45 protein-coding genes and 1 riboswitch (1 of these 46 only partly in view) are annotated in these 57,671 nt (G+C 71.3%); of the genes, 19 read left to right on the forward strand and 26 right to left on the reverse strand.

The genetic code is table 11. The annotated features are described in order from the left end of the window. Positions 1-447 carry the start of a PhnD/SsuA/transferrin family substrate-binding protein gene (locus KF823_05640; protein ID MBX3725382.1) on the reverse strand. The gene continues 489 nt to the left of window position 1, outside the view, so 447 of the gene's 936 nt are visible here — the first part of the coding sequence; its start codon is at positions 445-447; its stop codon lies beyond the left edge, outside the window. A gap of 216 nt (positions 448-663) precedes the next feature. Here KF823_05640 and sucC point away from each other — a divergent pair, with 216 nt between their 5' ends. The 3 genes from sucC (at position 664) to KF823_05655 (ending at position 3,758) form a co-directional block, all read left to right on the forward strand. Next, the gene (sucC, locus tag KF823_05645) at positions 664-1,824 is read left to right on the forward strand and encodes an ADP-forming succinate--CoA ligase subunit beta (protein MBX3725383.1); all 1,161 of its coding nucleotides are present in this window, start codon (positions 664-666) and stop codon (positions 1,822-1,824) included. A gap of 16 nt (positions 1,825-1,840) precedes the next feature. After that, positions 1,841-2,722: a succinate--CoA ligase subunit alpha gene (gene sucD / locus KF823_05650; GenBank protein ID MBX3725384.1), complete on the forward strand. Its 882-nt coding sequence runs from the start codon at positions 1,841-1,843 to the stop codon at positions 2,720-2,722. Positions 2,723-2,948: 226 nt separating this feature from the next. Next, positions 2,949-3,758 (forward strand): ABC transporter substrate-binding protein, encoded by an 810-nt coding sequence (locus KF823_05655; protein MBX3725385.1) that lies wholly within the window; start codon positions 2,949-2,951, stop codon positions 3,756-3,758. 1 nt (position 3,759) lies between these two features. On the opposite strand, the gene KF823_05660 is transcribed toward KF823_05655, so the two are convergent. The 7 genes from KF823_05660 to KF823_05690 form a co-directional block, all read right to left on the reverse strand. Next, positions 3,760-4,515, reverse strand: coding sequence for a class I SAM-dependent methyltransferase (locus KF823_05660; protein MBX3725386.1), 756 nt, complete (start codon positions 4,513-4,515; stop codon positions 3,760-3,762). Beyond that, the gene (locus KF823_05665) at positions 4,512-4,991 is read right to left on the reverse strand and encodes a DUF4426 domain-containing protein (GenBank protein MBX3725387.1); all 480 of its coding nucleotides are present in this window, start codon (positions 4,989-4,991) and stop codon (positions 4,512-4,514) included. Before KF823_05665 ends, KF823_05660 begins: the two co-directional genes overlap by 4 nt. Positions 4,992-5,059: 68 nt before the next feature. Then, positions 5,060-5,632, reverse strand: coding sequence for a YggT family protein (locus KF823_05670; protein ID MBX3725388.1), 573 nt, complete (start codon positions 5,630-5,632; stop codon positions 5,060-5,062). Continuing rightward, the gene (locus KF823_05675) at positions 5,629-6,465 is read right to left on the reverse strand and encodes a pyrroline-5-carboxylate reductase (GenBank protein MBX3725389.1); all 837 of its coding nucleotides are present in this window, start codon (positions 6,463-6,465) and stop codon (positions 5,629-5,631) included. Before KF823_05675 ends, KF823_05670 begins: the two co-directional genes overlap by 4 nt. A 447-nt stretch (positions 6,466-6,912) precedes the next feature. Then, entirely contained in the window at positions 6,913-7,845 is a 933-nt protein-coding gene (locus tag KF823_05680) for an IS110 family transposase (protein MBX3725390.1), read from the reverse strand. Positions 7,846-8,229: 384 nt separating this feature from the next. Continuing rightward, a complete protein-coding gene (locus tag KF823_05685; GenBank protein ID MBX3725391.1) occupies positions 8,230-9,978 on the reverse strand; it encodes a phosphoenolpyruvate carboxykinase (GTP) in 1,749 nt (582 codons plus the stop codon). Positions 9,979-10,079: 101 nt separating this feature from the next. Further along, complete coding sequence (locus tag KF823_05690; GenBank protein ID MBX3725392.1) at positions 10,080-10,676, reverse strand: TetR/AcrR family transcriptional regulator; 597 nt, start codon at positions 10,674-10,676, stop codon at positions 10,080-10,082. 92 nt (positions 10,677-10,768) lie between these two features. On the opposite strand from KF823_05690, the gene KF823_05695 reads away from it, so the two are divergent. The 4 genes from KF823_05695 to KF823_05710 all read left to right on the forward strand — a co-directional run bounded on the left by KF823_05695 (position 10,769) and on the right by KF823_05710 (position 16,741). Further along, on the forward strand, positions 10,769-11,632 hold the full coding sequence (locus KF823_05695) for an alpha/beta fold hydrolase (protein MBX3725393.1): 864 nt from the start codon (positions 10,769-10,771) through the stop codon (positions 11,630-11,632). A 25-nt stretch (positions 11,633-11,657) separates the two neighbouring features. After that, on the forward strand, positions 11,658-14,132 hold the full coding sequence (locus KF823_05700; GenBank protein ID MBX3725394.1) for an acyl-CoA dehydrogenase: 2,475 nt from the start codon (positions 11,658-11,660) through the stop codon (positions 14,130-14,132). A 105-nt stretch (positions 14,133-14,237) separates the two neighbouring features. After that, complete coding sequence (locus KF823_05705; GenBank protein ID MBX3725395.1) at positions 14,238-14,822, forward strand: sigma-70 family RNA polymerase sigma factor; 585 nt, start codon at positions 14,238-14,240, stop codon at positions 14,820-14,822. Between the two features lie 35 nt (positions 14,823-14,857). Then, positions 14,858-16,741, forward strand: coding sequence for an MFS transporter (locus KF823_05710; protein ID MBX3725396.1), 1,884 nt, complete (start codon positions 14,858-14,860; stop codon positions 16,739-16,741). A gap of 50 nt (positions 16,742-16,791) precedes the next feature. Here KF823_05710 and KF823_05715 read toward each other — a convergent pair whose 3' ends face one another. Both KF823_05715 and KF823_05720 read right to left on the reverse strand, forming a co-directional pair. Further along, the gene (locus KF823_05715) at positions 16,792-18,399 is read right to left on the reverse strand and encodes an FG-GAP repeat protein (protein MBX3725397.1); all 1,608 of its coding nucleotides are present in this window, start codon (positions 18,397-18,399) and stop codon (positions 16,792-16,794) included. A 136-nt stretch (positions 18,400-18,535) separates the two neighbouring features. After that, a complete protein-coding gene (locus tag KF823_05720; protein ID MBX3725398.1) occupies positions 18,536-20,044 on the reverse strand; it encodes a hypothetical protein in 1,509 nt (502 codons plus the stop codon). A gap of 255 nt (positions 20,045-20,299) precedes the next feature. Between KF823_05720 and KF823_05725 the strand changes: the two genes are divergently transcribed. After that, a complete protein-coding gene (locus tag KF823_05725; GenBank protein MBX3725399.1) occupies positions 20,300-22,930 on the forward strand; it encodes a serine/threonine protein kinase in 2,631 nt (876 codons plus the stop codon). 86 nt (positions 22,931-23,016) lie between these two features. Here the strand turns inward: KF823_05725 and KF823_05730 are convergent, their stop codons facing one another. Further along, positions 23,017-24,042 carry a GGDEF domain-containing protein gene (locus tag KF823_05730; GenBank protein ID MBX3725400.1) on the reverse strand — a complete coding sequence of 342 codons (1,026 nt, stop codon included), beginning with the start codon at positions 24,040-24,042 and terminating at the stop codon, positions 23,017-23,019. A gap of 208 nt (positions 24,043-24,250) precedes the next feature. Here KF823_05730 and KF823_05735 point away from each other — a divergent pair, with 208 nt between their 5' ends. Continuing rightward, positions 24,251-24,724, forward strand: a complete 474-nt coding sequence (locus KF823_05735) for a hypothetical protein (protein MBX3725401.1) — start codon at positions 24,251-24,253, stop codon at positions 24,722-24,724. 79 nt (positions 24,725-24,803) lie between these two features. Here KF823_05735 and KF823_05740 read toward each other — a convergent pair whose 3' ends face one another. From KF823_05740 to KF823_05755, 4 genes are all read right to left on the reverse strand, one after another. After that, entirely contained in the window at positions 24,804-26,201 is a 1,398-nt protein-coding gene (locus KF823_05740; protein MBX3725402.1) for a TolC family outer membrane protein, read from the reverse strand. Between the two features lie 64 nt (positions 26,202-26,265). Next, on the reverse strand, positions 26,266-26,922 hold the full coding sequence (locus KF823_05745; GenBank protein MBX3725403.1) for a protein-L-isoaspartate O-methyltransferase: 657 nt from the start codon (positions 26,920-26,922) through the stop codon (positions 26,266-26,268). Between the two features lie 149 nt (positions 26,923-27,071). Next, positions 27,072-30,149, reverse strand: coding sequence for an efflux RND transporter permease subunit (locus KF823_05750; protein MBX3725404.1), 3,078 nt, complete (start codon positions 30,147-30,149; stop codon positions 27,072-27,074). Between the two features lie 69 nt (positions 30,150-30,218). Continuing rightward, positions 30,219-31,331 carry an efflux RND transporter periplasmic adaptor subunit gene (locus KF823_05755; protein MBX3725405.1) on the reverse strand — a complete coding sequence of 371 codons (1,113 nt, stop codon included), beginning with the start codon at positions 31,329-31,331 and terminating at the stop codon, positions 30,219-30,221. A gap of 90 nt (positions 31,332-31,421) precedes the next feature. On the opposite strand from KF823_05755, the gene KF823_05760 reads away from it, so the two are divergent. The 3 genes from KF823_05760 (at position 31,422) to thiC (ending at position 35,996) form a co-directional block, all read left to right on the forward strand. Further along, entirely contained in the window at positions 31,422-32,066 is a 645-nt protein-coding gene (locus KF823_05760; GenBank protein ID MBX3725406.1) for a TetR/AcrR family transcriptional regulator, read from the forward strand. A gap of 80 nt (positions 32,067-32,146) precedes the next feature. Continuing rightward, positions 32,147-33,766, forward strand: a complete 1,620-nt coding sequence (locus tag KF823_05765) for a Na/Pi symporter (protein ID MBX3725407.1) — start codon at positions 32,147-32,149, stop codon at positions 33,764-33,766. Between the two features lie 117 nt (positions 33,767-33,883). Further along, positions 33,884-33,964, forward strand: a riboswitch (TPP riboswitch). 142 nt (positions 33,965-34,106) lie between these two features. Continuing rightward, entirely contained in the window at positions 34,107-35,996 is a 1,890-nt protein-coding gene (gene thiC / locus KF823_05770; protein ID MBX3725408.1) for a phosphomethylpyrimidine synthase ThiC, read from the forward strand. 171 nt (positions 35,997-36,167) lie between these two features. Here the strand turns inward: thiC and KF823_05775 are convergent, their stop codons facing one another. Continuing rightward, positions 36,168-36,377, reverse strand: coding sequence for a SlyX family protein (locus KF823_05775; protein ID MBX3725409.1), 210 nt, complete (start codon positions 36,375-36,377; stop codon positions 36,168-36,170). 70 nt (positions 36,378-36,447) lie between these two features. Between KF823_05775 and KF823_05780 the strand changes: the two genes are divergently transcribed. Continuing rightward, entirely contained in the window at positions 36,448-37,464 is a 1,017-nt protein-coding gene (locus KF823_05780) for a DUF2333 family protein (protein MBX3725410.1), read from the forward strand. A 436-nt stretch (positions 37,465-37,900) separates the two neighbouring features. Here the strand turns inward: KF823_05780 and KF823_05785 are convergent, their stop codons facing one another. From KF823_05785 to KF823_05800, 4 genes are all read right to left on the reverse strand, one after another. Further along, on the reverse strand, positions 37,901-38,707 hold the full coding sequence (locus tag KF823_05785) for a hypothetical protein (GenBank protein ID MBX3725411.1): 807 nt from the start codon (positions 38,705-38,707) through the stop codon (positions 37,901-37,903). 338 nt (positions 38,708-39,045) lie between these two features. Further along, complete coding sequence (locus KF823_05790; protein MBX3725412.1) at positions 39,046-40,647, reverse strand: alkaline phosphatase D family protein; 1,602 nt, start codon at positions 40,645-40,647, stop codon at positions 39,046-39,048. Between the two features lie 189 nt (positions 40,648-40,836). Continuing rightward, on the reverse strand, positions 40,837-41,757 hold the full coding sequence (gene rocF / locus KF823_05795) for an arginase (protein MBX3725413.1): 921 nt from the start codon (positions 41,755-41,757) through the stop codon (positions 40,837-40,839). Between the two features lie 64 nt (positions 41,758-41,821). Further along, a complete protein-coding gene (locus KF823_05800; GenBank protein MBX3725414.1) occupies positions 41,822-42,163 on the reverse strand; it encodes an Hpt domain-containing protein in 342 nt (113 codons plus the stop codon). Between the two features lie 264 nt (positions 42,164-42,427). Between KF823_05800 and KF823_05805 the strand changes: the two genes are divergently transcribed. Together KF823_05805 and mtgA are read left to right on the forward strand one after the other, a co-directional pair. After that, positions 42,428-43,354 carry a hypothetical protein gene (locus KF823_05805; protein MBX3725415.1) on the forward strand — a complete coding sequence of 309 codons (927 nt, stop codon included), beginning with the start codon at positions 42,428-42,430 and terminating at the stop codon, positions 43,352-43,354. Continuing rightward, the gene (gene mtgA, locus KF823_05810; GenBank protein MBX3725416.1) at positions 43,351-44,130 is read left to right on the forward strand and encodes a monofunctional biosynthetic peptidoglycan transglycosylase; all 780 of its coding nucleotides are present in this window, start codon (positions 43,351-43,353) and stop codon (positions 44,128-44,130) included. Before KF823_05805 ends, mtgA begins: the two co-directional genes overlap by 4 nt. 313 nt (positions 44,131-44,443) lie before the next feature. Here the strand turns inward: mtgA and arsB are convergent, their stop codons facing one another. Genes arsB through KF823_05825 form a run of 3 tightly spaced genes read right to left on the reverse strand, consistent with a single transcriptional unit; the run spans position 44,444 to position 46,261 of the window. Continuing rightward, positions 44,444-45,523, reverse strand: coding sequence for an ACR3 family arsenite efflux transporter (gene arsB / locus KF823_05815; GenBank protein ID MBX3725417.1), 1,080 nt, complete (start codon positions 45,521-45,523; stop codon positions 44,444-44,446). Positions 45,524-45,536: 13 nt separating this feature from the next. After that, positions 45,537-45,923, reverse strand: a complete 387-nt coding sequence (locus KF823_05820) for an arsenate reductase ArsC (GenBank protein ID MBX3725418.1) — start codon at positions 45,921-45,923, stop codon at positions 45,537-45,539. Further along, positions 45,920-46,261, reverse strand: a complete 342-nt coding sequence (locus KF823_05825) for a helix-turn-helix transcriptional regulator (protein MBX3725419.1) — start codon at positions 46,259-46,261, stop codon at positions 45,920-45,922. The genes KF823_05820 and KF823_05825 overlap by 4 nt, the downstream gene beginning before the upstream one ends. 507 nt (positions 46,262-46,768) lie before the next feature. Here KF823_05825 and KF823_05830 point away from each other — a divergent pair. From KF823_05830 to KF823_05840, 3 genes are all read left to right on the forward strand, one after another. Then, the gene (locus tag KF823_05830; protein ID MBX3725420.1) at positions 46,769-47,788 is read left to right on the forward strand and encodes a glycosyltransferase family 2 protein; all 1,020 of its coding nucleotides are present in this window, start codon (positions 46,769-46,771) and stop codon (positions 47,786-47,788) included. 130 nt (positions 47,789-47,918) lie between these two features. After that, entirely contained in the window at positions 47,919-50,615 is a 2,697-nt protein-coding gene (locus KF823_05835; GenBank protein ID MBX3725421.1) for a hypothetical protein, read from the forward strand. A 460-nt stretch (positions 50,616-51,075) separates the two neighbouring features. Then, the gene (locus tag KF823_05840; GenBank protein MBX3725422.1) at positions 51,076-51,504 is read left to right on the forward strand and encodes a CBS domain-containing protein; all 429 of its coding nucleotides are present in this window, start codon (positions 51,076-51,078) and stop codon (positions 51,502-51,504) included. Between the two features lie 57 nt (positions 51,505-51,561). Here KF823_05840 and KF823_05845 read toward each other — a convergent pair whose 3' ends face one another. Both KF823_05845 and KF823_05850 read right to left on the reverse strand, forming a co-directional pair. Continuing rightward, entirely contained in the window at positions 51,562-53,889 is a 2,328-nt protein-coding gene (locus KF823_05845) for a hypothetical protein (GenBank protein MBX3725423.1), read from the reverse strand. 87 nt (positions 53,890-53,976) lie between these two features. After that, positions 53,977-54,168: a hypothetical protein gene (locus KF823_05850; protein MBX3725424.1), complete on the reverse strand. Its 192-nt coding sequence runs from the start codon at positions 54,166-54,168 to the stop codon at positions 53,977-53,979. Positions 54,169-54,417: 249 nt separating this feature from the next. Between KF823_05850 and KF823_05855 the strand changes: the two genes are divergently transcribed. Then, a complete protein-coding gene (locus KF823_05855) occupies positions 54,418-55,767 on the forward strand; it encodes a hypothetical protein (GenBank protein MBX3725425.1) in 1,350 nt (449 codons plus the stop codon). A 57-nt stretch (positions 55,768-55,824) separates the two neighbouring features. On the opposite strand, the gene KF823_05860 is transcribed toward KF823_05855, so the two are convergent. Beyond that, complete coding sequence (locus KF823_05860) at positions 55,825-56,730, reverse strand: transporter substrate-binding domain-containing protein (GenBank protein MBX3725426.1); 906 nt, start codon at positions 56,728-56,730, stop codon at positions 55,825-55,827. Positions 56,731-57,671 lie beyond the last annotated feature (941 nt).

Below are 57,671 nucleotides of genomic sequence, written 5' to 3' on the forward strand. Positions count from 1 at the left end.
GAAGGCGACGCTGCGGCCGGTGAGGTCGGCCAGGGTGATCGGCGCCGACGGCACGGCGCGCGCCAGCAGCAGGGCCTGGTAGCGGCGCACGCCGTTCCGCTCGGTGAGCAGCAGCGGCCGGGCGCCGGCCAGCCCCTGAAGCTGCATTGCCATGCCGGTGGTCTCGGTGACCCAGTCGACGTGCCCGCGCCGCAGGTAGCCGGCCATCTGGCGCAGGTCCCGAGCCATCAGGATGCGGCCTTCCCGGATGCCGAGATCCGCCATCCGCGGCACCACGTAGTCGAGCAGCGGCTTGAGCTGGGCGAAGTGGCTGCGCGGATCGTCGCTGATCCGGCCGAGGGTGAGCACGCCATCCGCCTGGGCGGCGAGCGTTCCGGAAAGCGCCGCGAGCGCCACCCAAAGGGCCAGGCGCTTGATCCAGCGTACGCGACTACGGGTACGACCCATGGAACCCCGCCTGACGGCAAGGATGCCGCCGTCGTGGCCCTACCTTAGCGCAGGCCGGGGGGGTCGGGCAGGGCCGGACCGGGCGCCGGACCGGCCAGGCGGTTTTGACGCACGGCGCCGCCATGCGGACAATAGGCGCCCTTCCCCCCGCGCATCCCCGGCGCACCCACCGCGCGCCCGGTCGCCTGCGCCCGAGCCAACCCCAGGATTCCAGCGATGAACTTCCACGAGTACCAGGCCAAGCAGCTGTTCGCCGAGTTCGGCATCCCGGTCCCGGCCGGCAAGGTCGCGGCCAGCGCCGACGAGGCCGTCGAGGTGGCGACCGCGCTGGGCGGCGAGGCCTGGATGGTCAAGGCGCAGATCCACGCCGGCGGCCGCGGCAAGGCCGGCGGCGTCAAGTACTGCAAGAGCCTTGAGGAGGTCCGCGCCGCCGCCGCCGGCATGCTCGGCACGCGCATGGAGACCTACCAGTCCGCCGGCGTCGCCCTGCCGGTCAACCTGGTGCTGGTCGCCGAAGCCACCGACATCGTCAAGGAGCTGTACCTAAGCGCCCTGGTCGACCGCGCCTCCAAGACCGTCTCCTTCATCGTCTCCGCCGAGGGCGGCGTCGAGATCGAGAAGGTCGCCGAGGAGAACCCCGACGCCATCCACACCGTCGAGGTCGACTACATCGAGGGCCTGATGCCCTACCACTGCCGCGAGATCGGCTTCGCGATGGGCCTGACCGTCAAGCAGGTCGGCATGCTGACCCGGATCATGACCGGCATCTACAGGCTGTTCATGGCCAAGGACCTGGCCCTGGTCGAGCTCAACCCGCTGGCGATCGTCAAGGGCGGCGAGCTGATGGCCCTGGACGGCAAGATCAACTCCGACGACAACGCCGACTTCCGCCATCCCGAGCTGGTCGCGATGCGCGACGTCAGCCAGGAGGACGCCACCGAGGTCGAGGCGGCGAAGCATCACCTCAACTACGTCACCATGGACGGCAACATCGCCTGCATGGTCAACGGCGCCGGCCTGGCGATGGCGACCATGGACGTGATCAAGCTCAGCGGCGGCGAGCCCGCCAACTTCCTGGACGTCGGCGGCGGCACCAACGCCGAGCGCGTCAAGGAGGCCTTCAAGCTGATCCTCGCCAACGACAACGTCAAGGTGATCCTGGTCAACATCTTCGGCGGCATCGTCCGCTGCGACCTGATCGCCGAGGGCATCATCAACGCGGTCAAGGAGGTCGGCTGCACGATCCCGGTGATCGCCCGCCTGGAAGGCACCAACGTCGAGCAGGGCCGACAGATGCTGGCCAACTCGGGGTTCGCCATCGAGCCCGCCACCGACCTCAACGACGCCGCCCGCAAGGCGGTCGCCGCGGCCAAGTAACCCGGAACCGCCCATCATGTCCGTACTCGTCAACAAGAACACCAAGCTCATCTGCCAGGGCTTCACCGGCCAGCAGGGCACCTTCCACTCGCAGCAGGCGCTCGACTACGGCACCCGCCTGGTCGGCGGCGTCACCCCAGGCAAGGGCGGCAGCGAGCACCTGGGCCTGCCGGTCTACGACACCGTCGCCGAGGCGGTCGAGGACACCGGCGCCGACGCCAGCGTCATCTACGTGCCGCCGCCGTTCGCGGCCGACGCCATCCTCGAGGCGGCCAGCGCCGGCGTGCGCGTGATCGTGTGCATCACCGAGGGCATCCCGGTGCTGGACATGCTGAAGGTGCACAACGTCCTGAAGAAGAACTACGAGGACACCTGGCTGATCGGCCCGAACTGCCCGGGCATCATCACCCCCGGCGAGTGCAAGATCGGCATCATGCCCGGCCACATCCACAAGCCGGGCCGGATCGGCATCGTCAGCCGCTCCGGCACGCTGACCTACGAGGCGGTGTTCCAGACCACCCAGGCCGGCCTCGGCCAGAGCACCTGCATCGGCATCGGCGGCGACCCGATCCAGGGCATGAACTTCATCGACGCCCTGCAGCTGTTCCAGGACGACCCGCAGACCGAGGGCATCATCATGGTCGGCGAGATCGGCGGCAGCGCCGAGGAAGAGGCAGCCCAGTTCATCGCCGATTCGGTGAGCAAGCCGGTGGTCGGCTTCATCGCCGGCGCCAGCGCCCCGGCCGGGAAGCGCATGGGCCACGCCGGCGCCATCGCCTCCGGCGGCAAGGGCACCGCCGAGGGCAAGTTCGCCGCCCTGGAGAAGGCCGGCGTCACCACCGTGCGTTCCCCCGCCGATCTCGGCGCGGCGATCGCCGGGCGGCTCGGCGCGGCCTGAGCCGGCAACAGTCGCCTGGCCGGCACGCCGCCTGGGCGCGCAGGCCAGGCGAGTCCCGAACGCGGCCTGGCCCGTCGGCGCTCCCGGCGACTGGCTTGCCTCGGCAATCCGTTGCCGCGGGATCCGATCGTCGTGATCGGTCCGGCGGTCGCAAGACGCGCCTTGCACGCCCCTTGGTCGGCCTTGCTCCGGCTTGCCTGTCCGGGCGCCCGTCTATGATGCCGTCATGAGCGATCCCTGGCCGCGCCGCATCGTCTGCCTCACCGAGGAAGGCACCGAAACCCTCTACCTGCTCGGCGAGCAGGACCGCATCGTCGGCATCTCCGGCTTCACCGTGCGGCCGCCGCGGGCGCGGCGCGAGAAGCCCAAGGTCAGCGCCTTCACCAGCGCGCGGCTGGGCGAGATCGAGGCATTGCGTCCCGACCTGGTGATCGGCTTCTCGGACATCCAGGCCGAAATCGCAGCCGAGCTGGTGCGGCGCGGCATCGAAGTGTGGATCGCCAACCACCGCAGCGTCGAGGGCATCCTCGCCTACATCCTGCGGCTGGGCGCTCTGGTCGGGGCCGGCGACCGTGCTGCGGCCCTGGTGGCGCGCGCGCGTGCCAACCTGGCCGAGGTGGCGGCGCAGGCCGCGGCCCTGCCGAGGCGGCCGCGGGTCTACTTCGAGGAGTGGGACGCGCCGATGATCTCGGGGATCGGCTGGGTGTCCGAGCTGGTCGGCATCGCCGGCGGCGACGACATCTTCCCCGAATGCGCGCGCGAGCCGCTGGCCCGCGGACGCATCATCGCCGATCCCCTGGAGCCGGCCCGGCGCGCACCGGATCTGGTGATCGGCTCGTGGTGCGGCAAGAAGTTCCGTCCCGGGAAGGTCGCCGCGCGACCGGGCTGGCAGGCGGTGCCTGCGGTGCGCGACGAGGAACTGCACGAGGTCAAGTCGGCGCTGATCCTGCAGCCGGGGCCGGCGGCCGTGCTCGAGGGCGTCAATGCGATCGCCGCACTGGTGCACGGCTGGGCGGCGCGGCGCGTGGCCCGGTGACTCAGAAGCCCAGGCGCTTCTCCGCCACCAGCCACAGCGTGGTCGCCAGCCGGTTCAGCGGCCACAGGGCCTCCAGGGGCCGGTTCAGCGCGAACAGCGCGTCGGCCAGCCGGCCGCCCGAGGCCGGCAGCATCTGGTGCCTGCCCCAGCGCAGCGGCAGGAAGCCGCGCGCCAGCAGGTGGTGGCGCAGCGGCGCCAGCCGGTAGCGCCGATGGTGCGCCTGTGCAGGGTGCAGGCGACGCGCCAGCCACTCGCTCCAGGAGGCGGCGTTGGGCAGGTGGGTCAGCACCAGGCGGCCGCCCGGCTGCAGCACGCGCCACAGCTCGTCCAGGGTGTGGTCCTGGTGGGCGACGTGCTCGAGGGTGCCGCCGGCGATCACCACGTCGAAACTGCCGTCCGGGTAGGGCAGCGACCAGGGGTGGCCCAGCGCGGCGTAGTGCATGCCGGATGCCGCGTGCAGCGCGGCGTAGGGGCCGGGCGCGACGACATCGCAGCCGTGCAGGTTGAGCCCGGCGCCCAGCTTGCGCCGTGCCAGCCACGCGAACACGCCATGCCGGCAGCCGAAATCGAGCAGGCTGCGAGACCCGGCGAGCGCGGACTCGATCTTCCGCCAGGCCTGGGCCAGCTCCGCCAGAGGTGCGCCCGGACGGGTCTTGACCGCCAGGTAGGGATCGTCGCCGGGCGTCGCCTGCGCGAAGAAGGCGGCCAGCGCCGCCTGCAGCGCGGCCGTGCCGTCGCGTGCGCCGGCCGGACTCACTCGCCGACGAAGCGGTGCTCGAAGCGCACCGGGATCGACCGGGTCGCGCCTTCCGGACGCACCTCCAGCTCGAAGCGGAGTTGCTCCTCGCCGCGGATCCGGAATTCGCCGACGTAGTAGATGGCGTCCTGGTCGCGCAGCTCGCGCAGTTCGATGTTGCCGACCTGGCCGGTCAGGGCGCGGCTGCGTGCCGTAATGCTGGCGGGCACCGCGGTGCCGCCGTCGTCGTCGCGCAACACCGCGATGTTGAGGAAGCCGCGCGTGCCGGAACGGGTGATGCCATAGCTGCGCGCCACCTCGGCCGACAAGGCCGTGGTCGGCAGGGCGTTGAAGTGCACCGTGTAACCGTCGGCGGACAGGCTGCGGGTCGGGTCGGCGGCGATGCCGGTGCCGGCCGCCACCAGGAGAAGGAGCGCAGCCAGCAGCGCGGCGGGACGGCGCGCGCTCGACCGCTCGGATCCGGAGGGGGAAGGCATGGCGGGCTCCTGGAACGTCATGCCGCGATCATACGCCCAGGGGAATGCCGCGGGCGGCAGCCGCCGGCTCAGCCCAGCGCCAGCCGGCCGGCCAGCTGCTGCAGCGGCTCGATCAGCAGGATGCGCAGCAACTGCACCGCCAGGATCGCGAACATCGGCGACAGGTCGATCGGCATGTCCGGCAGCAGGCGGCGGAACGGCGCCAGCAGGGGGCGGGTCATCTGGTAGACGAGGGGCACCGCGGGATTGCGGTTGTCGACCGGGAACCAGCTCAGCAGCACGCCCGCCAGCAGGGCCCAGAAGGCCAGCCACAGCAGCAGGGACAGCAGGTCGGCCAGGGCCCAGACCGCCAGCGCGGCGAACGGCGGCAGGCCACCCGCCAGGGCCGCGATCGCCGCCACCTTGGCCAGCGCGAGCAGCCAGGCGAGCAGCACGCCGGCGGTCTCGATCGGACCGAGCGGCGGCAGCAGCCGTCGCATCGGACCGATCGCAGGCTGGGTCAGGCGGTGCAGGACCTGGCAGAGCGGGTTGTAGAAGTTGGCGCCGGCCGCCTGCAGCCAGACCCGCAGCAGCACCACCAGGATCGCCAGGCCGAAAAGGGTGGCGATGAGGAAGTGGCCGGCGTTGGCGAACGGGCTCATGGCACCTCCGCCAGTTCGCCGCCGCGCCGCACCGCGGCGGCGACGGCGGCGTCGATCAAGGCGTCGAACTCCTGGGCGTCCAGCTCGGCCATGGCCGCGGCGGTGGTGCCGCCCGGGGAGGTGACGCGTCGGCGCAGGGTGGCGGGGTCCTCCTCGGCGCCGGCGGCCATCCGCCCGGCCCCCTGCGCGGTCTGCACCACCAGGGCGCGGGCGACGCCGGCCGGCAGGCCGTGCCGGATCGCTGCCGCTTCCAGGGCCTCGATGAGCCGGAAGAAATAGGCCGGGCCGGAGCCGGATACCGCGGTGACCACGTCCATCAGCGCTTCTTCGGCGATCCACGCAGTGCTGCCCACCGCCGACAGGACCGACTCGGCGAGGATGCGCTGTGCGGCCGTGCAGCGGCCGTTGGCGAACAGACCGGTGGCACCCTCGCCCAGCAGCGCGGGGGTGTTGGGCATGGCGCGGACCACCGCGCGGTCGCCGCCCAGCCACGCGTCGACCTGGTCGCTGCGGATGCCCGCGGCGATGGACACGAATACCGGCGCGGGATCGGGCAGCGCGGGCGCGACCAGGGTGCAGACGCCGGCCATCACCTGCGGCTTGACCGCCATCACCACCACGTCGGCGCCGGGCAGGACGGCGACGGCGTCGTCGCCCACGGTCACGTCGAAGTCCCGGGCCAGCGCCTGCCGGGCGGCCGCATCGGGGTCGGCGACGCGGATCCGGGCGCCGGGATGACCACGGCGGCGCAGGCCCGCGACCAGGCTGCGCGCCATGTTGCCGCCACCGATGAAGGCGATGTTCGGGGCCGGAGTCGGGTCGCTGGACGTCATGGACAGGCGGGCGATGGCGGTGCAGTCCGGATTCTAGCCCGGATACTTCTTTTGGCCGCTACTGCGAGACCCATAGGGGGTGGCCCGGAAGCATGCGCGCTTGGCGGCCGCGCTGCGCGCGCCCGCCAGGCAGCAAGACCGGACCGGGTGCGTCATCCGTCACCCACCACGGCCGCCGTGCGCCGACCTGCGGGCCTGATTGGCGTCGCGTCTCAGCCCGTTGCCAGGCGGCTTTACGTGAGTGCGACGACACCGCACTTCTCCCCTCCCCCGCCTGCGGGGGAGGGGCGGGGGAGAGGGCCGTCCCGGCCAGCGCACGCCGCTGGGCCGGCAACGATGCAGATCATGGCAAGCCCCGACCCTCTCCCCCGGCCCCTCTCCCACAGGGAGAGCAGCTGTGTTCGATGTCAACCCCCAGATGCCCGGTTGTAGACGCGCGCTGGCTGGTTAGCTGGCCGGGGCAAGCACCTTCCGGTAGTCCCGCAGTTGCGCGTTCAATCGCACGACGAGCTTCCGCATGCAGGCGGTCAGGGCCACCTTCGACGGTTTCCCGGCGGCCTTCAGACGCAGGTACATGTCCTTGATCGGCTTGTTGAAGCGGATCGCGCTCAGGGCGGCCATGTAGAGGGCCGCCCGTGGAGCAGCGCGGCCGCCCCGGATGCGGCGCCCGCCCACGCGTTTCTCGCTCTCGTTGGCGAACGGCGCCAGTCCGGTCAGGGCGGCGATCTGGGTTCGATGGGCCTGGCCCAGCTCCGGCACCAGGACCCGCAGGGTCGTGGCGACGACCCAGCCCACGCCCTTCTCGCCCTGCAGAACGGCGACGTCCGACTTGACCCCGGCATCCTTGGCCAGCTCGGCCTTGAGGGTGCGCTCGATGTGCTTGATTTCCTCGCTCAGGCGCTTGATCTGGCGCTTGATGGAGTCGGTGACCGCCTTGGGAAGGCGATGGCCCAAGCGGTTCTTTTCCGCGGTGCGCTGGGCAATCAGATCCAGACGGCGGTCCACCAGGGCCTGCAGGGTACGCAGGTGCGGGCTGGCAGGCACCCAGGCAGGGCAGTCGAGCTTCTCGGCAATGAGCGCCAGGACGGCCGCGTCGACCCGGTCGGTCTTGGCGAGCTTCCCGTGCCCCTTGGCAAAATCGCGTGCCTGGCGCGGGTTGATCCGCAGGACCTCGATTCCCGCCTCCACCATCACCTCGGCGATCGGCAGGTCGTAGTCCGCGGTGGCCTCGAGGGCAACCCGAGTGATTCCCAGGCGGATCAGCTCGGCCACCAGCGCCTTGTGCGCCGCAGGCGTCTGCTTGGCCTGCCACAGTCGCCCCGTTTGCTTGTCGCAGATGGTCAGGCAGTGCTTGCCGACGTCGATTCCCGCGTAGTGCATGTCTCGTTCTCCGAAGCCGATTGGGGTTCAGAGCACTCCCCCGTCACGACTCGGCCTTGCAATGCGTACGCGAGGTACTGGCAACTGTTCGAGCAAAGGACGGAGAATGAGGGTGCAGCGTGCCTTGCTCTCCCACGTGCGTATGACGTGTCACCACGTTCGGCACCAGGGGGTAACGGCACGCTGCACCCCGCTCCCGCCCGACTCCTGACAGATCAGGAGGCGGGCAGGAGGGAACATACAAGGGGAGCACAACGCGCTGCGGTCACCGAACACCGAGTCCTGGCCCTTGGTCCCCGATCCTGGGCTGAGACACGACGCCAATCGGGAGCTGCGGAGGGGCGACCGGACCGCCAGGCGCGACCGGCTCGGCACCCGGGCGAGTCAGGACAGGGCGTCGGCCAGTCGTCGCGCCTGTTCCAGCAGCTCGGTCGGCACCCGCGGCGCGTACTCGTCCAGGTGCTCCAGCACCGCCCGGGACTCGACCCGCCAGCCGTCGGCATCGACCGCCAGCAGGGCATCGAGATCGCCGGGGTCCAGTTCCAGGCCGTCCAGGTTGAGGTCGTCGGCGTTGGGAAGCAGGCCGATCGGCGTCTGCCGGGCGCCGGCCTCGTCGTCGCAGCGGCGCAGGATCCACTCCAGTACGCGCAGGTTGTCGCCGAAGCCCGGCCACAGGAAGCGGCCGTCGGCACCGCGCCGGAACCAGTTGACCTGGAAGATCTTCGGCAGGTTCGCGCCGGTGGTGTCGAAGCTCAGCCAGTGCGCCCAGTAGTCGCCGAAGTGGTAGCCGCAGAACGGCTTCATCGCCATCGGATCGCGGCGCACCACGCCGACCTGGCCGGTCGCCGCGGCGGTCGTCTCCGAGGCCATCGCCGCCCCCATCAGGACGCCGTGCGACCAGTCCCGGGCCTGGGTGACCAGCGGCACCAGGCTGCGCCGGCGGCCGCCGAAGATGATGGCGCTGATCGGTACGCCGTGCGGGCGCTCGGCGGCGTCGGTGTAGCTGGGACAGTTGTGCATCGACACCGTGAAGCGGGCATTGGGATGCGCAGCCGGGCCGTTGGCCGGGTCGTAGGGTCTCCCGCGCCAGTCGAGTGCCGGCTCGCCCTCGTCGAGTCCCTCCCACCAGGGCCGCTGGTCGGCGGTGACGGCGACGTTGGTGAACAGGGCGTCGCGGTCCAGCATCGCCAGGGCGTTCGGATTGGTGCCCGGGCCGGTACCCGGGGCGACACCGAAGAAACCGGCCTCGGGATTGATTGCCCACAGCCGGCCGTCGTTGCCGCGCTGCATCCAGCAGATGTCGTCGCCGACCGTCCAGACCTTCCAGCCGCGCTCGCGGTACGCCGCGGGTGGGATCAGCATGGCCAGGTTGGTCTTGCCGCAGGCGCTGGGGAAGGCGGCGGCGACATAGCGGGTCTCCCCGTCCGGACGCTCGATGCCGACGATCAGCATGTGTTCGGCCAGCCAGCCTTCCTGGCGGGCCTGCCAGGAGGCGATCCGCAGGGCATGGCACTTCTTGCCGAGCAGGGCGTTGCCGCCATAGCCCGAGCCGTAGGACTTGATGGTCAGTTCCTCGGGGAAATGCATGATGAAGCGCCGCTCAGGGTCGAGTTCGCCGGTCGAGTGCAGACCCTTCACGAAGCTGCCGTCGCGCTCGATGCGGCGCAGCGCGTCGCTGCCCATGCGGGTCATCCGGCGCAGGTTGGCGACCACGTAGGGGCTGTCGGTGATCTCGACGCCGCAGCGCGCCAGCGGCGACTCGATCGGGCCCATGCAGTAGGGCACCACGTACAGGGTGCGCCCTGCCATGCAGCCGTCGAACAGCGCGTCGATGCGGGCATGCGCCTCGTCGGGTGCCAGCCAGTGGTTGTTCGGGCCGGCATCCTCACGGCGCCGCGTGCACACGAAGGTCAGGTGCTCGACGCGCGCCACGTCGTCGGGATGGGAGCGGTGCAGGTGGCAGCCCGGGTGGCTGTCGGCATTGAGCGGCAACAGGTCGCCGCTGCCTAGCATGCTTTCGGTCAGGGCCCGGTCCTCGGTGTCGGATCCGTCGCACCAGTGGATGCGCGCAGGGCGGGTAAGTCGGGCGACCTGGTCGACCCAGGCATTGAGTTCGGGCAGCTTGCTGGACATGGGTGGTGGCAGGGCAGGGGGGAAAGAGGTGTCACCGGACAGTAACCTTCGCCTGCCGGGCGTGCAAACCGCCGGGCCGCGATGCGCGCGGGGGCGGAGGCTCAGGCCGGGGGGATCAGGGTGGCGATCGTGTGGTCGATGAACGCTTCGAACTCGCTGTGCTCGGCGAAGCGCGGTTGGCCGAGCTGCAGGGAAAGCTGCAGGAAGCCGGCATACACGCTGTAGGAGAGCAGGGCGCGGTGGCTGGCCTGCTGGCGGTCCAGGCCGATCTGGCGGAACGCGCGGGCCAGGAAGTCCAGGCGCCTGCGCACCACCCGGGTCATGATCGGCTTGACCAGGGGATGGTCCAGGGCCTTGAGCAGTTCGCCGTAGATGATGTGGGTGCGCAGCTCCTCGCTGACCCGCATGAACAGGCGGCGCAGGCGCTCGCGGGGGTCGGCGATCGGTTCGATGGCGTCGAACAGGTTCTCCTGTTCCTGTCGCTCCCAGCTCTCGATGGCGCCCTTGAGCAGGGCGTCGCGGTTCTCGAAGTGCCAGTAGAAGCTGCCCTTGGTCACGCCCAGGCGGCGGGCCAGCGGCTCCACGGCCAGCGACAGGACGCCGTGCGCGGCGATCTCGTCGAGGGCGGCGTTGAGCCAGTCGTCGGCGGTGAGCCGGACCTTCTCGGGCTGCGCGGCGGGGGCGTTGCGGATGGTCATGGCATTGATGGTAACCGGGCCGTCACGGCGCCGCGCGGCTGTGCCCGGTCGGGCGATTGACCTGTGCGCCGGGCCGCTCCATACTCAGGCGTATGGAAACGCCGGCCCCCGTCCTGCCCGAAGCTGTTCGCGTCCAGGCGGCCGACGCCCTGCTGGCCGGCGAGCGCCACGGCCGGACCGGTCGCGGCCTGCTGTTCGCCCACGGCCTGGGGCAGTCCCGCGGCGCCTGGCGGCGCAGCGCCGCACGCCTGGCGGGTGCCGGCTGGCAGGCCCTCGCGGTCGATGCCCGCGGCCATGGCGACAGCGGCCGCAATCCGCCCGACCAGCCTTACCGCACCGCCCAGATGGTCGACGACCTGGCCTGCTGGGCACGCGCCTTCGATGCGCCCCCGGTCCTGGTCGGTGCCTCCATGGGGGGGCTGACCGGCCTGGCCGCGCAGGCCCTGCACCGGCCGTTCGCCGCCCTGGTCCTGGTCGACATCACGCCACGCTGGGAGCCCGAAGGCGTCGCCCGCATCCTGGCGTTCATGCGCGCCCATGCCGACGGCTTCGAGTCGATCGAACAGGCGATCGACGCGGTGGCCGCACACCTGCCGCACCGGCCGCGCAAGCGCGCCGGCGCCCTCACCGATCTGCTGGTCGCTGATGCGGACGGTCGCCTGCGCTGGCATTGGGACCCGCGCCTGGTCGAGGACATCGCCCGCGATGGCGATGCCCGCCAGCACGAGCTGATGGAAGCCGCCCGCGCCATCGACGTGCCCACCCTGCTGGTCACCGGCGGTGCCAGCGACGTGGTCTCCGGCGAGACCATCGACGAATTCCTGTCGCTGGTGCCGCACGCCCGCCACCAGGTCATCGAGCACGCCCGCCACCTGGTCGCCGGCGACGACAACGATGCCTTCGCGCAGGCCGTGCTCGACTTCCTCACCCCGCTGCAGCTCAGGCCGGCGGCCTGAGACCCCGTTAGCTAGGAGTTCCACCATGATCAACCTGCTGCCCTTCCTGGTCCTGCTGCTGGTCGCCGGCATCGCCGCCTACCACCGCTGGCGCCTGCCGACCTGGGCTGCCGTGTCGGCGATCGCCCTGGCCGTGGTCGTGTTCGGGACCCAGGTGCACTGGCTGGCCGGTCTGGTCGCCGTCGTGCTGTTCGCGGTGGTCGCCGTGCCCCTGCTGCACCTGCCGACGCGGCGCCAGTTCCTCACCCTGCCCGTGCTCAAGCTCTACCAGCGGATGCTGCCGTCGCTGTCGGAGACCGAGCAGGTCGCGCTGGAGGCCGGCACGGTCGGCTTCGAGGGCGAGCTGTTCACCGGCCGGCCGGACTGGAGCGTCCTGCTGCAGCAGCCGGCGCCGCGACTGACCGCCGACGAGCAGGCCTTCATCGATGGCCCGGTCGAAGAGCTGTGCGCGATGATCGACGAGTGGCGCATCAACCACGAGCTGGCCGACCTGCCGCCGGCGATGTGGGAGTTCATCAAGAAGCACCGCTTCTTCGGCATGATCATCCCCAAGGACTTCGGTGGCCTGGGCTTCTCGGCCTACGCGCATCACCGCGTGCTGGTGAAGATCGCCTCGATGTCGGGCACCGTGGCCTCCACCGTGTGCGTGCCCAATTCGCTGGGACCGGCCGAACTGCTGCTGCACTACGGCACCGACGCCCAGAAGCAGCATTACCTGCCGCGCCTGGCGCGTGGCGAGGACATCCCCTGCTTCGGCCTGACCAGCCCGACCGCCGGTTCCGACGCGACCTCGATCAGCGACCACGGCATCGTCGAGAAGCGCATGGTCGACGGCAGGGAAGTGCTGGGCGTCCGCCTGACCTTCGACAAGCGCTACATCACCCTGGCGCCGGTCGCCACGGTGATCGGCCTGGCGTTCCGCCTGTACGACCCCGACCGCCTGATCGGCGAAACCGAGGACGTCGGCATCACCCTGGCCCTGCTGCCGCGCGACACCCCCGGTATCGAGATCGGCCGTCGCCACTTCCCGCTCAACGTGCCGTTCCAGAACGGTCCGATCCACGGCAAGGACGTGTTCGTGCCGATCGATACCCTGATCGGCGGCCCGGCCTACGCCGGCCAGGGCTGGCGCATGCTGGTCGAGTGCCTGTCGGTGGGCCGCTCGATCTCCCTGCCCAGCAACGCCACCGGCGGCGTCAAGATGGCGGCGCTGGCGACCACCGCCTACGCGCGCATCCGCAAGCAATTCAACATGGCGATCGGCCACTTCGAGGGCATCCAGGAAGCGCTGTCGCGCATCCTCGGCAACGCCTACGCGATCGGCGCGCTGGCGCGCTCGACCGCGGCCGCCGTCGACCGCGGCGAAAAGCCCTCGGTGCCCTCGGCGATCGCCAAGTACCACACCACCGAGCTGGGCCGCGAGGTGATCAAGGACGCCATGGACATCCATGGCGGCAAGGGCGTGATCCTGGGCCCGAAGAACTACCTGGGCCGGGCCTGGATGGGCGCGCCGATCTCGATCACGGTCGAGGGCGCCAACATCATGACCCGCAGTCTGATGATCTTCGGGCAGGGCGCGATCCGCTGCCATCCGCTGGTCCTGAAGGAGATGCAGGCGCTGGCCGAGCCCGACCCGGGCCGCCGCCTCGCACTGTTCGACGGCCTGCTGTTCGCGCACGTCGGCCTGGCGGTCAGCAACGCCGTGCGGGCGTTCTGGCTGGGCCTGATCCACGCCCGGGTCGGCCGTTCGCCCGCGCACCGCGACACCGCCAAGTACTTCCGCAAGCTGGACCGCTACGCCGCGGCGCTGGGATTGACCGCCGACATCGCCATGCTCGCCTTGGGCGGCAAGCTCAAGATGAAGGAACGACTGTCGGCCCGCCTGGGCGACGTGCTCAGCGAGCTGTACATCGCCTCGGCCGTGCTCAAGCAGTATGAGGACCAGGGCCGGCCCGAGGCCGACAAGCTGCTGCTGGCCTGGACCATGCACGACCGCATCCACCGCATGCAGGTGGCGCTGGCCGGCTTCATCGACAACTTCCCGGTGCGCTGGCTGGCCTGGTTCATGGCCTTCCTGGTGTTCCCGATCGGACGGCGCGAGCGCGCGCCGTCCGACCGTCTGGGCCGGCGCCTGTGCACCCAGCTGCTGGCGCCCTCGGAGACCCGCGACCGCCTCGCCGAGGGGGTCTACCGCACGGCCAGCGCCAACAACGAGGTCGGTCGCATGGATGCCATCCTGCCCCTGGTGATCCAGGCCGAACCGGTCGAGCGCAAGTTCGTGAAGGCCTTGCGGGGCGGTGCCATCAAGGCGCTGGATCCGGCCGGGCAGCTCGCCGAGGCGGTTGCTGCCGGGGTGCTCAGCGAAGCGGAAGCCGAGCTGCTGGCCAGGGCGCGCGAGGCGGCGATGGCCTTCATCCACGTGGACGACTTCGACGCCGCCGACCTGCGCGCCGGCAAGGGCGCCCGCGAGGACCGGCCGCCCCTGCGTACCGTCGCCTGATCCCCGCGCCGGCCGGGTCCACGACCCGGCCGGCGCGCCGGCGTTGCCGGACGCGGCCGACCGTGGCAAGGTCGGAGCCGCCGCAGCCGGGAGGGCGGTCCTGCGATGGAAGACATCACCAGCCTGATCGGCATGGCGCGCGAAGGCGACAAGCCCGCCGCCGAACGGCTGTTCGCCCTGCTTTACGAGGAGTTGCGGCGCCTGGCCCGGCGCCAGGTGAACGGGCCGGACCCGCCCATGCATGCCACGTCCCTGGTGCACGAGGCCTACTTCCGGCTGGCCCGGGAGGGCGCGCTGGCGGTCAACGACCGCGAGCATTTCTATGCACTGGCCGCACGGGTCATGCGCCAGATCATGCTCAATGCCGTGCGCGCGCGCGGTGCCGCGCGCCGCGGCGGCGGCCTGCGGGTCGAGGCGCTGGACACCCAGGCGCTGCGGGTCATCGCCGGCGATGAGCTGGGCGAGCACGTGCTGGAACTGGATGCAGCGCTGGCCAAGCTGGCCAGCCTGGAGCCGGCCCTGGAGCGCCTGGTCGAGCTGCGCTTCTTCGCCGGACTGGAACTGGCCGAGATCGCCGTCCTGCTCGACCGCTCCGAGCGCTCGCTGAAACGCGACTGGCGCCGCGCCCGGGCCTTCCTCTACGCCGAGATCGCCGGCCGGCCGGAGGATGCCGGTCCACCGCCCGCCTGACGGCGGCCACCGGCGCGGCAGAGAATCCCGGAACGATGGCCAGCCAACAATTCAGACTGCTGCGCCGGCGCCGGTTCGGACCGTTCTTCGCCACTCAGGCGCTGGGTGCCTTCAACGACAACGTCTTCAAGAACGCGCTGGTCATCCTGGTCGCCTTCCACCTGCCTGGCATGAGCGAAGGCCAGGTGAACTTCTACTCGAATCTGGCGGCCGGGCTGTTCATCCTGCCGTTCTTCCTGTTCTCGGCACTGGCCGGCCAATGGGCCGAGCGCCAGGAGAAGTCGGCCGCGATCCGCGCCGTCAAGGCCATGGAAGTGGCGATCATGGCCGCCGCCGCGCTGGCCCTGTGGCTGCAGTCGCTGCCCCTGCTGCTGGCGGTGCTGTTCCTCACCGGCCTGCAAAGCACCCTGTTCGGGCCGCTCAAGTACTCGATCCTGCCGCAGGCCCTGCGGCCGCGGGAACTGGTCGGCGGCAACGCCCTGGTCGAGGCGGGCACCTTCCTGGCGATCCTGCTCGGCACCCTGCTGGGCGGCTGGCTGATGAACGTGGCCGGACATGGCGCGGTGCTGACCGGCGCAACCGTGTTCGTGCTGGCGCTGCTGGGCTGGTGGGTCTCGACCCGAATCCCGCTGGCGCCGCCCACCGCCCCCGATCTGCGCATCGACTGGAATCCGCTGCGTGCCTCGCTCGCCATCCTGGGCCACCTGCGCGGCCGCCGCGCCGTGCTCAACTCGGTGCTCGGGGTGAGCTGGTTCTGGTTCTTCGGCGCCCTGTTCCTGGCCCAGCTTCCAAACTACACGCGCATCAACCTGGGCGGCGACGCCACCGTCGCTCCCCTGGTGCTGACCCTGTTCGCGCTGGGCATCGGCACCGGCTCGCTGCTGTGCGAGGCACTGTCGCGGCGGACCGTGGAGATCGGCCTGGTGCCCCTGGGTGCCCTGGGCATGACCGTGTTCGGCATCGACCTCTACCTGCAGCGTCCCGGTGCCGCGCCGGTCGCCGGGCTGGACTGGTGGGCCTTCCTGTCCGCGCCGGGCAATCTGCGCCTGTGCCTGGACCTGCTGCTGATCGGCGTCTGCGGCGGCCTGTTCACGGTGCCGCTGTATGCGCTGATCCAGCAGCGCTCGCCGCGCGAGCTGCTGTCGCGGATCGTCGCCGCCAACAACATCCTCAACGCCCTGTTCATGGTGGCCGCCGCGGTGCTCGCGATGGTGCTGCTGCAGGCTGGCCTGGGCATCCCGCAGCTGCTGCTGGTGCTGGCCCTGCTGAACGCCGTCGTGGCCATCTACATCTTCACCCTGGTGCCGGAATTCATCGCCCGGTTCCTGGCCTGGGTCGTGATCCGGCTGCTGTACCGGCTGCGCGTGCAGGGCATCGACCAGGTGCCGGACCAGGGTCCGGCGCTGCTGGTCTGCAACCATGTCAGCTACATGGACGCGATGCTGGTCCTGGGTGCGGTGCCGCGGCCGGTGCGTTTCGTCATGTACCACAGGATCTACAACGTCCCGGGCCTGCGCCAGCTGTTCCGCGCGGCGCGCGCCATACCCATCGCTGGCGCCCGCGAGGACCCGGCGGTGATGGAGGCGGCCTTCGCGCAGATCGACCGGGCGCTCGCCGAGGGCGAGCTGGTCGGCATCTTCCCGGAAGGCGGCCTGACCACCGATGGCGAGATCGCACAGTTCCGCAAGGGCGTGGAGCGCATCCTGGCGGCGCGGCCGGTGCCGGTGGTGCCGATGGCGCTGCGTGGCATGTGGTCCAGCATGTGGAGCCGGCGCGACACGCGCATGGGCCGGATGCGTTTGCCGCGCCGGTTCCGTGCCAGTGTCGAGCTGGTCGCCGGGTCGCCGGTCGCCGCCGCCGAGGCCAGCGCGGAACAGCTCGAGATGCGGGTGCGGGAACTGCGCGGCGCGCGCGCCTGAACCGCAGCACGCCGCGACGCCGAACTGGCAGGCCAACGCCGCGCCCTGGCTCAACAGCCCGGCAGCCCGCTCGCGCACTGGAAGCCATTTTCGAACAGGCGGTCCTCGACGTACAGCCAGACCTGGCCGCGCGGCGGCGGCGGTTGGCCGAGGATGCGATGTCCTGGCACCCCAACGGCCAGGGTCCGGCCGGCCACGTCGAAGTCCAGGCTGCTACCGAAGCGGGCGTTGTTGTGGGTCGGCGTGTTGCCGGCCGGGCGCAGCTCGCCCCAGTACTGGTTGAGACTCCAGTCGCCGGCAGGAAAGCGCCGGATCTCGGCCAGGCCGACCTCGGGCCGGCCGCCGCCGACCGAGGGCGTGCCGGGCGCGCCGACCGCGATCAGGTTGTCGAAGCCCAGGGCGAGCGCCGCCCCGAAGCGCAGACCGTTGCCGATGCCGTCGGGCACGTTGGCCGGGCCGCCGCTTTCCTGGAGCAGCCAGGCCCAGGTGCCGGCGGTGTTGGTCAGCGTGTAGCGGCGCACGGTGCCCGGTCCCGGGAAGGTCTGGACGCTCGAGTACCGGTTGTTCGGTGCGCCGACCAGCAACTCGTTGCGGTTCATCGCGACCGCCGCGCCGAAGTTGGCGAAGACGGCATCGTCGCTGCCCAGCGCTGCCGGTCGCACGGTCGCGTTCAGCGTCCAGGTCGGCGCCGCGATCGCACGCTGGTAGACGTACGCGCTGCCGCGCGGCAGAGGGGTGCCGGCAAACACCGTGTTCGGCGCACCGATCGCCAGCCGCACGTTGCCCGGCTCACCGACGAAGAAGGTTCCCGGTTCGCGCAGGGCCAGCGCCCAGCCGAAACCGAAGACGTCCGGACCGGGCTCGAGGATCGCCTCGGGCTCGCCGAGCGGGAAGGTGTCGTTCGCAGCCCGGCGCACGACGCGTACCTGGCCGGATCCGCCGCCGTCGGTCGCGCAGCCGATCGCCAGGTAGTTCGCGCTGAGCGCCAGTGCGGCCCCGCAGCGCCGGCCCGAACCCGATCCGGACATGGTTCCAGAGCCATTGAACGTGACGCCCGAGAAGCGGTTCGTGTAGACCTGTCCGCGCCGTTCGACGCCCGCCGTCGCCATCTCCGGACAGCCGAACGCCAGGTGCGGGAACCGCAGCGCCACCGAATGGCCGCAGCGCGAGCCCGGCTGCGCGCCGGAGGTGCCATTCGCCTGCAGCCGGCGCTGGCTGAGCGTCCACTGGTTGTCCGCACCGCGCCGGAACAGGAACACGGCGCCGTGCGGGCCGGTGCCGTGGGTGTCATGCGTCCACACCGTTCCCGGTGCGCCGACCGCAAGCCAGTCGCCGTCGATCGCCACGCTGTAGCCGAACTCGGGGCCGTCCGGCGCATCCTGCGGCGGCAGGTCGGAATAGTCGCCGACCAGGACCTGGCGGCGGATCAGGCCATGCACGGCCGCGAGGCCACCGCGCAGGGCCTCATCGTCACCGGCCGCGATCTCGGCATCGACCTGATCGACGATGGCGGCCTGGACCTGTTGCCATGCCTCGGCATCGAGGCCGTCCGGCGGCGCCTCGCCGGCACGGGCGGGCGGTGCCAGCAACAGCGCGAGGGCGGTCAGCAACAGCGCGATGGCGGTCAGCAACGATGGTGTGTTCGATCTGGCGTGCATGGTTTTCTCCGCGGGCATTCCGACCCGTCTGGCAGTCTCCACACCGGTTGTGGCGGCCCGGGGCCAGCCGTCGTCATCTCCTTGCGTCCGGCAAGCCGAAGCCGCCACCCGGCCGGACCCGGTTGCCTGTCGCTGCTCAGCAGCCCGGCAGGCCGGAGCCGCAGCCAAGGCCATTGGCGAAGATGCGGTCGGGTCCGAACAGGATCACCTCGCCCCAGGGCGCCGGGATTTCCGCGAACGGCGCGCCTACGGCGGCGGTGTCCGTCGCGTTGTCCACGGCAACCGAAGTACCCAGCTCGGCATAGCGCGGAGCCACCAGGGCGGCGGCGTTCCAGTGCGCCACCGGGACGTAGATCGCCGGCTGGGGCGTCGATCCGCCGCCCACGCGCTGGAACCGGTGCACGCGTCCCTCGTAGTTGTCCTGGCCGGAGGCCCCGGGTTGCCCCACCCACAGCCCGCCCTGCGTTCCCGAACTGCTGGTCGCGACCGCATGGCCGAAACCGCTGTCGGGCTCGGCCAGGCCGCTCGGCGGCAACACCGAGGTGCCGGTGCTCCATAGCGACCCGTTGAAGTCGAACGCCAGTACCCGGCCGCCCTCGCTGCTGCCCGGGCAGCCGACGAACCAGTCGGCGGCCCCCAGGGCGACACTGGCACCGCAGTTGTCGAAGGCTTGGGCACCGCCGGGTCGGCTGCGCGACAGCTCCTGCGCGAACGAACCGCCGGCGGCGAGACGGCGGAAAAGGTAGGCGATGCCACCGACGTTCGCCGTGCCGCCGTGGTTGTACCGGGGATCGCCCACCGCGATGCGCACCAGCCCCGACGGGGCGCGGAACAGGGCGACACTGCGTCCGAAATCGCCGCCAGCCGGCGGGCCGGGGTTGGCAAGGGTCTGGACGCGCTGCCAGGTCTCGCCGCCATCGAGGGTCGGCACGCGCTGGAAGACGTCCACCGTTCCATTGCCGCCGGTGCAGCCGCTGACCGCCCAGGTGGTCTCGACCTCGCCGGTTCCGTGCATCGCCACCGACGTCCCGCAACGCTGGGAGGCGGCCTCGCCCAGTACCGACTGTGCGTTGCCGTACTGGCCGGTCGCCGGGTCGCGCTCGAAGAAGGTGGTCCGTCCACGGGCGAACAGGCCGCCGCCGGTGTGCTCCGGGCAGCCGATCACTGCATGGCGGCCGCGCAGCGCCACCGAGGATCCGCAGCGGGCGCTCTCGCCCGAACCGAACAGGATGCGCTGGCGCTGTTCCCACCGGGTCGGACTGACACGCTGGAAGAGGAACGCCGCGCCGCGCACCTGGCCCGAGTTGTCCATTCTGGCCGGGACACCGACCAGCAGCCAGTCGCCGTCCAGGGCAACGGCGCGACCGAACTGCACCTCGCGTCCCGGGGTGTCGTTGACGCCGTCCAGCACGGGCTGCACGATGTCCAGCGGCACCAGCGGGCCCGGTCCGCTGGTGGTCGAGCGCCCGGGATGCGCGTCCATCGCGATCAGGGGTCCCGCTTCCGGTGCCATTGCTGCAGCGACCGGCGCGGGTTTGCTTGCCTGAACGGCGGTCGCCAACAGCATCGGCACCAGGCCGCTGCCGATGGCGCGGAAAAGCGACGGTCGCGGGTTTCCCTCGCGGATCGCATGGATGATGGGCATCGCCAGATTCCTCCGAAGTGCCTGCCGTTCTCGGCAGCCTTCCCTGTCCAACACCGCAAGGGGCTTGCGCGGGCCAGGTGCCCGGACCTGGGTGCTCCCGAGGCGTCGGGCAGGGCTGGGCGCCAGAGCGTCCTGTCCCGTCCCCTGCCGGCCGCATCGCGGCCGTGGTTGGCCCCCGGCCGTCGCGGAACGGGTGGCTTGCGATGGGCGTTCGAGCGTCTACCATCACAGGGCGGGCCCGTCCCGGGAGAGGGCATGACTGCGGTCGACAACCAGACCTGGAGCCGGATCGCCGGGCTGTTCGACGAACTGGTCGAACTCCCCGAGGTCGAGCGCGCCGACCGCATCGACGCGATCGCCCGGGAGGAGCCGGCGCTGGCCCGCGAGATCGCACTGCTGCTGCAGGCGGACAGCGCGGCAGCGGGCATCCTGGAGGCGACCTTGATGGAGGTCTCCCCGGACCTGGCCCGAGCCGCCACGCCCGGCGCCTGGGAGACACGGGCCGGTACGGAATTCGGTCCCTACCGGCTGCTCACGGCCATCGGCGAGGGCGGCATGGGCGAGGTCTGGCGCGCCGAGCGCGCCGATGGCGCCTACCGGCAGGAGGTCGCGATCAAGCTGCTCAAGCGCGGCCTCGACACCCAGGCGATCCTGCGCCGCTTCCTGCAGGAGCGCAGCATCCTGGCCCGCCTCGAACATCCCGGGATCGTCCGGGTGTTCGACGGCGGCATGAGCCCGGACGGTCGCCCGTGGTACGCGATGGCCTGCGTCGAGGGCACGCCGCTGATCGCCCACGCCGCCAGCCATGGCCTGGACCTGCGCCAGCGCATCGCCCTGCTGGCCCAGGTCGCCGATGCGGTGGCCTACGCCCATGCCCGGCTGGTGGTCCATCGCGACCTGAAGCCCGGCAACATCCTGGTCGATGAGCAAGGGCAGCCGCACCTGCTCGACTTCGGCATCGCCAAGCTGCTGGAGGACACCGGCGAGGGCACCGTGACCGGCAGCCAGGTGCGGGTGCTGTCGCCGGCCTACGCGGCACCCGAACAGATCCTCGGCCAGCCGGTCGGCACAGCGACCGACGTCTACGCGCTCGGCGTCATCGCCCACGAGCTGCTCACCGGCGTCCTGCCGCACCGGCGCAGCTCCCGCGATCCGGGTGTGCTGGCCGGCGAGCTGGGGCAGGTCACCGCGGTCGGACGGGCCAGCCAGACGATCGGCCATGGCGATGAGAAGGCGCTCGAGCGGGTCTGGGGCACAGGCATCGACAGCCGCCGACTGGCGCGCCAGGTGGCCGGCGATCTCGACCTCGTTCTGGCGACCGCATTGCGGCCGGAACCGGAGCGTCGCTACGCCGGCGCCGCCGCCTTCGCCGCCGACCTGCGCGCCTGGCTGGACCGTCGACCGATCGCCGCGCGCCCCGACAGCGCCGGCTACCGCCTGCGTCGCTTCGCCCGTCGTCACGCCGCCGGGGTCGTCGCCGGCAGTCTGGTGGCGATCGCCCTGGTGGCGGGGCTGGCGCTGGCCCTGTGGCAGGCCGGCATCGCCCGCGCCCAGGCCGAGCGTGCCGAACAGCAGGCCCGACGTGCCGAGGCGACCAAGGACTTCGTGGTCTCGGCGTTCGCCGGCCTGAATCCGACCGCCGCGCGCGACGGCAGCCAGTTGCGCCTGACCGACTTCCTGGACGCATTGTTGCGCCGGTTGGACGGCGCCCTGGCCGACGCCCCGGAGGCGCGCATCGAGCTGCGCACCGAGCTGGCCAAGGCCCTGCAGGAGCTGGGCGAGCTCGACGCCGCCCACGCCGCGTTCGCGCAGGCCGAACGCGAGGCGCTGGCGCAGCCGACGCTGTCGCCGCAGGCGCTGGGCATCCTGCTGCATTCGGTCGCCGTCAACCACCAGCGCCGCGGCGACCTGGACGCCGCCGAACGCGATCTGCAGCGCGCTGTCGCCGCTCTGTCGGGCGAGGCGCCCGGCATCGCCCGGGAACGCATTGCGGCGCGCACCACCCGCGCCTACCTGGCGATCGACCGTGGCCGTTACCGGGAGGGACTGCGCGAGTACGAGGCCATCCTCGAGGATCGCCGGAACCTGCTCGGCGTCGAGGACAGCCGGATGGCGGTCGACCACATGAACCTGTGCGTGTCCCGCTGGTGGCTGGCCGACTATGCGCGTGCCGAGCAGGATTGCCTGCGCGCCTGGGCGCTGCTGGAGAGCGATGCGCAGTCGCCGAGGGCGAGGTTCGCCTGGGTGGGCAACGCGCTGGCGCTGGTGCTGGGCGCGCAGGGGCGATGGCAGGAGGCCGAGCAGGCGTTCGCCGGGGCCCTGTCGACCGTGCGGCAGACGCTGGGGGACGACCATGCGATGGCGAAGCTGGTGGCCATCAACCAGGCGGCTGTGTGGCTGGAGCGGGGCGACCACGCGGCGGCGCTGGACGGCATCGATGCCGTGCAGGCACAGCCCGGATTCGCCAGCGTCGCCGGGGCGACGCAACGCTCGGCGCTGAGCGTCAGGCTCGGCGCCCTCATCGGCCTGGGGCGACTTGCCGAGGCGGACGCGCTGGTGGCCCGATTGCGGCCACCGGACATCGGTTCCGAACCCGCCCTGACGCTCAGCGAGCTGCGCACCGACCGGCGGCTGGCCGAGTTGCTTCTGCGCCAGGGGCATCTTGCCGAGGCCGGCGTGAAGATCGAAGGGGTGGTCGAGGGCTATCACCGGCTCGATCTGCCGGATCATGACGATCTCGCGCGTGCCCTGCGGGTCCAGGCGGAAGTCGCCGAGCTCGAAGGCGATGCCGCTTCCGCCGCCCGGCTGCGCGGCGATGCGCGCAGGCGGGCCACCCAGACGCTGGGCGAGTCGCATCCGCTGGTCGTGGCGCTCGGCGGCGACTGACCGGTGATCGGGGCGGGCCGTCGCGCAGTCCGCGGCCGGATCTGAGATGGTCTTCCCCGTCTGCCTGGCGCACGGCCAGGCGTCGCTCAGGCGGGATCCACCTCGACCCGGTTTCGACCGGCCTGCTTGGCCCGGTACAGGGCGGCATCGGCACGGGCCAGCCAGGTCGACCAGGTTTCCCCGGTGCGCAACGGGGTGCCCCCGATCGAGACCGTGACGTCCGGGGCCACGGCCTGCAGGCCCTCGTTGATGCGCAGGTGCATGGCCGACAGCGCCTGATCGGCCTGCCTGCCCGACAGCCCCCGCAGCAGCACGACGAACTCCTCGCCGCCGAACCGGTAGAGGCCATCGGCGCGTCGGATCTGGCTGCGCAGCACTTCGACCAGGGCGACCAGAACGCGGTCGCCGGCTTCGTGGCCGCTGCTGTCGTTGACCCGCTTGAAGTGGTCGAGGTCGAGCACCGCCACGGTGGACACCGGGCCGCCGCCGCGCAGTGCCTGCACCGCCGTTTCGAGGTCCCGTTGCAGCAGGCGGCGATTGCCCGCGCCGGTCAGGGGATCGTGGCTGGCCAGCAGTTCGAGCTGGCGCCGCTGGGCGGCGTAGCGCGCTGAGAAGCCCCAGGCGAACAGCGTCACCAGGACCGCGCTGACCGTGTACACCAGGCGCTCGGCGAGATCGCCGAACAGGTCGCCGCGACTGGCGATGGTGCCGATGATGACCAGGTTGACGGCGCCCGCCAGTTCCCGACGTGTCAGCACGAAGTTCAGCCACAGCACCAGGTAGCCCCAGTAGGCGCCGGTGCGGCCGAACACGAAGGTGCTGGCCAGGCAGGCCAGGCCGCAGACCACCACGAAGGCGGCCGCGGCGGGCGCGCTGTCGCGGCTGCGCAGTGCGACCGCCACGACCGTCGCCAGCGCGAGCACGATGACGACGTTGGCGGCCGCCCCGATCACGTTGCCCGAGTGGAAGCGGTACACCGCGAACAGCGCGATGGCGAAGATCGCCAGGCCGCCGGCCGACACCATGATCGCCAGCACGAAATCCTGGCGCAGCCGCTCGGCCAGGCCGGCTCCCTGGCCGCGTTCGGCATCGCGGGCTGTTGCCGGCGCCATGCGCAGTCTCCGGGCCGGTCGGGTCGGCCCCTCCAACGGGCCGATCATGCGCCCGCGACGGGTCGACGGCAATGGCCGGGGGCAGCAGGTCGCACGGGTGGATCACGCCAGCGCCTGAAGCATGGCCCCTGCGGCCGCTTCACGGTGTGTATCAGCTCAGCGACGCAGCGCGTCGCTGCGGAACGCCCCTCAGCCCCCGGAGACTCTCATGCCCCGCCATCGCGCCATCGCCTACCTGCTGCCTGTTGTGCCGCTGACCTTGTGCCTCGCCAGCGGGCCCCTCGTCGCCGCGGCGACCGGCACCGGACATTTCCACGCCGCCGAGTCCAGACGCGAAGTGGCCGATGCCATCGCCTATGAGGACCGCTTCGATCCCGGCCATACCCGTCTGGTGTTCAGCGACATCGCCTTCGACCGCGCGACCATGGCGGAAGGCGGCATCGACCTGACCGATTTCCTGGGCCACCCGGGGGCGATGCTGGACTTCAAGATCGACCCGACCGGCGCGGTCGACATGCTGATCATCAGTGCCGGCGGCCAGAGCCAGTACCTGTCGGGCGCCGAGGCCGGCGACCTGCTGCGCCTTGAGCGGCGCGACCGCGAGCGGATCGTCGGCCAGGTCGAGTCGGGCGACCTGCACCGCATCCGTTTCGACCTGCCGGTGGAGCCGGCAGGCCAGTGACGCCCTGGGTGACCCGACCGGCGGCCAGCCAGGGCGTTGGTGGGCGGCTTGCAACAGGGGGCTGCCTGCCCCCGGTCGCTCAGTCCCTGCGACGGCCGCGCTCTTCGTCGGCCGCCACGCGGGCGCCGATCTCCTCGGGCGACAGGCGCTCGGTGGTCAGCAAGGCGTTGACGCCCTGCAGGTCGGCGACGTCGATCACGCCGGCGGTGCGCTTCAGGCGCAGCCCGTTGAGGATGAACTGGTGGCGCGCGTTGGAATAGTCGCGCTGCGCCTGGAACAGCAGCTGCTGCGACAGCAGCACGTCGACGATGGTGCGGGTGCCGACCTCGAAGCCTGCCTGGGTGGCCTCCAGCGCGCTCTGCGCCGAGATCAGCGCCTGCCGGCGGGCCTCGACGCCGCTGATCCCGGCGACCACCGCGCGGAAGTCGCTGCGTGTCTGGCGCAGCAGCAGGCGGCGCTCGGCTTCGACGAAATCCTCCGCCGCGTCGCGCAGGTGGATCTGCTGGCGCACCCGGGCCTGGGTGGCGAAGCCGGAGAAGATCGGCACGTTGAGGCTCAGGCCGATCAGGGTCTGCTCGGTGCTGGTGGCGCTGAACGGACCGACTTCGCCGCTGAGCAGCCGGGAGTCGGTGCGCGACACGAAGCCGCCCAGGGTCGGCAGGTGGCCGGCACGGGCGGTCTGCACGTCGCGGCCGGCCGCCTCCAGGGCGAAGCGGCGGGACGCCAGCGCCGGGCTGGCCTGCTCGGCGGCGGTCTCCCATTGGCCCAGTTCGGCAGGCTCGGGGCCGGCCAGCGGGATGGCCAGGCGCAGCGACATCAGATTGCCCCGGACCGGCTCGCCGGTGAGTTCGGAGAGGGCTTCGAGGGCGTCGTCGTAGGCGTTCCGGGCGGCGATCACCGCAGCCCGCGCGCCGTCGAAGCGCGCCCTTGCCTCGTGGACATCGGTGACGGCCGTCAGCCCGACCTCGAAACGCTGCTCCGCCTGCTCGAGCTGGCGGCCGACGGCGCGCTCCTCGGCTTCCGCGAAGGCCAGGGCATCCTCGGCGGTGAGCGCGCCGAAGTAGGCCTCGGCGACGCGCAGCAGCAGCGCGTCGAGGGCGACCTGGTAGTCGGCCTGGGCGCGGGCGCGGGTGGCGCGCGCGCTGCCCAGGCTGGTGATCGCGCCCCAGTCGAAGATCGTCTGGTCCAGACGGACGCTCCAGCTGCGCGTGCGGCTGTCGGAGGAGAACGGCCCCTGGGCGGTGTCGCCGTCGGTGCGGTTCTCGGTGACGCCGATGCTGCCACCGACCTGGGGCAGGAGGGCGGCGCGCGCCAGCGGCACGGCCTGGCCGATCGCCAGGCTGTTGGACTCGGCGGCGGCGAGCTGCGGGTCGCTGCGGCGCGCCAACTCGTAGGCCTGCATCAGGTCCAGGGCTTGGGCGCCGGAGCTGACGCTCAGGGCCAGGGCGGCAAGCAGGGAAAGGGGCTGGAGGCGCATGGTCTGTTTCTCGTGCATTGACGGAATCGTGCCGCCGGACCGGTCGCGCCGGTTCCGGTAGGGCCTAGAGGGTGAAGCGCCGCACCGGGGCGGCGCCGTGCAGGTAGCCGAGCGAGGTCTCGAACAGGCTGTCGGTACGCACGTGCTGGTCGATGCGCGTGAGCAGCACGGCCTCCATCGCCGGCGCCTCGCCACGCACCACGAACATGCGGCCGCCGGGCGCCAGCCAGTCCAGCCAGGCCGGCGGCACCTGCGCGACGGCGCCGGTCACGGCGATGGCATCGAAGCGGCCCTGCGGCGCGAAGCCCGACAGTGCATCCGCGGCCATCACCTCGGCATTGTCGATGCCGTCCGCGCTCAGCCGGCCGGTCGCCGACTGCGCAAGGGAGACGTGCCGCTCCAGGCTGAGCACCGATCCCGCCAGCCGGGCCAGGCAGGCCGTGATGTATCCCGAACCGGTGCCGACCTCCAGGACGCGCTCGCCGCCGGCCAGGGCCAGCGCCTGCAGCATCCGGCCCTCGAGGACGGGTTTCATCATGAGTTCGCCCTCGCCGATCGGGATCTCGACGTCGGAATAGGCCACCGCCCGGTAGGTGTCCGGCACGTAGCGCGCGCGTTCGACCGACCTGAAGATGTCGAGCACGCGCGTGTCCAGCACCTCCCAGGGGCGGATCTGCTGCTCGATCATGTTCTCTCGGGCCAGTCTCAGGTCGGTGTTCATGGGCATCGGGGGACGGTGATGGGGACCGGAAATGGTAGGACCCGGGGGGGCGGCCGGGCAAACCGGGCGGTCCGGGGGCTAGCGTGGCGCAGGTGCCTGATCCGGCGCAGTGCCGGAAGTCACCGGCCCCGTTGCGGACCGGCCCGTCCTCATGTCGTTCCAGCCCGGGGCTGCGGCGACTCGATCCGGAACCAGGCCGCATACAGGGCCGGCAGGAACACCAGGGTGAGCGCCGTGCCGACCACCAGCCCGCCCATGATCGCCACCGCCATCGGACCATAGAAGTCGCTGCGTGACAGCGGGATCATCGCCAGCACGGCGGTCAGGGCGGTCAGCACGATCGGCCGGAAGCGCCGGACCGTGGCCTCGACCACCGCCTGCCAGTGCGGCACCCCGGCGGCGATGTCCTGCTCGATCTGGTCGATCAGGATCACCGAGTTGCGCATGATCATGCCGGCCAGGGCGATGGTGCCGAGCATGGCGACGAAGCCGAACGGCACCCGGAACAGCAGCAGGAAGGCGACCACGCCGATCAGTCCCAGCGGCGCGGTCAGCACCACCAGCAGCACGTAGGGAAAGCGCTTGAGCTGGAACATCAGCACGGTCAGCACCACCAGCACGAACAGCGGCATGCCGGCGTTGACCGAATCCTGGCCCTTGGCGCTGGCCTCGACGCTGCCGCCGGTCTCCAGCAGGTAGCCCGGCGGCAGCCGCTCGCGCACCGGGTCCAGGCTGCGCGAGACGCGCGCCGACACGGTGGCCGGCTGCACGCCGTCCACCACGTCGGCGCGTACGGTGACCGTGGGCAGGCGGTCGCGGTGCCAGATGATGCCCTCCTCCTGGCCGTACTCGAAGCGGGCGACCTGCGCCAGCGGCACGCTGCGGCCGCCGGCGGTCGGCATCGCCAGGCTGTCCAGCGCCGACAGGCGGGCACGGGCGCTGGCATTGCCGCGCAGCAGGATGTCGACCAGCCGGTCGTCCTCGCGGAACACGCTGACCGGCACGCCGGACAGCGAGCCCTGCAGGAAGTTGGCGACGTCCTGCGAGCTGATGCCGAGCACGCGCGCGCGGTCCTGGTCGATGACCAGGCGCACCACCTTGCTGGGCTCGTCCCAGTCCAGGTGGACGTTGCGGGTGGCGGCATCGCCGCGCATCAGGACCGCCGCCTCGCGGGCCAGGGCGCGCACCGTGGGGATGTCCTCGCCGCTGATCCGGAACTGCACCGGATAGCCGACCGGCGGGCCGTTCTCCAGGCGCAGGACCCGGGTGCGGGCCTCCAGGAAATCGCGCTCGAACAGGTCCAGCAACCGGCTGCGCACCCGTTCGCGCGCCTGGGTGTCCGTGGCGAGCAGCAGGAACTGGGCGAACGAGGCCTGCGGGAGCTGCTGGTCGAGCGGCAGGTAGAAGCGCGGCGCGCCGGTGCCGACGAAGGCGACATGGTTGACCAGGTCGGGGTCGTCGGCCAGCACCGCCTCCAGTTTCTCGACCTGGGCGCGGGTCGCGGTCAGCGAGGCGCCCTCGGACAGCTTGATGTCGACCAGCAGCTCCGGGCGCGTCGAGCTGGGGAAGAACTGCTGCTCGACCAGGCCGAAGCCGGCCAGCGAGAGCGCGAACAGCACGCCGGTGCCGGCGATGACCAGCCAGCGGCGGCGCAGGGCGCCGTCCACCAGGGTGCGGAAGCGGCGGTAGAACGGCCGCTGGTAGGGGTCGGCCTCATGACCGCGCGCCCGGGCACGTGCCGCCAGGTCGGGCAGCAGGCGATCGCCCAGCCAGGGCACGAACAGCACCGCGACCACCCAGGACAGCAGCAGGGCGATGGTCACCACCTGGAACAGCGATCGCGTGTACTCGCCGGTGTTGGATGCGGCGGTGGCGATCGGCAGGAATCCGGCGGCGGTGACCAGGGTGCCGGCCAGCATCGGGAAGGCGGTCGAGGTCCAGGCGAAGGCGGCGGCGCGGACCCGCTCCATGCCCTGCTCCATCTTCACGGCCATCATCTCGACCGCGATGATGGCGTCGTCGACCATCAGGCCCAGCGCCAGGACCAGGGCGCCCAGCGAGATCTTGTGCAGGTCGATGCCGAACAACGCCATTGCCGAGAAGGTCATCGCCAGCACCAGCGGGATGGTGATCGCCACCACCAGGCCGGTGCGGAAGCCCAGCGAGAAGAAGCTGACCAGCAGCACCACGGCGACCGCTTCCGCCAGCACCTTCAGGAACTCGCCGACCGAGGCGCGCACCGCGGCCGGCTGGTCGGCGACCCGGTCCAGCACCAGACCGACCGGCAGCATGGCGCGCAGCGCCGGCAGCGCGTCGTCGAGCTGGGCGCCCAGCTCGAGGATGTTGCCGCCCTCGACCATCGAGACCGCCAGGCCCAGCGCGTCGCGACCCATGAAACGCATGCGCGGGGACTCCGGATCCACGAAGGCGCGGCGCACGCTGGCGATGTCGTCGAGCCGGAACAGCTGGCCGTTGGCGCGCAGCGTCAGCGCGGCGATCGCCTCCACCGAATCGAAGGCGCCGGTGGTGCGCAGGTGGATGCGTTCGCTGCCGGTCTCGACGAAACCGGCCGGCGCGATCGCGTTCTGCGCCTCGAGCATCGCCCGGACCTCGCCGAAGCCCAGGCCCAGCGTCGCCAGCTTGCTGTTGTCGACCTCGATATGGATCTGCGGGGCCTGGACGCCGACCAGGTCGACCTTGGCGACGCCCGGCAGGCGCAGCAGGTGCAGCTTGAGGCGACGCGCCCAGTCGCGCAGGGCGGCGTCGTCGAAGCCTTCGCCGTACAGGGCGAACAGGTTGCCGAAGGTCTCGCCGAACTCGTCGTCCAGGAACGGCCCGATGGTCTCCCTGGGCAGGGTGTGGCGGATGTCGCCGACCTTCTTGCGCAACTGGTAGAACATCTCCGGGACGTCGGCGTTGCGCACCGATTCGCCCAGTTCGACGAACACCAGCGACTCCCCGGGTCGCGAATAGCTGCGGATGTTCTCGATCCGCGCCATCTCCTGGATCTTCTCCTCGACCCGATCGGTGACCTGGCGGGCCACCTCCTCGGCGGTGGCGCCCGGCCACAGGGTGCGCACGACCATCACCTTGAAGGTGAACGGCGGATCCTCGGACTGTCCCAGGCCACGGAAGGAGAGCATTCCGATCAGAGCGGAAAGGACCATGAAATACACGACCAGGCCGCGGTTGCGCAGTGCCCACTCGGACAGGTTGAAGCGGCTCATGCACGGGGTTCCTGGCAGCAGGGGCGCCGTTCGGCGCGGCGGTTCGGGCGTCTGTCGGGGCTGGGGGCGTCAGAAGCGCACCGGCCGGTTGTCCGGGTCGATCGGCCGGATCCGCTGGCCTTCGTGCAGCAGGTGCACGCCCGCCACCACCAGCCAGTCGCCGGGTGCGACGCCGCCGGCGATGTCCACACCCCCCTCATCGAAGGCGGCGACCTCGACCGGTCGCAGGTGCACCGCGCCGGTGTCCGGATCGACGCGCCAGACCGCCGCGTCGCCGTTGTCCCGGTGCAGCGCGGTGAGCGGCACGCGCAGGTGGCCTGCGCCGGCCTGTTCGAAGCGAACCCGGGCGGTGAGGCCCAACGCCAGTCCCGGCGGGGGCTGGTCCAGGCGGACCCGGGTGCGGAACGTCCGGCTGGCGGCATCGGCATCCGGGGCAATCTCGCGGATGGCGCCGGCGATGCGCTGCCCGGCATCCGACCACAGGCTGACCACGGCGGGGTCGCCAACCTGCAGCCGGCTCACCTGCGCCTCGGGCAGGGCGATCTCCACCTCGATCTCGTCCTCCTGGGCCAGCACGGCGATCACCTGGCCGGGCGCCACCACCTGGCCGGCTTCGGCCTCGATGCGGGTGACCAGTCCGGCGCGGTCGGCGCGCAACTGCGTGTAGTCGAGCTGGTTGCGCTGCACCGCCCGCTGCGCCTGCGCCTGGTCCAGGCGTGCCTGCGCCGCCGCCAGCGCGGTCTCCTTGGCCTCGAACTGGGCGGCGCTGATCAGCTGCCGGGCGAGCAGGCCGGCGTGGCGCTCGCGTTCGGAGCGGGCCAGCTCGGCGTCGGCGCGGGCCGAGGCGACGGCCGCCTCGGCCGCGGCCAGGTTCAGCCGCAGGTCGTCCGGATCGAGGGTCGCAAGGACCTGGCCGGCCGCCACCCGGGCGCCGGCATCGACCATTCGCCTGGCCACCTTGCCGCCGACCTGGAAAGCCAGCTGGCTTTCGTGGCGGGCACGCAGCTCGCCGCTGAAATATATGGCGCGCCCCGCCTCGCCGGCATCGGCGCGGGCGACGATGGCCGGGCGTGGCGCTTCCGGGGTCGGCGCCGGCCGGGTGCAGCCGATCAGGGCGAGGGCGGCCAGGGCCGCCGCTGCGGCGACGGGATTCCAGGAACTGAGGAGGCTGCGTGCGGGCATGACTACAATGGCCGGAGGTTGTGGGGCGCGGTTAATGTACGCGTCGGTATAGTAATCATTAGTGAACCGCACTGTCCAGTATTTCCCGCCATGACGCCAGCACTCGCACGCAGCACCCCCGGGCCGGGTCGCCCCAAGGACCCGGAGAAGCGCCAGGCCATCCTGGAAGCGGCCAAGTCCCTGTTTCCCAGGCATGGCTTCGACGGCACCAGCATGGATGCCATCGCCGCCGAGGCCGGCGTCTCGAAGCTGACCGTCTACAGCCACTTCAACGACAAGGAGACGCTGTTCGTCGAGGCGGTACGCGGCAAGTGCCAGGAACTCCTGCCCGACGAACTGTTCCTGCCCGGCGCCGGCCTGCCGATCCGCCAGGCCCTGCTCAAGATCGGGCGCAGCTTCCTGGCGCTGGTCTCGAGCGAGGTGGCGATGAACCTGCACCGCATGATCCTGGCCGACCCGCGCAACGGACCGAAGCTGGGCCAGATGTTCTGGGAGGCCGGGCCGGCGCGGATCACCGAGAGTTTCCGAGGTTTCCTCGACACCATGGTGGCCGGCGGCCAGCTCGAGATCGACGACAGCGCGGTCGCCGCCGGTCATTTCCTGTGCCTGCTCAAAGGTGCCGTCAACGTCCGCATGCTGTGCTGCGACAGCCAGTCCGCGCCCTCCCCCGAACAGGACCAGGCGCACGTCGAGCAGGTGGTCGACTTCTTCCTGCGCGCCTACCAGCCACGCTGACCGGGCCGGGCCCTGTCGCCGCTGGCCGCGCGGCGTCCGCCGTGGTTCCATAGGCGCCCCCGCGCCCTTACGAGTGCAGCTTGAGCAACCTGCTCGCGACCATCGCCGGCGGCATCGGCCTGTTCCTGCTCGGCATGGTGCTGATGACCGAGGGCCTGAAGGCGCTGGCTGGCGACGCATTGCGGCGCCTGCTGGCCCGCTTCACCGGCAACCGCCTGTCGGCGCTGGCCACCGGCGCCGCGGTCACCGCCCTGGTGCAGTCCTCGACCGCCACCACCCTGGCGACCATCGGGTTCGTCTCGGCGGGCCTGCTCGGCTTCGGCAACGCCATCGGCGTCATCATCGGCGCCAACCTCGGCACCACCAGCACCGGCTGGCTGGTTTCCGTGCTGGGCCTGAAGTTCTCGATCGCGGCGTTCGCGATGCCGATGGTGGCGGCGGGTGCGTTGATGCGCCTGCTCGGCCGCGACCGGCTCGCCCACGCCGGCAGCACCGTCGCCGGCTTCGGCCTGATCTTCGTCGGTATCGAGATGCTGCAGGGCGGCATGGCCGGGGTGGCCACCCACATCGACCTCGGTGCGTTCGCCGGCAGTGGGGTCGGGGCACGCCTGGTCCTGGTCGGCATCGGCGCGGTGATGACCGTGCTGATGCAGTCCTCCAGCGCCGCGGTGGCGACCACGCTGGCGGCGCTGGCCGGCGGCGCCATCGGCACCGACCAGGCCGCCGCCCTGGTGATCGGCCAGAACATCGGCACCACGGTGACCGCCGGCATTGCCGCGATCGGCGCCAGCGTCTCCGCCAAGCGCACCGCCCTGGTCCACGTCGTCTTCAACCTGGGCGCCGGGCTGATCGCTTTTCTGGTCCTGCCGCTGTTCGTCGACGCCGTCGAGCGCTTCACCGGCGACGATGGCAGCGGCGCCGACCATGCGATCACCATCGCCGCCTTCCATACCGCCTTCAACCTGCTGGGCGCCCTGGTCTTCGTGCCGCTGATCCCGCAGCTGTCCGCATTGGCGATCCGCCTGCTGCCCGAACACCGGCCGGCGTTGACCCGGCACCTGGATCCCAGCCTGCGCGAGGTGCCGGCACTGGCGATCGGCGCCGCCATCACCACCTTGCGCGGCGTGCTGGCCCAGGCGTTCGCCACCGCCGGCCGCTCCCTGCGTGGCGCACCGCATCCGGGCCCGGCCACCTTCGGTGCCTGGCGCGAGGCCACCGAGGCAGCCGGCGATCTGATCGAGCGCCTGCCCCCGGGCGATCCGCGCACGCTGACCCGGCTGACCGCGACCCTGCATCTGCTGGACCACGTCCGGCAGTTCGTGCGCGCGGCCGGCAAGCCGGCCCGCTACGAACACCTGGACGCCGTACCGGCCCTGCGTGCCCGCGCCCAGGCGCTGGCCGAGGGCCTGCTCTCGGCGGCGCCCCTGCTGGCGCAGGCCCAGGCCGTGGCACCGGACAGCCTGCCGGCGACCCCGGTCGATGGCGCAGCGGGCGGGCTGCGCGCCGACATCCTGCAGGCCTCGGCGATCGGCAGCATCGAGGTCGACGAGGCGCTGGCCGCGCTGAATGCGCAGCGCTGGCTGGAGCGCCTGAGCCATCATGCCCGGCGCGCGCTGGCCTACCTGCAGCAGCTCGATGGCGAACTGCCCCCGGCGCCCGGCTCAGCTTCGCCTGACGCGATGCAGGATCCGCAACCCTGAAACCAGCAGCACCAGGACCGAGGCAGCCACCGCGGACAGCCGATCGCGGGACGTCGTGGCGTTCGCCCCTCCGGTCAGCCTGCTTGCCCGGGCGCTGCCCCTGTCCCATGATGGCCGCGCCGGGGGTGCCCGCCGCGTGCGGCGGGCTGAGACAGTCCCCTTGAACCTGATCCGGTTGATCCCGGCGTAGGGAAGGCGAGGGCGGCCAGCGGTCGCCGTGGCGCGTGGCCGCAGGGCCCCGCGCGACCGTGCCGGCCAGCGCCTGCACAGGTCCCGCACGGGCGGCATGGCAGGTCTGGGGTCGCGCCGCGTTTCCACGCCCCGTCCGCGAGGAAACGCCATGAACGCCGTCGCTACCGAACTCGTCCTCAAGGCCGCCGAACTGTCGGCCGAGGTGCGCCAGCCGTTCCCGGCCAGCCGCAAGATCCATGTCGAGGGCCCGCAGGGCGTGCGCGTGCCGATGCGCGAGATCGCCCTGGCGCCGACCCGCAGCGGCGACGACCTGCTGCCGAACGCACCGGTCACCGTCTACGACACCTCCGGGCCGTTCACCGATCCGGCGGCGCGCATCGACCTGCTGGTCGGCCTGCCGGCGCTGCGCGCCGACTGGATCGCCGCGCGCGGCGACAGCAAGGCACTGGACGGGCCCAGTTCCGGCTTCGGCCGCCTGCGTGCCGAGGATGCCCGCACCGCCCACCTGCGCTTCCAGCACCGGCGTGCGCCGCGCAGGGCGCGGGACGGCGGCAACGTCAGCCAGATGCACTACGCGCGCCGCGGCATCGTCACGCCGGAGATGGAATTCATCGCGATCCGCGAGAACGCCCGCCTGGCCGAGCTGCGCGAGCGCTACGAACAGGCCGGCTACCTGCGCCGCATGCACGCCGGCCAGCCGTTCGGCGCCAGGTTGCCTACCGAGGTGACGGCGGAATTCGTGCGCGACGAGGTCGCCGCCGGACGCGCCATCATCCCCGCCAACATCAACCACCCCGAGCTGGAGCCGATGATCATCGGCCGCAATTTCCGGGTGAAGATCAACGCCAACATCGGCAATTCCGCGGTCACCAGCGGCATCGCCGAGGAAGTGGAAAAGCTGGTCTGGGCGTGTCGCTGGGGCGCCGACACCGTGATGGACCTGTCCACCGGCAAGCACATCCACGAGACCCGCGAGTGGATCCTGCGCAACTCGCCGGTGCCGATCGGCACGGTGCCGATCTACCAGGCGCTGGAGAAGGTCGGCGGCAAGGCCGAGGAGCTGACCTGGGAGATCTTCCGCGACACCCTCGTCGAGCAGGCCGAGCAGGGCGTCGATTACTTCACCATCCACGCCGGCGTGCTGCTGCGCTACATCCCGATGACCGCCGACCGCACCACCGGCATCGTCAGCCGCGGCGGCTCGATCCTGGCCAAGTGGTGCCTGGCCCACCATCGCGAGAACTTCCTCTACACGCATTTCGAGGAGATCTGCGAGCTGATGAAGGCCTACGACGTCAGCTTCTCGCTGGGCGACGGCCTGCGCCCGGGCTGCATCGCCGACGCCAACGACGCCGCTCAGTTCGGCGAACTGCACACCCTGGGCGAGCTGACCCAGGTGGCCTGGAAGCACGACGTGCAGGTGATGATCGAAGGCCCCGGCCACGTCCCCATGCAGCTGATCCGCGAGAACATGGAGGAGGAGCTGCGGCACTGCTTCGAGGCGCCGTTCTACACCCTGGGCCCGCTGACCACCGACATCGCGCCCGGCTACGACCACATCACCAGCGCGATCGGCGCCGCCCAGATCGGCTGGCATGGCTGCGCCATGCTCTGCTACGTGACGCCGAAGGAACACCTGGGCCTGCCCGACAAGCAGGACGTCCGCGACGGCATCATCACCTACAAGCTGGCCGCCCACGCCGCCGACCTGGCCAAGGGCCTGCCCGGCGCCCAGGTGCGCGACAACGCGCTGAGCAAGGCGCGCTTCGAGTTCCGCTGGGAGGACCAGTTCAACCTGAGTCTCGATCCCGACAAGGCCCGCGAGTTCCACGACCAGACCCTGCCCCAGGAGGGCGCCAAGCTGGCGCACTTCTGCTCGATGTGCGGGCCGCACTTCTGCTCGATGAAGATCACCCAGGACGTGCGCGACTACGCCGCCAAGATCGGCGCCGACGAGGCGGCGGCGCTGGAAGCCGGCCTGGCCGACAAGGCCGCGCAGTTCCGGCAGGCGGGCGGCGAGCTGTACCGGGAAGGCTGAGCCGGGGCGACAGCCGGCTGTCCGGGGGGCGCGGCCCGGGCCGGCCGGCGGCCGTCCCCCGGTTGGTCCGGTCCTCAAGGCACGGCCGCACTCTATCCCGGCCGGCAATTCGCCGGCGGGCACAGTCCTGTAAGCGTCACAACCCCCGCCGCGACACTCTGCGGCGCCTGATCAGTAGTGCGGGGGCCGTTCGTCCTCCGGCGAGACCGGGTCGGGCAGGGCGGCGCCGGCATCGAGCCGCGCCTGCAGCGCCTGGCATAGCCGCGCCAGGCGTTCCAGGTCCTGCTGCTGGCGGGCCAGGGCGTCGGTGAGCTGGCGCATCGCCTCTTCCTGGAAGGCGATCCGGGTTTCGATGTCGACCAGGCGGCTGTCGGGGTCCATGGCTTCCGTCAGGGGCTCGCCGGCAGCCGGCGGGACTACAATGATACGCCCCGGTATGGACCTGCCTGCCATGAATGCCGTCGTCACCGCTCCCCGCCGCCGTCGCTGGTTGCTGCGCGGCCTGCTGCTGGTCCTGGCTGCCTGGCTGGTGCTGGTACTGGCGCTCATGTTCTGGTGGAGCAGCGAACCTGCGCCCTTCGATCCCGCCGCCCGTGCCCAGGCCGAGGCGCAGGCCCGGCAGCGGCCGCTGGTCGAGGGCTACGTCACCGTCGCCACCCTGCGCACCCTGGCCTCGACCCTGCTCGACAAGCGCGGCGGCTACCTGAGCAACGACATCGCGCCGCCCGGCGTGTTCATGGACAACATCCCGAACTGGGAATTCGGCGTACTGGTGCAGGTGCGCGACCTGGCGCGGGCCTTGCGCAACGATTTTTCCCGCTCGCAGACGCAGAGCGTCGAGGACCCCGACCTTCAGGAAGCCGACCCGCTGTTCCACTACGCCAGCGACCGCTGGGCGTTCGTGTCCACCGAAAGCCGTTACCGGCAGGGTGTGCGCCGCCTGGACGCCTATCTCGACCGGCTCAGCGACGGCGATGCCTACAACGCGCAGTTCTATGCGCGCGCCGACAACCTGGCGGACTGGCTGGCGGTGGTCGAGAAGCGCCTGGGCTCGCTGTCGCAGCGCCTGTCCGCCAGCGTCGGCCGCGTCCAGGTGAACACCGACCTGGCCGGCGACCCGGCCGCGCGCCAGTCGACGCCGGCGCCGGAGCTGCGCGTGGTGCGCACCTCTTGGTGGGAGATCGACGACGTGTTCTACGAGGCGCGCGGCACCGCCTACGCCCTGGTGCACCTGCTCAAGGCCGTCGACCACGATTTCGCGGAGGTGCTGGCCCGCAAGAACGCCGTGCCCAGCCTGCGCCAGATCATCCGCGAGCTCGAGCAGACCCAGGACGCGGTGTGGAGCCCGGTCATCCTCAACGGCCGCGGCTTCGGCTTCTTCGCCAACCACTCCCTGGTGATGGCCAACTACATCTCACGCGCCAACGCCGCCATCATCGACCTGCGCGCCCTGCTGCAGCGCGGCTGAGTCCGCGCACGACGGTCGCGGCACGGCACCGGTCCGCGATCCCGAGGCGGCGGCCATGCGCCCGCCGCCGTTGCGCCCACGCTTTGCTGCGCCAGGGGCGGCCGCAGAAGCGGCAGTAGTGGCAGCAGGAGTCGAACCGCCAGCCACAACAGCAACAGGAAGAACGTCAGAACGCGGGCAGGTCGGCAGCCGCATCAGCGGCAACAGCGGCAAGAGCCACAGCAACCGCAACCGACGATCCAAGCAGCTGCCCAGCGCGAGCCCGGCACAGTCCGGTTCTCGCCACGGCGCCCCACTTCTCCCCTCCCCCGCTCGCGGGGGAGGGGCGGGGGAGAGGGCCGCCGCGGACAGCGCGCGATCGATCAGACGGGCGCTCCGTCCGGCCCACGCCCGAACCCCGGTGGACCTGCCCGCCCGTGTTCCGCGCGCTGCGCGCTCAGCGCAGCGGTGCCTCCGGCGTCGGGTCGTCGTCGGGCCCCAGCAGCCGCCATGCGCAGGACAGGGCGACCACGGTCACCGCGCCGGCCAGCGTGGCCAGCAAGGCCACGACCAAAGTCAGCGGCGCACTGCCGACCGCCTCGGTCAGTCGGCCAAGCACGTCCTCGAAAAGCCGCACAGCCACCGCCGGCAGGCACAGCCCCAAGGTCAGTCGCCATCCGTGGCCGTGCGTCAGGTGCCAGGATTCGCCGGGGTGGGTATCCCGGCCCAGCGCGGTTGCGGGCAGCACCAGGCTCAGGCGAATCAGAAGATGGATGATCAGGATCAGGGGCAGCCAGGCCAGCCACTCGAACAGCCGCGCCAGCTCCTCGGGATCCATGCCTGGAAACAGCGCCGGCACCACCAAGATGCCCAGCACCAGGACCGGTACAAAGGCCAGTGTGCCCGCCAGCACCAGGAAGACCGACCAGGCCAGGTACCACAGCACGCGACCGTCCAGACGCAACCCCCACAGCGACCGCACCGGCCCGCCGTCGCCCAGCACCACCCGGTGGCAGTTGGTCGCGAACAGCGCGATGCCGAGCCCCGCCGCTGCCACCAGCAGCCAGGCAAGGCCCTGTCGCCCCTCACCGGTCGCCCGCATGACCTGCCAGGCGAGACCAAGCTGCAGCAGGGCCGGAAGCACCAGCACCCGCAGCAGGTCGCCAGCATGGCGTTGCAACATGCGGGCGGTTTCCGCCCACAGCGCGATCACCGTGAAGGCAGGTCGTTGCGAGGTCTGCTGATGCTCCTGCATGGGCGCCACCGGATCATCATCGAGAGCATGAGGATATCTGCGGACGTGTTGACCGGTGTGGCCCCGGCCGCCGCCGTCGCTTCAAGCTGCGTGATTCGGGAGAGCGCGTGACGGGACCGGTGGGACCGCGCCACCACGCGCAGATCGGTGGCTGCAGTCGCGGCTTCGCGAACCCTTCCGGTGTAGAGCCCCTACCAGCTTGTTGAAAAACGACCTTCCTGGTCGTTTTTCAAGTCGCCCGTCCGGCGCAGGTCCGGACGGGCTCCTGTCGAATCAACTGCTTACGCACTTGCTTCGCCGAGCGGCCATCCATGGCCGCCGCCAGCAGGCTGTTTTTCAACAGCCTGCTAGGCCGACCGGATGCCTCGAACGCCGTCCTCGATGACGAAGCGGGCCAGGGTCTCGACGGCATCATCGGTCTGCTTGACCGTGCGTGGCGAGCGCAGGCGGACCTCGGCATCGCGCCCCAGGGTCAGCAGCGTGTAGCCACGCCGGTCGCCGCGCGCATAGTGCATGTGCGGATTGCGTGCCTGCATCGCCTGGTGGTGCTCGGCGGGCCAGCCCTGCGAGGACACCGAGGTGCCGCAGACCTCGGCGGCCAGCACGGGTGAGTCGCGCCACGGATCGCGGCGCACGTCGGTGATCTCCCAGGCATGGATGTCGCCGCCCAGCACCACGGGGTTGCCCAGGCCTGGCCGCTCCAGCGCGGCCAACACCTTCTCCCGACTGGCGGGATAGCCATCCCAGGCGTCGGTCCAGACCTGGCGCCCCGGCGCGTCCTCGCCGTCCACGGGGCTGAAGCGGGTCTGCTGGGCCAGCAGGTTCCAGCGGGCCCGGGAGACGGCCAGGCCCTGCAGCAACCAGGCCTCCTGCTGTTCGCCGAGCAGGGTGCGCTGCGGATCGGCCAGTTCCGGGCATGCCTCGACGTCCACCGTCGTCGAACCGCCGCCCTTGAACGGGTCCGGGCAGGCCATGGCATCGCGGAACTGGCGGCTGTCCAGCACGAAGAAGCTGGCCAGCGAGCCCCAGTCGACGCGGGTGTGCACGGTCATCGAGCCGTCGGTGCGCGGGCGCATGCGGCGCGGCAGCGGCATGTGCTCCCAGTAGGCCTGCCAGGCGGCAGCGCGACGAAGCAGGAAGCGCGGGTCGCCATGTTCGGACTCTGCGGCCGCCGGGTCGTTGTCGACTTCGTGGTCGTCCCAGGTCAGCAGCCAGGGCACCGCGGCATGGGCGCGCTGGAGGTCGGGATCGGTCTTGTACTGCGCATGGCGGACCCGGTAGTCGCCGAGCGTGTAGCACTCGCCGCCCTGGTGTCTGCGCACCAGGTCGTCGCCCCAGGAGCTTTCGTAGATGTAGTCGCCCAGGAACACCACCAGGTCGGGATCGTCCTCGGCCAGGCCCCGCCAGGCATTGAAGAAACCCTGCTCGTAGTGCTGGCACGAGCCGGTCGCGAAGCGCAGCCGCCCTGGGCCGGCATCGGCCGCGGGCGCGCTGCGCGTGCGGCCCACCGGGCTGACCTCGCTGCCCGCGAGGAACCGGTAGAACCAGGGACGGTCTGGCGCAAGGCCGTCGACGTCGACGTGCACGCTGTGCGCCAGTTCGCCCACCGCCCGCACCCGCCCCTCGCGGGCGATGCGGGCGAAGCCCTCGTCATGGGCGACCTGCCAGGTGACGGTGACCCACTCGTCGCGATGGATGCCGCCGTCACGGGCCAGTGGCGCGGGCGCCAGCCGCGTCCACAGGGTCATGCCGTCCGCCACCGGGTAACCGGACGCCACGCCCAGGGTGAACGGGTACCCGACGAAGCGGGTGCGCTGGGTCTGCGCGCGCAGCGCGGGTGCGCCGACGAACCCCGCCAGGCCCAATGCGGCGGCGGAGCGCAGCAGGTCGCGGCGGCTCAGGCGACCGCTGCGGATCAGGCGGTCCAGGGCGTGCTGGCGGTCGGACATCGCGGGTTCCGTGTCGGCGCCGGAACGGCCGGCAGACGACAGATGATGCCGCAGGTGCGCGTCGGGCGGATGACCACGACGTCCGGTCAGCCCGGGCTTCTCACCCGTGCGCGTGTGGCGAGGGCATCGAGATCGCCACGCGGGGGGAAGCCCCCCGGGCCGCCGCAGCGGTCCCGCACGCCATCCGGGTCAGGCCCGCATCAGGGTCGACTTGCCGAACAGGCTTTCCACCAGGTCCACCGCAAGCCGCGCGGTCTGGTTGCGCTTGTCGTAGGCGGGATTGAGTTCGAAGATGTCCAGCGACCCCAGGCGGCCGGTGTCGGCGATCATCTCCATCACCAGCTGCGCCTCGCGGTAGTTGGGTCCGCCGCGCACGGTGGTGCCGACGCCGGGCGCGATCGAGGGGTCCAGGAAATCGACGTCGAAGCTGACGTGCAGGTGGGTGTCGGCATCCATTCCGTCGAGCGCCTCCTCCATCACCCGCTTCATGCCGACCTCGTCGATGTAGCGCATGTCGTAGATGTCCAGGCCGACCTCCTGCACCAGCCGCTTCTCGCCCGGATCGACCGATCGGATGCCGATCTGGCGGATCTGCGCCGGCTCCAGCGCCGGCACCTGGTGGCCGAGCTGCACCAGCGGCGCGGGCCCGTGCCCGCACAGGCAGGCGACCGGCATGCCGTGGACGTTGCCCGAGGGCGTGATCTGGCTGGTGTTGAAGTCGGCGTGGGCGTCCAGCCAGAGCACGCGCAGCTTCCGGCCGATCGCGCGGCAGTGGTCGGCGACCGCGGTGATCGAGCCGATCGCCAGGCAGTGGTCGCCACCCAGCACCACAGGCATGCGCAGCAGTTCCAGTTCCTGGCGCACCGCCGCCATCAGCGTCTGGTTCCAGGCGACCACCTCGGCAAGGTGCCGGTAGCCATCCACCGGCCCCTGCCAGGGATTGCCGGGGCCGGCCAGGTTGCCGCGATCCTCGACCTCCAGTCCGCGCCGGCGCAGGGCTTCGGCGAGCCCGGCGACGCGCAGCGCCTCAGGGCCCATCGATGCACCGCGATGGCCGGCGCCGACATCGGTGGGGGCGCCGATCAGGGACAGCGGCAGGGCGGGGGTCATGGTCGGGCTCCTTCGCGGTGACCCGCCATTGTAAGGGGCGGGCTCCGCCGGCCCGTGCTGCCGTTCAGCCCGCCGGTGGCGAGGCCTCGGCGGCGGTCCTGCGCAGGCGTTCTACCAGTTCCAGAAAGGCCTGCGACATGCGCAGCGGCGGCTTGGCGCCGGGCCGCGGTCCGCTGCTGCCCCAGGCCGACAGCCACTGCTCCAGCAGGCGGGCCTGGGCGCCGATCTCCGCGTAGCCGTAGCTGCCCGCCGAGCCGGCCAGCTTGTGCAGGAGCTGGCGCAGCACCGGCACACGGTCGCGTGCCGGGGTGCTGGTCGGCAGCGGCCACAGCGATTCCAGCTCGGCGGCCTTGTCGGCCAGGCTGGCACGGTAGCGCTCGTGGAGCTGGTCGATCGCCTCGGACATGGTCGGTGCGCCTGTCGGTCTGGATGCCCGTGCGATTGTCGCCGTATTCGCCCGCGACGCAAGCCGGCGCCCTGCCGGTTTGCAGAAGGCCGACGGCACCGACGGTCTGCCGGCCGGTCGTCCGGCGCACGTGCGGACGGGTCCCGACATGCCGACTTCGCGCAGGGGTGCCCGATCGGGATGTGTGCCGGACCCGGGAAAACGACCGGCTTGCCCGCGCCGGCGCCGCTGGCGATCATGGCCGGCCGCCCTGGAGTTTCGCGCATGCACGTTTTCCGACACCTGCTGGCGGCGCTTGCCGTGCTGACCGCCCCCGCCGTGGCCCAGGACGAGGCCGTGCCCGAGGCGGGCGATCCCGGCGCCGGGCTCGAGGCAGCCGATCCTGCTCCGTCGTTCGACGGCGTGCCGGACGCGGTGGCCGCGCTGCTCGCCGCAGAAGCGGCGTTCGGCGACGAAGTCGCCACTCGCGGCGTGCGCGACGGCTTCCTGCGCCACCTGGCCGAGGAGGCCATCGTGTTCCGGCCGTTGCCGACGCCGGCGCGCGCCTGGTTCGCCGCCCAGGCCGAGCCGGACTTTCTTCTGCAGTGGACGCCCTGGTTCGTCGAACTGGCCGGCGCAGGGGACTTCGGCTACACGCTCGGCCAGTGGGCGTCCACCGCGCTGGATCCGGAGGCGCGCGCGGCGGGCTACGGCCATTACCTGACGGTGTGGATCCGGCTTCCCGACGGGACCTGGAAGGTGCTTGCCGACCATGGCATCGGGGGACTCGCGCAGTCCTCCGGCGAACCGGCGAGCGTGCAGGTCAGGGGCGAGGATCGTTCGATGGCCGCGGAGGGAAGCTGGCTGATGAACACCCGCTGGGTGGCCCTGCACGAGGCCTCCCTGCGCCTGGCCGGCAGTCAGGCCCAGCAGCAGCCGGTCCCATCCTCCTGGCTGGCCCAGGACCTGATCGTCCTGCGTCCTGGACGCGGGCCGGTCAGCGGCCACGAGGCGACCCGCCTGGTGGTCACCGACCGCCACGGCGGCACCGAGCCGATGACCACCCTGATGGCGGCCAGCGGCGACCTCGGACTGAGCCTGGGCGGCGAGGCCGGGGTCGGCGCCTGGCTGCGGATCTGGCGGCACCTGGACGACCGCGGCTGGATCCTGGCGGTGGACGTCGCGACGCCGGTGCCACCGGCGGCACCATGATCGCCGGCACCCGGGCGTCACGTCGGCGGTCCGGGCGCAAAGGTGCCCGACAGCGCAGCTGGCCGCGCCGGGTGCTGCGCGGACTGGCCTGGCTGCTGCTGGCCTGGGTGGCGCTGAGCGCGACCCTCGTCCTGCTGTTGCGCTTCGTCGATCCGCCGCTGTCCAGCTTCATGCTGCAGCGTGTGGTGGAGGCCCGTTGGCGCGGCGAGTCCGGTTTCGCCCTGGCGCACCGCAACGTGCCGCTGGAACGCGTTTCGCCTGCCCTTCGTCTGGCGGTGGTGGCTTCCGAGGACCAGAAGTTTCCAGAGCACCGCGGCTTCGATCTCGCCGCACTGCGCGTGGTGGCGGCCGAGCACCTGGCCGGCCAGGGCCGGCGCGGCGCCAGCACGATCAGCCAGCAGACCGCCAAGAACCTGTTCCTGTGGCCTGGCCGGAGCTGGCTGCGCAAGGGTATGGAAGCCTGGTTCACCGTGCTGATCGAGGCGACCTGGCCGAAAAAGCGCATCCTCGAGGTGTACCTCAACATCGCGCAATTCGGCCCCGACCTGTTCGGTGCCGAAGCGGCGGCCCAGGCGTTCTTCGGCAAGCCCGCGTCGGCCCTGACGCCCGCCGAGGCGGCGCGCATGGCCGCCGTGCTGCCGGCCCCCAACCGCCGCCGCGTCGAGCCGCCGAGCCCGGTGGTCGCCAGCCGCGCCGCCTGGATCGAAACGCAGATGCGGGCGCTGGGCGGTCCGGCCTATCTTTCGGGAATCGGTGCGGAGGGCGAGGGGCGGTGAGATTTGGGGTGGGGACCGGGGACCGGGGAGCAGGGAGCAGGGAGCAGGGAGCAGGGAGCAGGGAGCAGGGAGCAGGGAGCAAGGAGCAAGGAGCAAGGAGCAAGGAGCAGGGAGCAGGGAGCAGGGAGGCGAGAACGCAAAAAGCAAGGGACAGGGGTGAGGAGGCGAACGGGATCGGGTCACGCCCATGGGCGGGTGCGGCCTGGCCTGTCTACGCAGGGGCGTGTTGCCTGGCAGTCCTTGCTGCTTGCGACGGCACCGCACTTCTCCCCTCCCCCGCGGGCGGGGGAGGGGCGGGGGAGAGGGCAGTCGGTCAGCGCAGGTCGCCGCCCGCCGGCCACCAGCGCCGTCGCAGCCACAGCGCGACGCTGACCAGGGCGATCAGCACCGGCACTTCGACCAGCGGTCCGATCACGGTCGCGAAGGCGATCGGCGAGGCCAGCCCGAAGGCGGCGATGGCGACCGCGATCGCCAGTTCGAAGTTGTTGCTGGCCGCCGTGAACGACAGCGCCGTGGTCCGTGGATAGTCGGTGCCGAGCCGCCGCGACAGCCAGAAGCTGACCAGGAACATCAGCACGAAGTACAGCGCCAGCGGCACGGCGATGCGCAGCGCGTCCAGCGGCAGCGCGAGCACGCTGGCGCCCTTCAGCGCGAACATCGCGGCGATGGTGAACAGCAGCGCCAGCAGGGTGATCGGCGCGCTACGCGCGATGAACACCTCCCGGTACCAGCGCTCGCCCTTGCGCGGCAGCAGCCAGCGCCGGGTCAGGAAGCCGGCCGCGAACGGAATGCCCAGGTAGATCGCCACCGCCTGCACGAGGGTCGCGAATGGCACATCGACGGCGAACCCGGTCAGGCCCAGCCAGCCCGGCAGCACGACCATGAACAGCCAGGCGTAGAAGGGGAAGAACAGGAGCTGGAACACGCTGTTGAAGGCGACCAGTCCGGCGACGTAGTCGTTGTCGCCCCCGGCCAGCTGGTTCCAGACGATCACCATGGCGATGCAGCGCGCCAGTCCGATCAGGATCACGCCGGCCATGTACTCGGGCGCATCGTGCAGGAACGCGACCGCCAGCACGAACATCAGCACCGGCCCGATCAGCCAGTTCTGCACCAGCGACAGCAGCAGCACGCGGCGGTCGGAGAACACCCGGGGCAGCGACTCGTAGCGCACCCGCGCCAGTGGCGGATACATCATCAGCACCAGGCCGATGGCGATCGGCAGGCTGGTGCCGCCGACACTGAGCGCGTCCAGCGCCGCCGGCACGCCGGGCCAGAGCGTTCCCACGGCAGTTCCAAGGGCCATCGCCGCGAAGATCCAGGCGGTCAGCCAGCGGTCGAGGAAGCCCAGGCGGGGCGCCGGGCGTGGGCCGGTGGTGGTGGTGGCGTCCATGCGCAGGCTCCGGTCAGAGTCGGCGCAGCAGGTCGTCGACCCGGCGGCCGATCTCGTCGCGAACGAGCCGGTAGCCGTCCTCACCCAGGTCGCGCGGGTCGGGCAGGGCCCAGTCCTCGCGGATCCGTGCCGGGATCCACGGGCAGCGATCGCCGCAGCCCATGGTGACCACGGCATCGAAGTCGACATCGCGAAACTCCTCCAGCGACTTGCTGCGCTGGCCGGCCAGGTCGATGCCGAGCTCGGCCATGTGGGCGATGGCCTTCGGGTTGACCTGGCCGGACGGCGCCGAGCCGGCGCTGTCGGCGCGCAGCGCAGCGCCGCCACGGTGGCGGGCAAAGGCCTCGGCCATCTGGCTGCGGTTGGAATTCTCGACGCAGACGAACAGCACGCGTTTCATGATTGGACGATTTCCGTGGCAGGGGTCGGGCAGGGTGCGGGCTGGCCGCAATCGGCGCCGGCGCAGCAGTTCTCGGTGAGGTAGGCGAGCAGGGCGTTCATGCGCAGAAAGTGCGCCGTGCAGGTGATGCTGCGCCCCACGCGCCGGTCCACCACCAGGCCTGCGCTGCGCAGTACGTTCAGATGGTTGCTGAGGGTCGCGGGCGGCAGACCCAGGCGCGTTTTCAGATCGCCCACCTGCAAGCCTGCGGGGCCGGCCTGGACCAGGAGCCGGAAGATCGCCAGTCGGGAGGGCTGGCCCAGGGCGCTGAGCAGGACGAGGGCATCGGTTGATTTCATGATTCCGGGAGTATGGAAGTATTGGGTTGCGAGTTCAACTGAGCAGGGAGAAGGGGCGGGGAGCAGGGCGCAGCTCGCAGGATGCGCGGTCGGTCTACGCGCTGTTGGTGGGGCCCTCTCCCCCGCCCCTCCCCCGCGTCGCGGGGGAGGGGAGAAGTGCGGTGCCGCCGCCCGCCCGGGACTCGGGACTCGGGACTCGGGATTCGGGATTCGGGATTCGGGATTCGGGATTCGGGATTCGGGACTCAGGATTCGGGATTCGGGATTCGGGATTCGGGATTCGGGATTCGGGATTCGGGTCGGGGCGCGCCAGAAGAGAGTGTGGGCTTGGGAGCCAGGGCGTGGTGGGCTCCCCTCTCCCGCGGCGCGGGAGAGGGGCTGGGGGAGAGGGCCGTCGGGGCGAGGCCGGTCGCCAGGGCAGCAGACCGGAAGGTCGGCAAGGCGCGCGCGCCCGCAGGATCGTCGCCAGCGCGGTTGTTCCCACGTTCCGGGCTACCATCCGCGGCCATGGAGAATCGACAGTCACTGGCGGTGGTGGTGCCCGCCTTCAACGAAGGCGAGGGCCTGGCCGCCTTTCACGCCCGCCTGGCGAAAGTGCTGGATGTGCTTGACCTGGACAGCACCGTCGTCTACGTCGACGACGGCTCCCGCGACGACACCTGGCAGGTGATGGGCTCGTTGGCCGCGCACGATCCGCGCGTGGTGCGCGCCAGGCTGTCGCGGAACTTCGGCAAGGAACTGGCCCTGACCGCCGGCCTGGACCTGGCCGACGCCGACGCCGTGGTGGTGATCGATGCCGACCTGCAGGACCCGCCGGAGCTGATTCCCGACTTCGTGGCCCGCTGGCGCGAAGGCTTCGACGTGGTCTACGGCACCCGCGCCGAGCGCCAGGGCGAAACCTGGCTGAAGCGCCTCACCGCCGCGACCTTCTACCGCCTGATCGGCCGGATCAGCGCCACCCCCATCCCGGCCGACACCGGCGATTTCCGCCTGCTCTCCCGGCGCGCCCACCAGGCGCTGAAGGGCCTGCGCGAGCGGCACCGCTTCATGAAGGGCCTGTTCGCCTGGGTCGGCTACCGGCAGACCGCCCTGGTCTACCAGCGCGATCCCCGCCATGCCGGCACCAGCAAGTTCAACTACCTCAAGCTCTGGAACTTCGCGGTCGAGGGAATCACCTCGTTCTCCGCGGTGCCCTTGCGCTTGGCGACCTGGACCGGCGTCGCCACCGCCCTGGTCGCCTTCGTGTTCGGCGTGTGGGTGGTGATCAAGGCCGCCCTGTACGGCGACCCGGTGCGCGGCTACCCCTCGCTGATGGCCGTGGTCCTGTTCCTGGGCGGCGTGCAGCTGCTCGCCCTGGGCATCATCGGCGAGTACCTGGGTCGCCTGTTCATGGAGTCCAAGCAGCGCCCGCTGTACCTGCTTGACGCCGTCGAGCCGGCCCACCACGATCAGGACCGGCCCGGACCGCAACCGACGCCCGGCCCGGCACCGCGCCGGGACGAGGCGGCGCTGCGGCGCACGGATTGAGCGGCCCTGTCGTCCCCACCCATACTCCGGCGGTGGCGTCGGCGGCCGGTCAGGACGCGCCGGCCACCCTCGCGACACTGCCCGCCATGGCGGCGGGCGGACCGCGCATCTTCCTGGGAGGGAACAGAGCATGCGTAGCAACCTGACCGCCGGCGCGCTGGCCGTGCTGACCGTGGCCGGCCTGGCCTGGGCGGCGACCACCGCGCCCGCCAAGCGCGCCAACCTCAAGCCGCTGGGCGGCGACTACTGGGCGATCCGGGTCTCCTACCCGACCTTCCATTTCAGCCCCAGCTGGTACCAGGACGCTGAACGCGAGGATGCGCTGGTCAGCGCCGGCGTACCGGCCGGCGAGAAGACCTACCGCCGCAGCAGCGAATCGCCGCTGGCCCTGGACCCGGAGAGCTGGACCTTCCTCGGGCCGGAGCCGCAGGTATTCAACAACTACGGCCAGGTCTCCGGCCGCACCAACGTAATTGTGGTCGACCCGACCGGCCCGGACGGCGACGGCTACCACACCGCCTTCGCCGCCGCTGACGGCGGTGGCGTCTGGAAGAGTACCGACTGCTGCGACGCCGACACCACCTGGCGCAACGTCACCGACCAGCCCGACATCAAGTCGATCGCCATCGGCGATCTGTACATCGATCCCAACGACGCCAACGTGATCTACGCCGGCACTGGCGACCTGCGCTACGGCTCCTTCTCGTTCGGCACCGCCGGCCTTCTGAAGAGCACCGACAAGGGCGAGACCTGGCAGGTGCTGGGCGAGGACGTGTTCACGCCTTTCTACCCGCCCTCGGCCAGCCTGGGCTTTCCGCAGTACCAGGCGATCGGCAAGGTGGTCACCGATCCCGACGATTCCGACACCGTGGTGGTCGGCACCAAGACCGGCCTGTACTTCTCCTACGACGGCGGCGAGAACTGGGAAGGTCCCTGCCTGACCAACCCGCACACCAGCCAGCGCCAGGACATCACCGGCCTGCGCGTGGTCGACAACGCCGGCGGCCCGAGCACGCTGTACGCGGCGGTCGGCACCCGCGGCAACCCGACGCCGGTGCAGCCGGACCTGGCCAACCTGGGCGCCAACGGCGTCTACCGCACCGCCATGCCGACCAGCGGCTGCCCCTCGGTGGCCTCCTGGAGCCTGCTCAACACGGGCTGGCCGGCGGGCACCGGCAACGGCGATCCCACCGGCAAGGTGCTTGGCCGCCTGGAACTGGCGATCGCGCCCAGCAACCCGTCCGTGCTGTACGCGATGGCCGCCCACGCCACCGCCAACAACGTCCTGGGCGTGTGGCGCAGCAACGACGGCGGCGACACCTGGACGCAGACCGCCGCCACCGCCGGCGTGCAGGCGCAGTCGTGTTCCAGCGCCGCCGGCGGCGGCCAGCAGATGTGGTACGACGCCAACCTGACCGTCGACCCCAACGATCCCAACACCGTGCTGCTCAGCGGCGTCGACCTGTACCGCTCGACCAATGGCGGCACCACCTTCCAGAACATCACCTGCGGCTACGGCAACGGCAACGCCCACGTCGACCACCACTCCACCGCCTACCTGCCGACCGGCAGCGGCGGCTACGACAGCGACAAGGTGCTGGTCGGCACCGACGGTGGCGTCTACTACACCGGCAACGTGCGCTTCGGCACCGGCGGCACCTCGGCGGCCAACCGCCCCACCTACCTGTCGCTGAACCGCACCATCGGCTCGATCGAGTTCTATTCCGGCGACATCACCGGCAACTTCGCCAATGCCAGCTCGCCAGGCGCCGCCGGCGGCGCCCAGGACAACGGCAGCGCCACCATCCGCTGGAACAACACCGACCCGGGCCCGGGCACCTGGACCGTGCGCCTGGGCGGCGACGGTATCTACAGCCGCATCGAGCCTGTCAACGAATTGCGTTGGTATGCGTCCAGCCAGAACGGCAACTTGCGTGTATCCACCACCGGCCACGCCGGGACCACGGTCGCAGCTTCTGGCGCCTGGACCGGCGAGACCCGCAGCTTTGTGATGCCGGTCGAGATCTATCGCTATGGCGAACTGAACGCGCCCGGCAGCGGCTGCACCAGCGCGGTCGGCTGCACCTTCATGCTGGCCGGCGGCATCCGCGTCTGGGAAACGATCCAGGGTGCGATTCCGGCCAGTTCCTGGTATGCCAACAGCCCCAACCTGACCAAGGGCACCCTGGGCAACCGTTCCTTCATCAACCAGCTCGCCTACGCGGTGGCCTCGCCGAAGGTGGCGATCGCCGGCACCAACGACGGCAACGTCTGGATCGGCCACGGCATGAACGCCGGCACCGCCAACAGCGCCACCTGGGTCAACGTCACCGCGGCCAACGCCGTGCTGCCCAACCGGCCGGTGATGGATGTCGTGGTCGACGTGCTCGATGCCGCCAACCCCGGCGCCGACATCGTCGGCTATGCGGCGCTCGGCGGCTTCGCGCAGAACACGCCCGGCCAGCCCGGCAACGTCTACCAGGTGATTTGCGAGAACAACTGCTCGACCTTCGTGTGGCGCAACGTCAGCGGCAACCTGCCGAACATCCCGACCAACGCCATCGCCATCAACCCCAACGTGCCCGGCCAGGTGTTCGCCGGCACCGACTGGGGCCTGTACTACACCGACGACGCGTTCGCGCCCGAGCCGGTCTGGCACCGCTTCGAGAACGGCCTGCCGCGCGTGATGATCTGGGACATGGCGGTCGACCGCGGCTTCACCACCCTGGCCGTGTTCACCCGCGGCCGCGGCGCCTGGGCCTGGCCACTGCCGACCACCGCGATCGGCAACGACACGATCTTCGCGCACGATTTCGAGTTGCAGTAGGAGAAGCCGGGACCCGGGACTCGGGACTCGGGACTCGGGACTCGGGACTCGGGACCCGGGACTCGGGACTCGGGACGCGGGACGCGGGACGCGGGGACCGGGGACCGGGGACCGGGGACCGGGGACCGGGGACCGGGGCGGAAAGTGTCACCTCTCCCGCAGTGTGGGAGGGGTGTTGGCGGACAGGGGTCTGTTCGCGACCCGCAACCTTGAGCGCGGCCCTTCTCCGGTTCGCGCTCCTCACGCCCCCATCGAGCGCGACTTGAGGGCGAGCCGTCGGATGGTCCGGATGGGTTGAGCACCCTCGGAAGAATCCGGCCCCATCGGTTGCGGAACCCGGCCGGCGTGGCCGGCTGCCGGGCAGGCGATGGCGTGGAGGTACCGGTCAGCCTGACGGTCGGCCGGGACCGGCGGCGCCAACCGCGCTAGACTCCCGCCATCCGGCAACGAGGGCGAGGCGATGAACAACGCCAGGCATCTGCTCCAGGGCAAGGACGGCGCGATCCACGCGGTCGCACCCGGCGACTCGGTGCTGGAGGCGATTCGCCGCATGGCCCAGCACCATGTCGGCGCCCTGCTGGTGATGGAGGGTGAGACGCTGGTCGGCATCGTTTCCGAGCGCGACTACGCCCGCAAGGTCATCCTCAAGGACCGCTCCTCGCGCGACACCCGGGTCGCCGACATCATGTCGTCGCCGGTCATCACCGTGCCGCCCGACGCCACCCTGGACGCCTGCATGCGCACCGTCACCGACCGCCGCGTCCGCCACCTGCCCGTGGTCGAGGGCGGTCGCGTGCTGGGCGTGCTGTCGATCGGCGACCTGGTCAAGGCCGTGATCGACGCCCAGGCGCGGGAGATCGAGCAGTTGCAAAGCTACATCTCGACCTGAGCGCCGACGCCGGCGCGCCAGCGGCCGCAGGCCCGCAGCCGCAGGCGCAGCGATCCCTCACTGCAGCTCGAAGCCATCCCGGAACAGCACATCCCCTGGTGGCGACCAGTAGGCGATCTGGTGCGCGACCTGGCCACCGGCGACGATCAGCGGGCCCACTGCGACCACGGTGTCCTCCCGCACCAGCAATCGGTTGACGCCGCCACAGTTGCGGCGCAGGCCGATGCCCTGCGGACCGGGCATCTGCCGCCAGCCCCCGGTCGGGTGGTAGCCCGCCACGCAGTGCAGGTCGAGATCGCCGATCCGCTCGAAGCCCCCGCCCAGCACCAGCCCGTCGCCGCTGACCGCCATGTCGCCCACGTGCCAGTCCAACTCCTGGCCGGCGCCGTCGGTCACCGGGTGCCAGGTGGCACCGTCCCAGCGTGCCAGGAAGCGCGGGCTGGTTCCGCTCGGCGGCGCGCCGAAGCTGCCGCCCGCGTATAGCGCGCCGTCCAGGCTGGCCAGGGCGCGTACCGCGCCGGTGGACAGCCCGGTGCCGAGCGGACGCCAGCCCTCGGTGGGATTCCACCGCGCCACGCGCAGCGCCGGCGTGCCGCCGCCGAGCTGGGTGAAGCCGCCCCCGGCGATCAGTTCGCCCTGGTGGGTGTGCAGCGTCGTCACGATGCCATTGCCCAGCCCGCCATCGACGGCCTGCCAGGCGCTGCCGGTCCAGCGGGCGATGCGCGCCATCGGGGCGCCGCCGAAGCCGCCGGCCGCGGTGAACCACCCTGCCGCGTAGAGCTGGCCCTGGTACACATGCAGGGCCTCGACGGTCCCGCCCAGGCCGTTGGCCATCGGCTGCCACGCGTTGCCGTCCCAGCGCGCGACGCGGTTGACGGTGCGGCCCGGCGGCGCGTCGGGGTCGGGCGCATAGGTGAAACTGCCGCCCGCGATCAACTGGCCTTCGAACTCGACCACGGCATTGACCTCGCCATTCGAGAAGCCGCCACTCAGGCCCAGCCACTGGGTGCCGTCCCAGGCCGCGATCCGCGCGCTGGACGCCGAGCCCGCCTCCGTGAAGCCGCCCCCGACCAGCAGGTGGCCCGCGTACGACAACACGGTCTGCGGCCGCCCGCCCATCAGGCCGTTGACCGGTGCGTCCGAGACCCGTGCGAAGCCGGCACCGGTCCAGCGCGCGATGCCGGGGCTCAGCACGCCACCGGCCTGGTTGAACAGGCCGCCCAGGTAGATCTCGTCGCCGAAGCTGGCCAGGCTCAGGACGTTGTCCAGCCCGGCGCCCGCGCCGTCCGGACCCGAGAGGGCAAGCCACTGGCCGCCGTCCCAGGCGATCACCCGCGGCGAATCGATCGTGCCCGAGCCGGGAAACGAGCCGCCGACGTAAAGCAGCCCGTGCTGCGCCTGCAGGGCGTAGACCTGGTGGGTGACGTTGCCCAGGCCGATGCCCAGCGCGCTCCAGGCCGAACCATCCCAGCGCGCCACGTTGCGCGCCGGCACGCCGCCCGCGCTGGCGAAACGTCCGCCCACGAACAGGCCCGACGGGGTGCTGTGCAGGGCGTTCACCGCGGTCCCGAAGCCCGCGTCCTGGGCGACGCCCTGACCCGAGGGGCCGGCCAGGGCCTGCCAGGCGCTGCCATTCCAGCGCGCCACGTGATTGATGGATGGCGAGGACGAGACGATGGAGCCGCCGGCGACCAGTTCCCCCTGGTGGACGGTCAGTGCATTGACGGTGGCGCTGGCCTGGAACGGGTTGGCGAGCACCTGCCAGTCGCTGCCGGTCCAGCGGGCCAGGCCGTTGACCGCCATGCCGCCTGCCTGGCTGAACTGGCCGCCGACGATCAGCTCGTCCTGGAAGACCGTCAGGGCCCGGACCGAGCCGCCGACACCGGCCCCCTGGCTGCCGGCCAGCGTATGCCAGGCCTGGCCGTCGTAGCGCAGGATGCCGCCCGGCGACTGCCCGTCTGGCGCCAGGAAGCTGCCGCCGACGATGAGCTCGCCCTGGAACGCGGCCATCGACCACACCGCGAAGTTGAAGACCAGATCGGGATCGCCGGGCAGCGGCACGCGCTCCCAGGCGCTGCCGTCCCAGCGGGCGATTCCCGGGCTGTAGACATCGTCCATGGTGACGAAGTTGCCGGCGGTATACAGCGCGGGGCCGCGGCCGTCGTCCCAGACCGCCTGGGCCCAGACGCCCGGGATGAAGTTGATGGCCGATGCGCCGTTGGCGCCGGCGCCAGCGAACGGGCTGTGCCAGCCGCCGGCGGCGGTCCGCTCGTGGCCCAGGTCGACGCCGTGCCCCTGCCCGGCGAGCAGGGCGAAGAGCAGGCAGGCCAGCATGGCAGGTACATGAGGCCGCAGCCCGGCGCGGCGGATCACGAAGACGTGCATGGTCAGTATCTCTCCAGTGGCGCCGCCCGGACGAGGGGCGGCTTGCGGAGTACAGGCGCAGGCGGGCGGGGAATCGGCTCACCGTCATCAGACGATGGCGACACGCGGGGGTGGCGGTCGGCTGCCCGTCCTGCGGGTCGGGCGTCGCCGCTGGCCGGGACCGGCGAGCGCACTCGCCGCCACCAGCGCCAGCATCGACGCGCGCTCGCGAGCGATCGCGCGGACGCACGCCGGGGCAGCCAGCAGGCTGTTGGAAAACAGCCTGCTGGCTGCGGTCATGGATGGCCGCTCGGCGGAGCACCGGCTCAAGCAGTTGATCCGACGGGAGCGGGTCCGGACCTGCGCCGGACGGGCGACCTGAAAAGCGAGCAGGACGGCCGCTCCTCAACGAGCGGCTGGCCGGGCGAGGCGGGTCCGGACGCGCACCGTCGCCGGCCTTGATAGCAATCCCGCCATTTCCGCGCTTGTCAGGGTGGCGGCGGTGTCCAGTGGCGACGCGGCCGGCGACATCGAACCGGGAGATCCACCATGGCACGCATCCGCACCCTCGCATCCGTCCTCGTCCTGGGCGCCGGGCTGGGCTTAAGCGCCCCGTCCCTGGCCGAACCCCGCGGCCTGTCGCTGACCGTCAACAGCCTGGGCGACGACACCATTCCCGGCGACGGTCTGGTGACCCTGCGCGAGGCGATCGTCGCCGCCCAGACCGGCGGCACCACCGATCTCGGACAGACCGGGGGCGGCCTGGCCGTGCCGACGCGCCTGGACCTTCGCAGCCTCAGCGGTGCCATCGTGCTCGAGGACACCCTGCCGGTCATCGAGGGTCTGATCCGGATCGACGGTCCGGAGGACGGCAGCCTGCGCATCGACGGCGACGGCCCGAACGGCCGCAAGCGCATCCTGGTGGTCGCCGGCGGTTTCCTGGACCTGATCAACATGGAGCTGCGCAACGGCCTGGCGCGCGGCGGCGCCGGCGGCACCTGCCAGCAGCGCTCCGGCTGCGGCGGCGGCGGCGCCGGCCTGGGCGGCAGCATCCTGCTCGACCACGGCTTCCTGAGCCTGGCCTTCGTCCTGATCAGCGATTCGGTGGCGGAAGGCGGTGCCGGCGGCTCACGCTCACTGCCCGCCGGCGACGACGGCGGCGGTGGTGGCGGCGGCCTCGATCTCGCCGGTGGCGCGCCCAGCCCCTGGACCGGCGGCCTTGGCGCCGATGGCTGGCCGCTGACCGGCCTGGGCGGGGTGGCCGGCACCACCAGTTCCCCGGCAGGCGCCGGCGGCGACGGCGCCGGTGGCGGTGGCGGCGCCCAGGCCCTGTCGCCCAACCTCGCCTTCACCCTCGGAGCCGCCGGCGGCTTCGGCGGTGGCGGTGGCGGCGGCGGTCGCCTTGGTGGCACTGGCGGCGACACGCCGCTGGGTGGTCCCGGCGGCTTCGGCGGCGGCGGTGGCGGCCGCGGCTGCAAGGGCCTGGCCAACGACGGTCCCGGCGGGCCGGGCGGCGAGTTCGCCGGCAATGGCGGCAGCAGCTCGGGCGATGGCAACGTCGGCGGCGGGGGCGGCGGCGGTGCCGGCCTGGGCGGCGCCATCTTCGCGCGCAGCGGCTTCGTCGAGCTGATGGACGTGCGCTTCAGCAACAACCGCGCCCTGCGCGGCGCCGCCGGCAGCCATTTCGGCAACAACGCCGGCGGCGCCGGCCAGGGCAAGGGCGGCGCGCTGTTCCTGATGCCCGGTGTCGGTGCCGTGGCGATGGGCGTGACCTTCGAGGACAACGCCGCCGACGACGCCACCGGCACCGGCTTCACACCGGGCAGCCCGTCCGACACCAACGACGTGTACGGCGTGCTCGAGGTGGAAGACGAGATCTTCCGCCACGGGTTCGAGTGACAGGCCGTCCCGGGGACGGACGCTCGAAGTGCCGACGCGTCCGCCCCCGCGGCCGGGTCACTCGACGACGAGCATCGCGGCCAGGGCCTCGCCCAGGTGCGCGCGCAGGTGGCCTCGGAAGCGTTCCCCGGACGCATAGCCGCCGTCGGCTGCGAAGAAGGCGTCGATCGCCGCCTGCCAGCCGCCGTCCAGCGGCAGGATGACGCCGAAGGTCTCCGCGCCCTCGTCGGCGACTGCATGACGACGCAGCGGCAGGCCGGCGTCGACGGCGCGCCAGTAGTTGTAGGCGTCCATGTAGCCGAAGTGGCCGCCTTCGGCGATGCGCCGGACCAGCGCCTCGTTGCTGTCGACGCCATCGCGGCGCAGCCCCGGCATCCAGGCCGTGGCCAGGGCCTGGATGCGCTGCGCATGCAGGGTGCCGGTGAACTCCAGCGCCGTCAGCCCCGCGAAGGCGTCGGCGACTTCGTCCATCGCCCCGAGTTCGGCGACGTCGCGGTGGCTGACCAGCACCGCGATGTTGCGCAGATAGGGCGGCGAGAACGCCAGCTCGCCTCGGCGCGCCTGGGTGATCGTCACGTTGCCCACCCCGAACACCCCGCCGCGCCCGTCGCGGACCTGCGCGTAGAACGTCCGCCAGTCCGGCTGCTCCAGCCAGCACGGCGCCACCTCCAAACCGTGCTGCGCGCGCAGGAACGCCGCGAAATCGCGCAGCAGCTCGACGGTGACGCCGGTCAGCCGGCCGTCCTGCCGGTAGGCGAAGGCCGGCGCCGGCACGTAGACGAACACCGGCACCGCCCGGCCGCTGGCGAGCGACTCGTCGAAATCCAGTCCCGCAAGCGCGGGGGCGTCGACTGCCGGGCAATCGACGTCGCCTTGTGTGGTCCCAGCGGCACGGGCGTGGCCGGCCAGGCAGGTGGAAACGGAAAGGGCTAGGGCCAGCAGTCGGCAGCAAGCGAGGTTCATGCGCTGGTACGTGGTGGTGGAGGGGTACGGGGGTCAGGGTACCGCTTCGTCATGAGCGTGTTGGGATGCGGGATCTTCCAGGCCGGCTGGCGCTCGGTGCGGCGGGATGAGGCGCTGGCGGGGAACGGTGCTGAATCGACCGGTGAGCTTCATGGGCTGCGCCGACGAGGTGCGGTTCGGAGGTGAACGGGCAAGAGGCCGCGCCTGCGCCAGCGTTCGCGCCACTGCTTGCCCGGCAGGGCAAGCAGTGCAAGGATTCCACCAGGCCACATCTCCGGTTGGCAAAGACGGACGGGTTAGGCGGATAGGGAGCTAGGGTTGGGGTGAGACAAAGTACTGAAATGATTGGCGATTCCAATGTCGGCTTGCCGCTCCGGCCAGCTTATGCGGCTCGGATTACACGGCAACTTGCCGTCGATTAGTAGTTAGATGCCGCTGGATAGCCTTCCGTGATGCAAAACCCGTCGCCAAGCTCGTGGAGCACGGAAGACTTCGAGCATCTCTCGTGGCACGACAACCACATCCATGCGCTTCGCATTTTGGAGGGCTCAGATGGGTCCGGAGAGCTCGTGCTCGACATTGACCACATCCTCCACTGGATCCCCCGCAATCCAACCTATTCATTCCAAGTAGCACCAGCAGTTCTTACCTTTCATGAAGTCTTCGCGCTGCGAGTACTGATTGATTACACTGTCCCGAGTGCCGCTATTGGACCGGCATCGATCCATGAAATCACTCGCGAGGCTCAAGGTCTATGGCGCATCCTTCTCAACTGGCCTTCCGGAGAGATCTCCTTCACAAGCCCAGGGTTTACTTTGCGTCTTTCAGGTCCCTGCGTCGAGTCGAATGCACAGCACCTATCACCAGAAGAGCGAGTCCACTGTGGCGGCATCTAACTTTGCGTTCAAGCCGACCGCCGGGACAGGCTTTCTCCTTTCCGG

This window comes from Lysobacterales bacterium (assembly GCA_019634735.1).
Taxonomy (GTDB): Bacteria; Pseudomonadota; Gammaproteobacteria; order Xanthomonadales; family UBA2363; genus Pseudofulvimonas.

Bases quoted from the DNA above. Each gene is read 5' to 3' on its own strand.
- sucC (MBX3725383.1), top strand. From the start codon at position 664: ATGAACTTCCACGAGTACCAGGCCAAGCAGCTGTTCGCCGAGTTCGGC.
- sucD (MBX3725384.1), top strand. From the start codon at position 1,841: ATGTCCGTACTCGTCAACAAGAACACCAAGCTCATCTGCCAGGGCTTC.
- KF823_05655 (MBX3725385.1), top strand. From the start codon at position 2,949: ATGAGCGATCCCTGGCCGCGCCGCATCGTCTGCCTCACCGAGGAAGGC.
- KF823_05665 (MBX3725387.1), bottom strand. From the start codon at position 4,991: ATGCCTTCCCCCTCCGGATCCGAGCGGTCGAGCGCGCGCCGTCCCGCC.
- KF823_05670 (MBX3725388.1), bottom strand. From the start codon at position 5,632: ATGAGCCCGTTCGCCAACGCCGGCCACTTCCTCATCGCCACCCTTTTC.
- KF823_05675 (MBX3725389.1), bottom strand. From the start codon at position 6,465: ATGACGTCCAGCGACCCGACTCCGGCCCCGAACATCGCCTTCATCGGT.
- KF823_05680 (MBX3725390.1), bottom strand. From the start codon at position 7,845: ATGCACTACGCGGGAATCGACGTCGGCAAGCACTGCCTGACCATCTGC.
- KF823_05685 (MBX3725391.1), bottom strand. From the start codon at position 9,978: ATGTCCAGCAAGCTGCCCGAACTCAATGCCTGGGTCGACCAGGTCGCC.
- KF823_05690 (MBX3725392.1), bottom strand. From the start codon at position 10,676: ATGACCATCCGCAACGCCCCCGCCGCGCAGCCCGAGAAGGTCCGGCTC.
- KF823_05695 (MBX3725393.1), top strand. From the start codon at position 10,769: ATGGAAACGCCGGCCCCCGTCCTGCCCGAAGCTGTTCGCGTCCAGGCG.
- KF823_05700 (MBX3725394.1), top strand. From the start codon at position 11,658: ATGATCAACCTGCTGCCCTTCCTGGTCCTGCTGCTGGTCGCCGGCATC.
- KF823_05705 (MBX3725395.1), top strand. From the start codon at position 14,238: ATGGAAGACATCACCAGCCTGATCGGCATGGCGCGCGAAGGCGACAAG.
- KF823_05710 (MBX3725396.1), top strand. From the start codon at position 14,858: ATGGCCAGCCAACAATTCAGACTGCTGCGCCGGCGCCGGTTCGGACCG.
- KF823_05715 (MBX3725397.1), bottom strand. From the start codon at position 18,399: ATGCACGCCAGATCGAACACACCATCGTTGCTGACCGCCATCGCGCTG.
- KF823_05720 (MBX3725398.1), bottom strand. From the start codon at position 20,044: ATGCCCATCATCCATGCGATCCGCGAGGGAAACCCGCGACCGTCGCTT.
- KF823_05725 (MBX3725399.1), top strand. From the start codon at position 20,300: ATGACTGCGGTCGACAACCAGACCTGGAGCCGGATCGCCGGGCTGTTC.
- KF823_05730 (MBX3725400.1), bottom strand. From the start codon at position 24,042: ATGGCGCCGGCAACAGCCCGCGATGCCGAACGCGGCCAGGGAGCCGGC.
- KF823_05735 (MBX3725401.1), top strand. From the start codon at position 24,251: ATGCCCCGCCATCGCGCCATCGCCTACCTGCTGCCTGTTGTGCCGCTG.
- KF823_05740 (MBX3725402.1), bottom strand. From the start codon at position 26,201: ATGCGCCTCCAGCCCCTTTCCCTGCTTGCCGCCCTGGCCCTGAGCGTC.
- KF823_05745 (MBX3725403.1), bottom strand. From the start codon at position 26,922: ATGAACACCGACCTGAGACTGGCCCGAGAGAACATGATCGAGCAGCAG.
- KF823_05750 (MBX3725404.1), bottom strand. From the start codon at position 30,149: ATGAGCCGCTTCAACCTGTCCGAGTGGGCACTGCGCAACCGCGGCCTG.
- KF823_05755 (MBX3725405.1), bottom strand. From the start codon at position 31,331: ATGCCCGCACGCAGCCTCCTCAGTTCCTGGAATCCCGTCGCCGCAGCG.
- KF823_05760 (MBX3725406.1), top strand. From the start codon at position 31,422: ATGACGCCAGCACTCGCACGCAGCACCCCCGGGCCGGGTCGCCCCAAG.
- thiC (MBX3725408.1), top strand. From the start codon at position 34,107: ATGAACGCCGTCGCTACCGAACTCGTCCTCAAGGCCGCCGAACTGTCG.
- KF823_05775 (MBX3725409.1), bottom strand. From the start codon at position 36,377: ATGGACCCCGACAGCCGCCTGGTCGACATCGAAACCCGGATCGCCTTC.
- KF823_05780 (MBX3725410.1), top strand. From the start codon at position 36,448: ATGAATGCCGTCGTCACCGCTCCCCGCCGCCGTCGCTGGTTGCTGCGC.
- KF823_05790 (MBX3725412.1), bottom strand. From the start codon at position 40,647: ATGTCCGACCGCCAGCACGCCCTGGACCGCCTGATCCGCAGCGGTCGC.
- rocF (MBX3725413.1), bottom strand. From the start codon at position 41,757: ATGACCCCCGCCCTGCCGCTGTCCCTGATCGGCGCCCCCACCGATGTC.
- KF823_05800 (MBX3725414.1), bottom strand. From the start codon at position 42,163: ATGTCCGAGGCGATCGACCAGCTCCACGAGCGCTACCGTGCCAGCCTG.
- KF823_05805 (MBX3725415.1), top strand. From the start codon at position 42,428: ATGCACGTTTTCCGACACCTGCTGGCGGCGCTTGCCGTGCTGACCGCC.
- mtgA (MBX3725416.1), top strand. From the start codon at position 43,351: ATGATCGCCGGCACCCGGGCGTCACGTCGGCGGTCCGGGCGCAAAGGT.
- arsB (MBX3725417.1), bottom strand. From the start codon at position 45,523: ATGGACGCCACCACCACCACCGGCCCACGCCCGGCGCCCCGCCTGGGC.
- KF823_05820 (MBX3725418.1), bottom strand. From the start codon at position 45,923: ATGAAACGCGTGCTGTTCGTCTGCGTCGAGAATTCCAACCGCAGCCAG.
- KF823_05825 (MBX3725419.1), bottom strand. From the start codon at position 46,261: ATGAAATCAACCGATGCCCTCGTCCTGCTCAGCGCCCTGGGCCAGCCC.
- KF823_05830 (MBX3725420.1), top strand. From the start codon at position 46,769: ATGGAGAATCGACAGTCACTGGCGGTGGTGGTGCCCGCCTTCAACGAA.
- KF823_05835 (MBX3725421.1), top strand. From the start codon at position 47,919: ATGCGTAGCAACCTGACCGCCGGCGCGCTGGCCGTGCTGACCGTGGCC.
- KF823_05840 (MBX3725422.1), top strand. From the start codon at position 51,076: ATGAACAACGCCAGGCATCTGCTCCAGGGCAAGGACGGCGCGATCCAC.
- KF823_05845 (MBX3725423.1), bottom strand. From the start codon at position 53,889: ATGCACGTCTTCGTGATCCGCCGCGCCGGGCTGCGGCCTCATGTACCT.
- KF823_05850 (MBX3725424.1), bottom strand. From the start codon at position 54,168: ATGACCGCAGCCAGCAGGCTGTTTTCCAACAGCCTGCTGGCTGCCCCG.
- KF823_05855 (MBX3725425.1), top strand. From the start codon at position 54,418: ATGGCACGCATCCGCACCCTCGCATCCGTCCTCGTCCTGGGCGCCGGG.
- KF823_05860 (MBX3725426.1), bottom strand. From the start codon at position 56,730: ATGAACCTCGCTTGCTGCCGACTGCTGGCCCTAGCCCTTTCCGTTTCC.